General features: G+C 68.5%; 51 protein-coding genes, 1 tRNA gene and 1 pseudogene (1 of these 53 running past the window's edge). 10 read left to right on the top strand and 43 right to left on the bottom strand.

Going from position 1 to position 54,304, the window contains the following annotated elements; all coding sequences use genetic code 11:
• Together ligA and MHY20_RS04070 are read right to left on the bottom strand one after the other, a co-directional pair.
• Positions 1-351, bottom strand: partial view of an NAD-dependent DNA ligase LigA gene (gene ligA, locus MHY20_RS04065; RefSeq protein ID WP_183373961.1) — the beginning only. The gene continues 1,914 nt to the left of window position 1, outside the view; the window shows 351 of its 2,265 coding nt (coding positions 1-351); it begins with the start codon at positions 349-351; its stop codon lies off the left edge, out of view.
• Positions 348-1,433: a Gfo/Idh/MocA family oxidoreductase gene (locus MHY20_RS04070; protein ID WP_183373959.1), complete on the bottom strand. Its 1,086-nt coding sequence runs from the start codon at positions 1,431-1,433 to the stop codon at positions 348-350. The genes ligA and MHY20_RS04070 overlap by 4 nt, the downstream gene beginning before the upstream one ends.
• Positions 1,434-1,474: 41 nt before the next feature.
• On the opposite strand from MHY20_RS04070, the gene MHY20_RS04075 reads away from it, so the two are divergent.
• Complete coding sequence (locus tag MHY20_RS04075) at positions 1,475-2,128, top strand: class I SAM-dependent methyltransferase (RefSeq protein WP_239375005.1); 654 nt, start codon at positions 1,475-1,477, stop codon at positions 2,126-2,128.
• Between the two features lie 3 nt (positions 2,129-2,131).
• On the opposite strand, the gene MHY20_RS04080 is transcribed toward MHY20_RS04075, so the two are convergent.
• The 11 genes from MHY20_RS04080 to MHY20_RS04130 form a co-directional block, all read right to left on the bottom strand.
• Positions 2,132-3,232 (bottom strand): hypothetical protein, encoded by a 1,101-nt coding sequence (locus tag MHY20_RS04080; protein WP_239375007.1) that lies wholly within the window; start codon positions 3,230-3,232, stop codon positions 2,132-2,134.
• 17 nt (positions 3,233-3,249) lie between these two features.
• The gene (gene mnmA / locus MHY20_RS04085) at positions 3,250-4,329 is read right to left on the bottom strand and encodes a tRNA 2-thiouridine(34) synthase MnmA (RefSeq protein WP_183373953.1); all 1,080 of its coding nucleotides are present in this window, start codon (positions 4,327-4,329) and stop codon (positions 3,250-3,252) included.
• 103 nt (positions 4,330-4,432) lie between these two features.
• Complete coding sequence (locus tag MHY20_RS04090) at positions 4,433-5,578, bottom strand: cysteine desulfurase family protein (RefSeq protein ID WP_239375009.1); 1,146 nt, start codon at positions 5,576-5,578, stop codon at positions 4,433-4,435.
• A complete protein-coding gene (locus tag MHY20_RS04095) occupies positions 5,572-6,471 on the bottom strand; it encodes a hypothetical protein (RefSeq protein ID WP_239375012.1) in 900 nt (299 codons plus the stop codon). The genes MHY20_RS04090 and MHY20_RS04095 overlap by 7 nt, the downstream gene beginning before the upstream one ends.
• The gene (locus MHY20_RS04100) at positions 6,468-7,457 is read right to left on the bottom strand and encodes a vWA domain-containing protein (protein WP_239375015.1); all 990 of its coding nucleotides are present in this window, start codon (positions 7,455-7,457) and stop codon (positions 6,468-6,470) included. The genes MHY20_RS04095 and MHY20_RS04100 overlap by 4 nt, the downstream gene beginning before the upstream one ends.
• Positions 7,454-8,479, bottom strand: coding sequence for a VWA domain-containing protein (locus MHY20_RS04105; RefSeq protein WP_183373945.1), 1,026 nt, complete (start codon positions 8,477-8,479; stop codon positions 7,454-7,456). The genes MHY20_RS04100 and MHY20_RS04105 overlap by 4 nt, the downstream gene beginning before the upstream one ends.
• Positions 8,473-8,934 (bottom strand): hypothetical protein, encoded by a 462-nt coding sequence (locus tag MHY20_RS04110; RefSeq protein WP_239375017.1) that lies wholly within the window; start codon positions 8,932-8,934, stop codon positions 8,473-8,475. The genes MHY20_RS04105 and MHY20_RS04110 overlap by 7 nt, the downstream gene beginning before the upstream one ends.
• On the bottom strand, positions 8,921-9,817 hold the full coding sequence (locus tag MHY20_RS04115; protein WP_239375019.1) for a DUF58 domain-containing protein: 897 nt from the start codon (positions 9,815-9,817) through the stop codon (positions 8,921-8,923). The genes MHY20_RS04110 and MHY20_RS04115 overlap by 14 nt, the downstream gene beginning before the upstream one ends.
• A gap of 22 nt (positions 9,818-9,839) precedes the next feature.
• Complete coding sequence (locus MHY20_RS04120; protein WP_239375021.1) at positions 9,840-11,012, bottom strand: MoxR family ATPase; 1,173 nt, start codon at positions 11,010-11,012, stop codon at positions 9,840-9,842.
• 67 nt (positions 11,013-11,079) lie between these two features.
• Positions 11,080-11,958: a tetratricopeptide repeat protein gene (locus MHY20_RS04125; protein WP_183373939.1), complete on the bottom strand. Its 879-nt coding sequence runs from the start codon at positions 11,956-11,958 to the stop codon at positions 11,080-11,082.
• 66 nt (positions 11,959-12,024) lie between these two features.
• Positions 12,025-13,104 (bottom strand): hypothetical protein, encoded by a 1,080-nt coding sequence (locus MHY20_RS04130; protein ID WP_239375023.1) that lies wholly within the window; start codon positions 13,102-13,104, stop codon positions 12,025-12,027.
• A 186-nt stretch (positions 13,105-13,290) separates the two neighbouring features.
• Between MHY20_RS04130 and nucS the strand changes: the two genes are divergently transcribed.
• Both nucS and MHY20_RS04140 read left to right on the top strand, forming a co-directional pair.
• On the top strand, positions 13,291-14,001 hold the full coding sequence (nucS, locus tag MHY20_RS04135; protein ID WP_183373935.1) for an endonuclease NucS: 711 nt from the start codon (positions 13,291-13,293) through the stop codon (positions 13,999-14,001).
• Positions 14,001-15,164: an amidohydrolase family protein gene (locus tag MHY20_RS04140; protein WP_239375025.1), complete on the top strand. Its 1,164-nt coding sequence runs from the start codon at positions 14,001-14,003 to the stop codon at positions 15,162-15,164. Before nucS ends, MHY20_RS04140 begins: the two co-directional genes overlap by 1 nt.
• 55 nt (positions 15,165-15,219) lie before the next feature.
• Here the strand turns inward: MHY20_RS04140 and MHY20_RS04145 are convergent, their stop codons facing one another.
• The 20 genes from MHY20_RS04145 to lysA form a co-directional block, all read right to left on the bottom strand.
• Positions 15,220-15,639, bottom strand: coding sequence for a DUF2550 family protein (locus tag MHY20_RS04145; protein WP_239375027.1), 420 nt, complete (start codon positions 15,637-15,639; stop codon positions 15,220-15,222).
• Positions 15,640-15,663: 24 nt separating this feature from the next.
• Positions 15,664-15,939, bottom strand: a complete 276-nt coding sequence (locus MHY20_RS04150; protein ID WP_183373923.1) for a F0F1 ATP synthase subunit epsilon — start codon at positions 15,937-15,939, stop codon at positions 15,664-15,666.
• On the bottom strand, positions 15,939-17,399 hold the full coding sequence (atpD, locus tag MHY20_RS04155; protein WP_239375030.1) for a F0F1 ATP synthase subunit beta: 1,461 nt from the start codon (positions 17,397-17,399) through the stop codon (positions 15,939-15,941). The genes MHY20_RS04150 and atpD overlap by 1 nt, the downstream gene beginning before the upstream one ends.
• A 27-nt stretch (positions 17,400-17,426) precedes the next feature.
• Positions 17,427-18,347, bottom strand: coding sequence for a F0F1 ATP synthase subunit gamma (locus MHY20_RS04160; RefSeq protein WP_239375033.1), 921 nt, complete (start codon positions 18,345-18,347; stop codon positions 17,427-17,429).
• Between the two features lie 41 nt (positions 18,348-18,388).
• Positions 18,389-20,020: a F0F1 ATP synthase subunit alpha gene (gene atpA, locus MHY20_RS04165; RefSeq protein ID WP_183373917.1), complete on the bottom strand. Its 1,632-nt coding sequence runs from the start codon at positions 20,018-20,020 to the stop codon at positions 18,389-18,391.
• Positions 20,021-20,086: 66 nt separating this feature from the next.
• Complete coding sequence (locus tag MHY20_RS04170) at positions 20,087-20,902, bottom strand: F0F1 ATP synthase subunit delta (RefSeq protein ID WP_183373915.1); 816 nt, start codon at positions 20,900-20,902, stop codon at positions 20,087-20,089.
• A 13-nt stretch (positions 20,903-20,915) separates the two neighbouring features.
• A complete protein-coding gene (locus MHY20_RS04175; protein ID WP_183373914.1) occupies positions 20,916-21,452 on the bottom strand; it encodes a F0F1 ATP synthase subunit B in 537 nt (178 codons plus the stop codon).
• Positions 21,453-21,475: 23 nt separating this feature from the next.
• Complete coding sequence (gene atpE / locus MHY20_RS04180) at positions 21,476-21,706, bottom strand: ATP synthase F0 subunit C (RefSeq protein WP_183373912.1); 231 nt, start codon at positions 21,704-21,706, stop codon at positions 21,476-21,478.
• Positions 21,707-21,778: 72 nt separating this feature from the next.
• Positions 21,779-22,588, bottom strand: coding sequence for a F0F1 ATP synthase subunit A (atpB, locus tag MHY20_RS04185; protein ID WP_221187078.1), 810 nt, complete (start codon positions 22,586-22,588; stop codon positions 21,779-21,781).
• A 159-nt stretch (positions 22,589-22,747) separates the two neighbouring features.
• A complete protein-coding gene (locus MHY20_RS04190) occupies positions 22,748-23,185 on the bottom strand; it encodes a hypothetical protein (protein WP_239375036.1) in 438 nt (145 codons plus the stop codon).
• Positions 23,172-24,296: an MraY family glycosyltransferase gene (locus MHY20_RS04195; protein ID WP_239375038.1), complete on the bottom strand. Its 1,125-nt coding sequence runs from the start codon at positions 24,294-24,296 to the stop codon at positions 23,172-23,174. Before MHY20_RS04195 ends, MHY20_RS04190 begins: the two co-directional genes overlap by 14 nt.
• Positions 24,293-25,096, bottom strand: a complete 804-nt coding sequence (locus MHY20_RS04200; protein WP_239375040.1) for an L-threonylcarbamoyladenylate synthase — start codon at positions 25,094-25,096, stop codon at positions 24,293-24,295. The genes MHY20_RS04195 and MHY20_RS04200 overlap by 4 nt, the downstream gene beginning before the upstream one ends.
• A gap of 12 nt (positions 25,097-25,108) precedes the next feature.
• The gene (locus MHY20_RS04205) at positions 25,109-26,083 is read right to left on the bottom strand and encodes a HemK/PrmC family methyltransferase (protein WP_239375042.1); all 975 of its coding nucleotides are present in this window, start codon (positions 26,081-26,083) and stop codon (positions 25,109-25,111) included.
• The gene (gene prfA, locus MHY20_RS04210) at positions 26,076-27,176 is read right to left on the bottom strand and encodes a peptide chain release factor 1 (protein ID WP_183373902.1); all 1,101 of its coding nucleotides are present in this window, start codon (positions 27,174-27,176) and stop codon (positions 26,076-26,078) included. The genes MHY20_RS04205 and prfA overlap by 8 nt, the downstream gene beginning before the upstream one ends.
• 94 nt (positions 27,177-27,270) lie before the next feature.
• The gene (gene rpmE, locus MHY20_RS04215) at positions 27,271-27,486 is read right to left on the bottom strand and encodes a 50S ribosomal protein L31 (RefSeq protein WP_183373900.1); all 216 of its coding nucleotides are present in this window, start codon (positions 27,484-27,486) and stop codon (positions 27,271-27,273) included.
• Between the two features lie 146 nt (positions 27,487-27,632).
• A complete protein-coding gene (gene rho, locus MHY20_RS04220) occupies positions 27,633-29,660 on the bottom strand; it encodes a transcription termination factor Rho (RefSeq protein ID WP_239375044.1) in 2,028 nt (675 codons plus the stop codon).
• 225 nt (positions 29,661-29,885) lie between these two features.
• A complete protein-coding gene (gene thrB, locus MHY20_RS04225; protein ID WP_183373896.1) occupies positions 29,886-30,815 on the bottom strand; it encodes a homoserine kinase in 930 nt (309 codons plus the stop codon).
• On the bottom strand, positions 30,812-31,894 hold the full coding sequence (gene thrC, locus MHY20_RS04230; protein ID WP_239375046.1) for a threonine synthase: 1,083 nt from the start codon (positions 31,892-31,894) through the stop codon (positions 30,812-30,814). The genes thrB and thrC overlap by 4 nt, the downstream gene beginning before the upstream one ends.
• Positions 31,895-31,896: 2 nt before the next feature.
• Positions 31,897-33,225 (bottom strand): homoserine dehydrogenase, encoded by a 1,329-nt coding sequence (locus MHY20_RS04235; RefSeq protein ID WP_239375048.1) that lies wholly within the window; start codon positions 33,223-33,225, stop codon positions 31,897-31,899.
• Between the two features lie 28 nt (positions 33,226-33,253).
• Positions 33,254-34,666, bottom strand: a complete 1,413-nt coding sequence (gene lysA / locus MHY20_RS04240) for a diaminopimelate decarboxylase (protein ID WP_183373890.1) — start codon at positions 34,664-34,666, stop codon at positions 33,254-33,256.
• Positions 34,667-34,871: 205 nt separating this feature from the next.
• On the opposite strand from lysA, the gene MHY20_RS04245 reads away from it, so the two are divergent.
• From MHY20_RS04245 to MHY20_RS04260, 4 genes and pseudogenes are all read left to right on the top strand, one after another.
• Positions 34,872-37,142, top strand: coding sequence for a bifunctional alpha,alpha-trehalose-phosphate synthase (UDP-forming)/trehalose-phosphatase (locus MHY20_RS04245; protein ID WP_239375050.1), 2,271 nt, complete (start codon positions 34,872-34,874; stop codon positions 37,140-37,142).
• A 525-nt stretch (positions 37,143-37,667) separates the two neighbouring features.
• The gene (locus MHY20_RS11720; protein ID WP_317700097.1) at positions 37,668-37,991 is read left to right on the top strand and encodes a helix-turn-helix domain-containing protein; all 324 of its coding nucleotides are present in this window, start codon (positions 37,668-37,670) and stop codon (positions 37,989-37,991) included.
• A gap of 123 nt (positions 37,992-38,114) precedes the next feature.
• The gene (locus MHY20_RS04255; protein ID WP_239375052.1) at positions 38,115-38,324 is read left to right on the top strand and encodes a hypothetical protein; all 210 of its coding nucleotides are present in this window, start codon (positions 38,115-38,117) and stop codon (positions 38,322-38,324) included.
• A 68-nt stretch (positions 38,325-38,392) separates the two neighbouring features.
• A pseudogene (locus MHY20_RS04260) lies at positions 38,393-39,929 on the top strand (IS1634 family transposase).
• 113 nt (positions 39,930-40,042) lie between these two features.
• Here MHY20_RS04260 and xylB read toward each other — a convergent pair.
• The 4 genes from xylB to xylA all read right to left on the bottom strand — a co-directional run bounded on the left by xylB (position 40,043) and on the right by xylA (position 45,549).
• Complete coding sequence (xylB, locus tag MHY20_RS04265; RefSeq protein ID WP_239375055.1) at positions 40,043-41,425, bottom strand: xylulokinase; 1,383 nt, start codon at positions 41,423-41,425, stop codon at positions 40,043-40,045.
• A gap of 58 nt (positions 41,426-41,483) precedes the next feature.
• Positions 41,484-43,019, bottom strand: a complete 1,536-nt coding sequence (nhaC, locus tag MHY20_RS04270; RefSeq protein WP_239375057.1) for a Na+/H+ antiporter NhaC — start codon at positions 43,017-43,019, stop codon at positions 41,484-41,486.
• Between the two features lie 42 nt (positions 43,020-43,061).
• Complete coding sequence (locus MHY20_RS04275) at positions 43,062-44,267, bottom strand: aminotransferase class I/II-fold pyridoxal phosphate-dependent enzyme (RefSeq protein WP_239375060.1); 1,206 nt, start codon at positions 44,265-44,267, stop codon at positions 43,062-43,064.
• Between the two features lie 88 nt (positions 44,268-44,355).
• Positions 44,356-45,549 carry a xylose isomerase gene (xylA, locus tag MHY20_RS04280; protein WP_239375062.1) on the bottom strand — a complete coding sequence of 398 codons (1,194 nt, stop codon included), beginning with the start codon at positions 45,547-45,549 and terminating at the stop codon, positions 44,356-44,358.
• A 115-nt stretch (positions 45,550-45,664) separates the two neighbouring features.
• Between xylA and MHY20_RS04285 the strand changes: the two genes are divergently transcribed.
• Positions 45,665-46,846, top strand: a complete 1,182-nt coding sequence (locus MHY20_RS04285; RefSeq protein ID WP_183373876.1) for an ROK family protein — start codon at positions 45,665-45,667, stop codon at positions 46,844-46,846.
• On the opposite strand, the gene MHY20_RS04290 is transcribed toward MHY20_RS04285, so the two are convergent.
• The 6 genes from MHY20_RS04290 to MHY20_RS04315 form a co-directional block, all read right to left on the bottom strand.
• The gene (locus tag MHY20_RS04290; protein WP_343064023.1) at positions 46,831-47,199 is read right to left on the bottom strand and encodes a DUF1206 domain-containing protein; all 369 of its coding nucleotides are present in this window, start codon (positions 47,197-47,199) and stop codon (positions 46,831-46,833) included. The genes MHY20_RS04285 and MHY20_RS04290 overlap by 16 nt on opposite strands.
• Positions 47,200-47,490: 291 nt before the next feature.
• A tRNA-Arg gene (locus MHY20_RS04295) sits at positions 47,491-47,563 on the bottom strand.
• A 76-nt stretch (positions 47,564-47,639) separates the two neighbouring features.
• Complete coding sequence (gene tsaD / locus MHY20_RS04300) at positions 47,640-48,689, bottom strand: tRNA (adenosine(37)-N6)-threonylcarbamoyltransferase complex transferase subunit TsaD (RefSeq protein WP_183373874.1); 1,050 nt, start codon at positions 48,687-48,689, stop codon at positions 47,640-47,642.
• Complete coding sequence (locus MHY20_RS04305) at positions 48,686-49,573, bottom strand: M23 family metallopeptidase (protein WP_239375068.1); 888 nt, start codon at positions 49,571-49,573, stop codon at positions 48,686-48,688. The genes tsaD and MHY20_RS04305 overlap by 4 nt, the downstream gene beginning before the upstream one ends.
• A gap of 353 nt (positions 49,574-49,926) precedes the next feature.
• Positions 49,927-50,991: a hemolysin family protein gene (locus tag MHY20_RS04310; RefSeq protein ID WP_239375071.1), complete on the bottom strand. Its 1,065-nt coding sequence runs from the start codon at positions 50,989-50,991 to the stop codon at positions 49,927-49,929.
• The gene (locus MHY20_RS04315) at positions 50,988-52,331 is read right to left on the bottom strand and encodes a hemolysin family protein (protein WP_239375074.1); all 1,344 of its coding nucleotides are present in this window, start codon (positions 52,329-52,331) and stop codon (positions 50,988-50,990) included. Before MHY20_RS04315 ends, MHY20_RS04310 begins: the two co-directional genes overlap by 4 nt.
• Before the next feature lie 206 nt (positions 52,332-52,537).
• Here MHY20_RS04315 and MHY20_RS04320 point away from each other — a divergent pair, with 206 nt between their 5' ends.
• Both MHY20_RS04320 and MHY20_RS04325 read left to right on the top strand, forming a co-directional pair.
• Positions 52,538-53,260 carry a response regulator transcription factor gene (locus MHY20_RS04320; protein ID WP_239375077.1) on the top strand — a complete coding sequence of 241 codons (723 nt, stop codon included), beginning with the start codon at positions 52,538-52,540 and terminating at the stop codon, positions 53,258-53,260.
• A partial coding sequence (locus MHY20_RS04325) for an ATP-binding protein (RefSeq protein ID WP_239375080.1) occupies positions 53,257-54,304 on the top strand: 1,048 nt, incomplete at its 3' end. The genes MHY20_RS04320 and MHY20_RS04325, both read left to right, overlap by 4 nt.

Here is a 54,304-nt window from a genome sequence, read left to right on the forward strand (position 1 = left end):
CAGTTCGGTGAGGAACGCGGGGGTGCCGGGCGCCTCCTTCTGGGTGCGTTCGGCCCATTCGTCGATCTCCTCGACGCTGAAGGCGTTGTCCAGGCTCATCATCCGCTGGATGTGCGGTGTGGGGGTGAAGCCGGCCGCGACGGCGCCGCCGACGGTCTCGGTGGGCGACTCCTCGCTCTTCAGCTCGGGGTTCTCCTCTTCGAGGGCCTTCAGCTCGCGTTCGAGCTCGTCGTACTGGGCGTCGGCCATGATCGGCTCGTCGTCCTCGTAGTACGCGGAGCGGGCTTCGGCGAGCTGGGCGCGCAGCTCATCGATGCGGGCCCGTGCTTCGAGATCAGTGGTCTCGCTCATGCGTCCTCCCCCTGGGCTGCGCGGCCGACGGGGACCACCCTGACCTGCTCAGCGCTGGTGCGGGCGGCCTGAAGGACCTCCATCGTGTGCAGGGCCTCCGCCACGGGGACTGGGCCCTCTCCCCCGCTGGTGATCGCGTCGGCGAACGCTTCGTACAGCTCGGTGACATCACCCTTCTGGCTGGGGATGGTCTCCGCCCGGCCCTCCCGGGTCTGCGGCTCACCGGCGTCCTCCCGCAGGCGCAGGGTGCCCCAGCGCGCCTTCTGCTCGAAGCCCCAGGCGTCGCGGTCGTGCTCGGGCCAGTGGCCGGCCTGCACCGCGTCGGCCTGCACGTCGGTGTAGTCCGAGATGTAGCAGCCCTCATCGGAGGTGAGGCGGAGGCGCCGCCCGACGATGCCGGACGCCTTGGTCGCCGACACCAGCGACTGGGCGCCGTTCTCGTGCTCGATCGCGATCGCGTGCGCCACGTCGGTGGGGCCCTGGTCGGTCGGGCGCATCTGCAGCTGGGCGTGGACGCTGGTGGCGGGGCCCAGCAGGTGCAGGGCGCAGTCGATGACGTGCGGGCCGAGGTCCAGCAGGACCCCGCCCTTCGAGGCGACGCGCTCGGGGGCGGAGAACCCCTGGTCGAGGGCGAACTCGAACCGGCGCACCTGGCCGAGTCGGCCCGACTGCATGAGGGCGCGGGCGGTGCGGATGTCGGTGTCGTACCGGCGGTTGTGGAACACGGTCAGCAGCACGCCGGCCTCCTCGGCGGCGCGCGCCATCTCCTGGGCGTCGGCGTAAGTGAGCGCGAACGGTTTGTCCACCACCACGTGCAGTCCCCGTCGGACCGCTTCCAGGGTGAGGTCGCGGTGGGTTGCGGGCGGGGTGGAGATGACGACGGCCTCGGCTCCGGCGGCCTGGACGCCGTCGAGGTCGGCCACGATCCGGGCCGACGGGTTCTCCGCGCGGGCCTGGGCGGCGCGTTCCGCGTTGGTGACCTGGACGGCGACGAGGTCGAGGTTCTGCGCGGCGCGGATGAAGGGGGCGTGGAAGACCCGGCCGCCGAGTCCGTACCCGATGAGTCCGATGCGTGCTGTCATGGTCCCCAGTCTGTCACCTCACTCGCGCGTACGCTGAGTCCATGACCTCGATCCCCGTCTTCCCACGCACCGGTGCGCAGCCGCCCGGCCCGGCCGAGAACATCTGGCTGCGCGCAGTGCACACCAACCCCAATCATGCCGCGGACTACTTCCAGCGGTGGCGGCGCCTCGCGGCGCAGGGGCAGGACATCCACGGGGAGGCGCGCATGATCGATGCGATGCTCGAGCGGGGCTCGTTCGTCATCGACGCGGGCTGCGGCACCGGCCGCACCGGGGGCTATCTCTTCGACGCCGGGCACCGCGTCATCGGTGTGGACCTCGATGAAACCCTCATCGCGGCGGCCAGGACGGACCATCCGGGGGCCGACTGGCGGGTGGGCAACCTCGCCGAGCTCGACCTGCGCGCCGCTGACGGGTCCCGCCTCATGGCCGATGTCATCGTCTCCGCCGGCAATGTGATGTCGTTCCTCGCAGCCGCGGAGCGCAGGCCCGCGCTGGTGGCGATCCGCGCTCACCTGTCGAGCACGTCGCGCTTCGTGGCGGGTTTCCAGACCCACCGCGGATGGTCCGCCGAGGACTTCATCGCCGATGCCGAACGCGCCGGGATGCGCCTTCAGCAGGCGTTCTCCTCCTGGCAGCTGGCGCCGTTCACCGGGGAGGACGGCTTCCTCGTCGCGGTGCTCGTGCGCGCCTGAGCCTCAGGCCTCCAGGCGCTCGCCCCACCGCAGCATCATCCGCATGCCCTGCTCGATCTCCGGCAGGCTCAGCGCCTGGTCCGCGGTCAGCGACTGCTCCCGCCGGCGCGCCGAGCCGCGGCTGAGCAGGAAGTCGAACCCGCGCGCCTCGCGCGGCGCGAACCCGAGCTCCCGCCAGCAGCTGAGCACATGGGACAGTGCCTTCTCCTCCCGCCCGGGCGCGAGGACGAACGTCAGCCCGACGCCGCGGTCGCGGGCATCGGCGAGCAGCTCCCACAGCCTCCCCGGCCGCCGCGCCTGCCCTGAGAGCGGGTCCAGGCCGATGCGTTCGGCGCCCGCCGACCGCGCCGCATCCACCAAATCGGTGTGGGCATCGATGAGGACGCGTGGCTGTGTGGGCGCGCCGCGGAGGACTGCTGCGAGGTGGCGGGTGATGGCGTCCCGGCCGACGGGCGGGTGGAACCGGTACCCGGAGGCGGTGCGGATCCGGCCCTGCTGAACAGCGCGCAGGCCCCGCTCGTCGAGCGTGATGTCCAGGGCTGCGCCCGGCACCCGTTCACGGACCTGCGCCGTCTCGCGCGCGAGTCCGTCGGCCAGCAGTTGCGGCAGATCGCGCAGCAGGCCCGGGTCGCCGAGCGCCCGCTCCCCCGAGGCGGTGAACACGGCGGCCGCGAGCGCCACGGATCCGGGCCGCTGGATGGTGAGGGGTCCGTCGAAGCCGAACAGAGCGATGCGCGCGGCGTCCAGCAGGCGGTTCGCGTGGTCGCGGGCGGCGTGGAGGGCGAGGCCGTCGCCCACTCCGACCCGCCAGCCGTACGGGGCGAGATCACCGGTGAGATCGAGGCTGGCGAGAGCGGCGGCGAGCGGGGTGTCGATCAGGGCGGAGGAGGCCGCGCCGGTGGCGGTGTCGGCGGCGGCGCTGTGCGCCAGCGCGGGGGCCGACGGGATCTGCTCGTCCACACCGCTGCCGAGAAGCGAGCGGGATCGCTCCAGGCGGTGCATCAGCGCATCGGCGATGACGGCGGAATCCCCCGCGGTGAGGCTCGTGGCCGGCAGTCGGAGCGTGGAGTCGGTGACCAGTCGCGCCAGTGGTGCGCTGCTCATGCTCGATGGGGTCGGGCTCATGCGCGCCGGTCGAGGGTGGCGGAGGCGAGGACCCGGTCGCCGTCGTACAGCACGAGGGTCTGGCCGGGTGCGACGCCGCGGATCGGCTCATCGAGGTCGACCGTGATGCGCTCGGAGTCCACAGCGGTGACGACGGCGCCGGTGGCGGCGCCGTGGGCGCGGATCTGCGCCTGCACCCGTCGGCCGACCTCCAGGTCCTCGAAGGGGATCAGATCGGCGGCTTCGAGGGTGCGGGTGGACAGCAGTTCAGCCGCGCCGACCACCACCTGGCGGGTGTCCGGCTTCACGTCCAGCACGTAGCGGGGGCGGCCGTCCTGGGCGGGCTGCTGCAGGCCGATGCCCTTGCGCTGCCCGATGGTGAAGTTGTGGGTGCCGCGGTGCTCGCCGAGGACCTCACCCTCCGGGGTGACGATCTCGCCGGGGGCCTCCCCGAGGGAGCGTTGGAGGAAGCCGCGGGTGTCGCCGTCGGCGATGAAGCAGATGTCGTAGGAATCGGGCTTGTGGCCCACGCCGAGGCCGCGGCGGTCCGCTTCGGCGCGCACCTCGGCCTTGTCGGCGAAGCGGCCGAGGGGGAACATGGCGCGCTTCAGTCCCTCCGGGCCCATGACGGCGAGGACGTAGGACTGGTCCTTGGCGTCATTGGCGCTGCGGTGAAGGGAGGGCGCGCCGTCCGGGCCGTCGGTGCCGATGACGGCGTAGTGGCCGGTGCAGACGGCGTCGAAGCCGAGGAGGCGGGCGCGGTCCATGAGCGCTTCGAACTTGATCCGCTCGTTGCAGCGCACGCACGGGTTGGGGGTGCGGCCGGCGGCGTATTCGGCGAGGAAGTCCTTGACCACGAGGTCGTGGAAGTCGTCGGAGAGGTCCCACACGTAGTAGGGGATGCCGATGTGGTCGGCGGCGCGGCGGGCATCGGAGGCGTCCTCGACCGTGCAGCAGCCGCGTGACCCGGAGCGGGTCTGGTCGCGGTTCTTGGACAGCGCCATGTGCACACCGACCACATCGTGGCCGGCTTCCTTCGCGAGCGCCGCGGCGACTGCTGAGTCGACGCCGCCGCTCATCGCTGCCAGGACCTTCATGCACTGCCTCCCGGGTGTCGCTGCCGCCCGCGGGTGCGCACGGGCCGCGCACGAGTCTAGGTTTCGCGCCGCCCTGCGCGAAAGCGAACGTGAGCTGACTGCCTCAGGCGAACAGCCGCCCCATGGCGCGGCCCCGCTCGAGCGCATCGGGCAGCGCCTGCAGCACCGCGTCCACATCCTGCTCGCTGGAGGTCCAGCCGAACGAGAAGCGGATGGCGCCGCGCATCAGCGACTCCTCGAAGCCCATCGCCTCCAGCACGTGGGACGCCTGCGTGACGCCGGAGGAGCAGGCGGAACCGGCGGAGCAGTCCACCCCGGCCTGGTCGAGGACGAACAGGACCGCATCCTGCACAGCGCCGGGGAACTGGACGTGCACGATGTGCGGGGCGTGCGGCGAATCCTCCGCGGTGAACACGGCATCGGCGTCGATGGCGCGGATGCCGGCGCGCAGCCGCTCCGCGAGGCTTCCCAGGCGCGCCTGCTCCGCAGCGGCATCAGCGAGGGTCTCGCGCAGCGCGGCGGCGAAGGAGGCGGCGTGCGCGGCGTCCAGGGTGCCGGAGCGGATGCCGCGCTGCTGACCGCCGCCGGTGCCGACGGCCGCCAGCTTCACATCGGGCTGCGCCACGAGCACGCCAACGCCGACGGGCGCGCCGATCTTGTGCCCGGACAGGCTCATCAGGTCGACCGTGTCGAAGTCGGGCAGCTGCACATGCCCCGTTGCCTGCACCGCGTCGGTGTGGACGGCGGCGCCGTACCGGTGGGCGAGGCCGGCGATCGCGCTGAGGTCCTGCACCACACCGGTCTCGTTGTTGACCAGGGCGGCGGAGACGAGGGAGGCGGGGGCTCCGTCGGACCGCGCCTGGTCGAGCGCGGTCTCAAGCGCCGTGAGATCCATGGTGCCGTCGCGGTGCACGGGCAGAAGGCGGCCGTTGAGCGCCTGGACGGTCTGCACCACCGCCGGGTGGTCGGTGGCGAGGCCGAGGACGGGACCGAGGTGGGCGGCGCCGCGCAGCGCGAGGTTATCGGCTTCGGTGCCGCCGCTGGTCATGATCAGCCAGCTGCGCGGCACACCGAGCTGCTGCGCGATCTCCTGCAGGGCGTCGTCGAGGATGCCGCGGACGCGCCGACCGGACGTGTGCACGCTGGTGGGGTTGCCGAGCGCACCGGCGGCGTCGACGAGGGCGTCGCGGGCGGCCGGCCGCAGGGCGGTGGTGGCGGAATGGTCGAGATAGGTGCGATTGTTCACCACGGTTTGTCTGGTCCTTCGTCTCCGGAGCCGCCGTCCGGTGGGGGTGCCTGGTCGCCGGTGGTCGTGCCCTTGTTGCGGTTGTTCAGCTCGTCCTCCCGGTCCTGGTCCGGGTTCGACTGGGTCGGGTCGTCGGCCGGGTCACCGGAGCCGTCGCCGTTCGGGTCCTTCGTGGGGTCGTCGTTCGGCGGCTGGTTCCCGTCAGCCGGTTCATCGGTGGGTTCCTGCTGGTCGCCGCCGTCACCGGGGTCCTTCTCCGGGTCGCCCGGGTCGGTCTGGTCGCCCTTGTTCTGCTCGTGGGAGCGGCGCTGCTTCTCCCCCTCGATGCCGCGCGAGGTGGAATCAGTGGACTCCTGGTCCTCGTTGTCCTTGCGCTGATCCGACTGGGGCCCGCAGGGGGCGAGCACCTCCTGGGCGCGCTCAAGCTCCTTCTGCGCGGCCGACGCATCCATCGTGCGGGACTTCTCCGCGATCGCGATGGCGAGGTTGTTGCGGATCTTGCACTGGGCGTGCGGCGGCGCGTTGAGGTCCTTCGCTGTGGACCACAGCCGGAGGGACTCCGTCAGCTCCGCTTCCGCTTCGGCGTACTTCTTGTCCTTCAGCAGGGCGGTGCCCTCGGTGAGGTGCGGCAGGTACGGTTCGAAGACGTTGCCGACCTTCACTCGGGTCAGGGCGGAGACGGTTCCGCTGTAGTCCCCGGCGCGGTAGCTGGCGAGAGCGGACGCCTGCACCATCGGCATGGTGGCGACGCGCACGCCCAGCAGCAGCAGGAGGATCAGCGGCAGCGCCGCGATCGCCAGGCAGATCCTCCTGGCCATCGACTCCTTCGCGGGGTCGGTGCCGTAGGAGCGCTGGTCGCGGCGGGTGCGGCGACGTCCTCGTGCGGTCGTACTCATGCGTCCTCCTCCCGGCGGCGGTGCGACCGGGGCAGGCGCCGCACCATCGCCGCCAGCTCCCACACCGCCAGAGCGCCGAGCGCGATCGCGGGGATCCAATACCAGTCCTGTCCGGAGTCCAGCGGGCTCGCCTGTGTGCTGTCGATGGTTCTGAGCTCGACGCCGCTCGCCGCGTCCTCGAGGCTCTGCCCGGGCTCGGTGCGATGGATGTACGGCACCCCGAGCTGCGCGGCGGCCTCCTTCAGCACGCCTTCGTCGAGGCGGGAGCGGCCGGGCTGACCGCTGGAGTCGGTGACGACCTCACCATCGTCCTTCCCGCCGTGCACCCGCATGGTGCCGCCGGCGGTGGTGCCGTAGCCGAGGACCGCGCCGGCGTCGATCATGTCGCCGGAGGAGAACGGGACGGACTGCTTCCCGTCGGTGTTCTCCCCGTCGCTCATCACGATGACGATGATCTGCGACTCCGGGTCGTCCTCCGCGGTGCGGCGGACCATGGTGTCCAGGGACGCCTGGGCGCGGTCGATGTTGGAGCCGCTGGAGAAGCCCGGCGGTTCGGGCCGCATGGTGTCGAACCATGCCTGCACCGCGGTGGAGTCCGTGGTCAGCGGCAGCTGACGGGAAGCGGCGGAGTCGAAGGAGATGATGGCGAAGCGCGCCCCGGCGAAGCGGTCGGTGATCTGGGCGGCATCGGCGCGCATGCCCTCCACGCGCCGCTTCGAGCCGTTGTAGTCCTCCGCGTTCATCGACCCGGTCTGGTCCACCACGAAGATGACGTTCGCGTTCTTCCGTTCGGTGGCGATCACATCGCTCGGGCTGAACGGCCTCAGCGCGATCACCAGGAGCAGCAGCACCATCAGCAGGCGGCGCGCCCACGCCAGACGCAGGCGCGGCCGGCGGACCAGCATGACGACGCAGACCACGAGCAGCGGCAGGAGCAGCGTCATCAGCGCCAGGGGCGGAATGATCGGCAGGAACTGGAGGTTCATCGCTGCCTCCAGCCCACGGCCACCACACCCACCATCGCCAGGAGGCTGGCGAGCCAGAACGGTGCGGGATGGTCCGTGTAGTAGGAGCGCTTCGCTCCCCCGGTCTTCGCGGCCTGGGACTTCTGGATCTCCGCCACGATCGTGTCCACGCTCTGCGCGCTGCCGGTGGTCCACATTCGACCGCCCGTGCGCTCGGTCTCAGTGCGCAGCTCCTCCAGTTCGGCGCCGCCGATCACACTGTCCGGTGCAAGGGTGTACACGGTGGCGCCGCGGCGCTTCGCCGCCTCCATCGCCTCCGGCAGCTGGTACAGCGGAGTGCCGGCCAGCTGGTTGTCAGTCGCGAAGATGATGAAGCGGGAGCGGGACTCATCGGACCGGTCGAACTGCTGGGAGCAGGAGACGAGGCCGTCGCCGATCAACGAGGATCCCGCGCCGGTGGACTGGGATGTGGCGCGCAGCTGCTCGAGCAGGGCGTCTCGGTCGTTCTCGGTGGCCTTCGCATCGCCCTCGGCGGTGGTGCTGGACTGTCCGCCGATCAGCTGCGCGCCCGCCTCCAGCTGGCGACGGCTCATCAGGTAGTCATGGGTCAGGGGGAACACGGTGACGGCGCGGCTGTTGAACACCGTGAGACCGACGCGTTCGCCGTCGAACCGCTGCACGATTTCGTTGAACGTCATCAGCAGGTCCGCATCCACGGCCGACATCGACCCCGACACGTCCAGGCACAGCACGATGTCGCGGCTCTGCGTGGACGGCTGCTCCACCCGTTCGGTCGCCAGGCGCCCCGACAGCAGGGCGCTGGTCAGCACCAGTGTCGCCGCGAGCAGGACGGAGGTGGCGGCCAGCATCAGCGCGATCCGCCGCGAACGCTTCACCGCGGGGAGGGAGTCCACATACGCGGAGTTCGCCACCCGGATCGTGGGACGCTTCGCGTGGGCGCGGCGGAACCGCAGCGCGATCAGCGCCGCGATCAGACCGACGCCGAGGATGATGAGAGTGACCCACCACAGCACCATCACCATGCGCGGATCACCTCCCGCGCCTCCTGCAGCGACTCGTCCATCTGCGCACTCGACGCCAGGGAGAAGCTCGGCTCGTACAGCCGGCCGATCAGCTCGCCCATGCGGCCGAGCTCGGGGTCGCGGCGCACCGCATCCAGGTGCTCGGTGTCGATCGCGATGCCGGAGGTGCGGCGGACGAACAGGCGCAGCAGCGCGACCAGCTCCTGGTGGGCCTCGCGGGTGCCGATCTCGCCGGCGTCGAACCGGCGGCGCAGGTCAGCGAGCACCCGGAGGAACTCAGCCTTCACGGTGTCGGACTCCGTGGGTCGCCTCGCCCACGCCGCCCGCTCCGCCGCCCACCTGGTCACGAGGCGGATCGCCAGCAGGGTGCCGATGATCGCCAGCAGGCACAGCAGCGCCAGGATCGGCCAGGCCACGGAGTACTGCGGCGGTTCGATGATCTCAACGCCGTCCATGCGGCCTCCTCGGTGCGCGCAGCAGTCGGATCATGTCATCGACCACGCTGTCGGCGCCGTCGGTGAGGGCGTGGGCGATGTGCAGACCGTCCAGCATCGCGGTGACCTGCTGTTCGCGGGCCTCCCGGTAGCGCTGCACAGCTCGCCGCACCGCCGGGTCCCGTCGGGTGTAGTCCAGCAGGTCGTGGTCGGCGTCGGTGTCCTCCACGCTGTGGGTCAGTCGGTCCGGCTGCAGCGGGTCGGCGTCGCGGATGCGCAGCACGAGCAGGTCGTGGCGCCGCGCCAGCAGCCGCATGTCCGCCTCCAGGTCCGGGGATGGGCGCGCCTCGTCGGTGATGAACAGCAGCAGGGACGGCCGACGGATCCAGCGGTGCGCCCGCTCCAGCAGCCACCGGTCGTCCCCCTCCCCCGCCTGGGCCGTGGTGGCGAGCTGAACGGTGCGCAGCAGCAGCTCCAGGTGGGCGTCCGAGGACCGCATCGGCAGGGTCTCCGGGGCGTCCGCGGTGCCGGCCACCAGTCCCACCTGGTCGGCGTGCTGTCGGGCGGCGAAGCACACCAGGCCCGCCGCGAGCAGCATCGCCTCGAGCTTGTCGGTGCCGTCGGCGGCAGTGGCGGACATCGACCGGGAGGTGTCCGCAATGATCGCGATGTGCCGGATCCGCTGTTCGGTGAATCGGCGGATCAGCGGTTCACCGGAGCGGGCGGTCGCCTTCCAGTCGATGTCGGAGATGCGGTCGCCGGGCTGGTACGCCTTGAGGTCGTCGAAGTCCTCACCGTGGCCCGTGAACAGGGAGGTGCCGCGGCCGGTGATCAGGCCGCGGACCTTGCGGGAGGTGTGCAGGTCCACGCGGGCCTGCACTCGGGTGAGCAGCGACTGCGACATCGGCGATCGGACTCCGTCGGTGCTACGGCTGCGGGACGGCGGCGAACACCGCGTCGATGATGGATTCGGTGCTCATGCCGGCCGCGATGGCATCGAAGGTCAGCACGAGGCGGTGACGCAGCACCGAGTGGGCGAGGGCGCGCACGTCCTCCGGGGTGACGAAGTCGCGGCCGTGCAGCAGCGCATGCGCCTGCCCCACCCGCATCAGAGCGAGGGACCCGCGCGGAGATGCGCCCACGCGCACCGACTGCGTCAGGTTCTCGATCGGGCGGGGCCCGGTGCCGCGCGTGGTGAAGATGAGGTCGATGATGTACCGCTTGATCGCCGGATCCACGTAGACCCGATCCACTGCGGACTGCAGGAAGCGGATGTCCTCGAGGCTGACGGTCGGAGCCGCGGCCCGCGGGGCGGTCAGCTCACCGGAGGTGGAGCGGTCCAGGATCGCGTGCTCGTCGCGCGGGCTGGGGTAGGTGAGGATCTCCTTGAGCAGGAATCGGTCCATCTGCGCCTCGGGGAGGACATAGGTGCCCTCCTCCTCGATCGGGTTCTGGGTGGCGAGCACCATGAACGGGTCCGGGAGGCGGAACAGTTCACCGCCGATGGAGGTCTGCCGCTCCTGCATCGCCTCCAGCATCGCCGACTGGGTCTTCGCGCTGGACCGGTTGATCTCATCGAGCAGCACGATGTTCGCGTGGACGGGTCCGAGCTGGGTGGTGAACTCGCCGGTGCCGTAGTTGTAGATCTGGGTGCCGAGGATGTCGTTCGGCATCAGGTCCGGGGTGCACTGGATGCGGGCGAAGCTGCCGCCGATCGCGGTGGCGAGCGCCTGCGCAGCGGTGGTCTTCGCCAGGCCCGGGACGGACTCCAGCAGGATGTGACCGCCGGCGGCCAGGGAGGCGACGAGTGCGAGCCGCAGACGCTCCTGGCCCACCACGCGGGAGCGGAAGGTGGCGGAGATCCGTTCGATGACGTCGTCGGCGCGGTTCTGCTCCGCAGCGCTGAGCGCCCGCTCGACCGGTTCGAACGGGCGGCCCTGCGCTGTGCGGTCCGGGGCCGCAGTTCTCCGGGCGGACGCGGACGGGTCCTGCTGGGGCGCGGCCTGCTGGGAGGGGGCCTGCTGAGCGGGCGCCTCCTGGCGGCGCCGGCCGGTGCGGGGCCTGTCCCAGGGCTGCTGCTGGGGGTCCGGAGTGCTCATGCGGGTCCTTTCGCGGGGTGTGGCCGGCGCGTCGGCGCCGTCAGCGGTGACGGCTTGGAACAGTGGGTCAGAACATCAGGCGGGCGAGGCGGCGACGAGCAGCGCCCACACGCTCATCGTCCGCACCGACAACGTCGAACAGGTCGAGCAGGCGCTCGCGCAGGCGGTCGCGGGTCTCCGCGTCGGCGGCTGCATAGCGGTCGAGGATGCGGCCGAACGCATCGTCCACGTGCCCGCCAAGCAGGTCGAGGTCCGCCCCCAGGAGCTGGGCATCGAGGTCCTCAGGCGCGTCGGCGGCTGCACGGCGGCCCTCCTGCAGGTCCACCTCGCGGGTGCGCTCCATCAGGCGGGTGGTCGCGGCGCCGCGCTTCGCCTCCGGATCACCGGGGTGGGTCTCCAGGTAGTCCTCGAACGCCTTCTGCGCTCCGGCGAGGTCGCCGTTCTGCAGCAGGGTGGTGGCGTGCTCCAGCTCCGGGGGCAGCTGAGCGGCAGCGGGGGCATCCGACGGGGCCTCCCCCACCGACATGCCCTCCTGCGCCGCGAGCTGAGCCAGCTGCTCCATCACGGACTGCAGCTGGTCGTCCGCGACCGCGCCCTCGAACAGGGGCTGGATCTGGCCCTTCATCATCAGCATGGCAGCGGGCAGGGACTGCACGCGCAGCGCAGCCGCTACGCGCGGCTGCTGATCCGCATCCACGAGCGCCAGGCGGATCGTTCCCGCATGGCGCCCCACAGCGGCGCGCACCGCATCGACGAACGAGGCCCCGCCCTGGACCCGAGCGCTGGTGACGAGCAGGAGAGTCAGCTGCTGCTGCGAGGAGTCGATCAGGCCCTGCAGGTCCTGTTCGCTGACGGAGACCTCGTCGGCCAGCGGCTGGGAGGTGCCGGCGGCGCTGTTCTCCTTCTTCAGCGAGCTGAAGTCCATCACACCATAGGCGTCGGTCATCGTGGAGGGTTCTCCTTGTCTGGGGTTCGTGTCGGTCGGGCGTGCCGCGTCCGCGCGGAGCACCGGTCAGCTGCCGCTGGCCTTCAGCAGTACCTTATAGCCGGCGATCGGCTGGATCTTCTCGCCGGTCTGGTCCTTCGCCGGAATGTGCAGAGCGATGGTGGAGCCGTAGGTGCGCACGAGCTCCTTGGTGAACGTGTGGCGGCCCACCAGCTTCGCCAGCACCGTGTCCGCGCCGTACTCCACCTGACCGGAGCTGACGCTGAGCCGCCGGTTCGAGGTCAGGGTGGTCATGACGATCGCGCCGCCGTCCACCGTGCGGATCCCGAGGTACTCCTGCTCGTTCGGGGTGTACTCCTCCCGCACCTGTGCGATCTGGTCCCAGTCCACGCCTTCGTTGATCTGTTTGCGCTCGGTCTGGATCTCCGCGTGGTTCTCCTCGAGGAACGGGTCGGTGGCCACCACATCGTCCTTGTCCGCGTTGTCGTGCCCGTCGGTGAGCACACGGCAGTACAGGGCGATGGCGTCCTTCGGCGACATCAGCAGTTCAGCGTCGTCCACGGCCGCGGCTTCGGACCCCGTCGGGATCGGGGCCACCGTCGGCATCTTCACGTTCGCCAGCTGACGCGCCCAGCCCCAGGAGACGAAGCGGGAGGAGTCGGAGGCGTCCTCCTGCTGCTCGAAGCCGACGAAGAACGGCAGGCCCTCGCCGTTCTCAGCGTCGGCGACGGCCAGGGCGTAGCGGGCCCCGCCCTGCGCGTCGGTCGCGATGCCGATCTTCACGGCGTCATCGGGGCGGCTCAGCTTCGGTGCGCGGTCCGGATCAGCCTTGAGGGTCTCCTCGCCCACCTTCTTCATGATCTCGTAGCTGGCGGTGCGCTCAGCCAGTGCACTGCCGGCCACGATGGGCGACAGCAGCTTCGGATCCTTCTTCTCGTCTGCGGTGGTGAGCGCCTTGTTGAGCTCGGTGAGCAGATCGGCGAGCTCCGATTCGTCGAGGGCGGAGGGCGGGGTGGTGGGCGTGGGGCTCACCGACGGGCTCGGGGCCGCCTTCTTCGTCGAGGACGAGCAGGCGGCGAGGCCGCCACCGGCCGCGGCAAGGGCACCGAACGACAGAATCGAACGGCGCGTCAGGTGCTGAGTCATCTCTTCTCCCACATAGTCGGTCCAGCCGCGGGCGTCGTCGAGGCCCCGGGCCGTGGAAAGAGTCTTGCACGAAAACCCCGCACGCTTCGAGATCTGCGCCCACAGCCGAATCGGGGATCACTCCCCGCCGCGCGACGGGGACGGCGACGTTGGGCTCCCCGGCGCGCTCTCACGTAGGCTGAGCGGGTGCGATTAGTGGTTGCAGAATGCTCAGTTGACTACACCGGCCGACTCACGGCCCACCTCCCCCGCGCCCCGCGCCTGCTCATCGTGAAGGCCGACGGCAGCGTGCTCGTCCATTCCGACGGCGGCAGCTACAAGCCGCTGAACTGGATGGCCCCGCCGTGCACCCTGCGGGTCGCGCTGCCCGAGGACGACGGGCGCGCCCAGGACGCCGAGGACGGCGACTGGGTGGAGGAATGGACCGTCACCCACGGCAAGACCGGTGACACCCTGCGCGTGCAGGTCCACGAGATCCTCTCGGACACCAGCCACGAGCTCGGCGTCGACCCCGGGCTGATCAAGGACGGCGTCGAAGCGCACCTGCAGGCCCTGCTGGCGGACAACATGGACGCCCTCGGCGACGGCTGGTCCTTGGTGCGCCGCGAATACCCCACCGCCATCGGCCCGGTCGACATCCTCGCCCGCGACCCCGAGGGCGGCTGCGTGGCCATCGAGATCAAGCGCCGCGGCGAGATCGACGGCGTCGAGCAGCTCACCCGCTACGTGGACCTGCTGAATCGGGACCCGCTGCTGGCGCCCGTGCGCGGCGTGTTCGCCGCGCAGGTGATCAAGCCGCAGGCCAAGACCCTCGCCGGTGACCGCGGCTTCGACTGCGTCACGCTCGACTACGACGAACTGCGGGGTATCGACGACAAGGAAGCGAGACTGTTCTGATGGCCACCATCATCATCGGCCGCGCGGTCGTGGACGGCCGCCTGCTGGAAGACGCCCGCATCATCATCGACGGCGGCACCATCCACTACGCCGGCCCGGCCGAGGGAGCCCCCTACGTTCCCGCGGGCGCCGAGGAGATCATCCACAGCGGCCTGATCCTGCCGGGCCTGATCGACATCCACAACCACGGCGGAGGCGGCATCGGATTCCCCGACGCCATGGACGCCGACGACGCCCGCACCGCCATCGCCGAACACGCCCGCCACGGCACCACCACACTGGTGGCCTCCCTCGTCACCGCCGCGCACGCCACCCTCCTGGAGCGCATCGGCACCCTCGCTCCCCTGGTCCGAGGCGGCGAACTCGCCGGCATTCACCTGGAGGGGCCGCACATCTCCCAGGCCCGCCGCGGCGCCCACGACCCAGAGCTGATCCGACCGGGCTCCGTCGGCGCTCTGAAGGAGCTGCTGGACGCCGGTGACGGCACCATCGTCACCATGACCCTCGCCCCCGAGGACCCCCAGGTGGACCCCATGAGCGAGGCGCTGATCGAGGCGGGCGCCCTGCCGAGCTACGGCCACACCGACTGCTCCGCGTACCAGATGCTCGAGGCCATCGCGTTCAGCCTGCAGGCCGGTGCGATCCCCACGGCGACGCACCTGTTCAACGGGATGCGCCCCATTCACCACCGTGACGCCGGCCCCGCGTTCGCCTGCCTGGACGCGTCGGCCCGCGGGGACATGGTGGTGGAGCTCATCGCCGACGGGGTCCACACCTCCGCCGACACCGTGCGCTTCGTGTTCGACCTCGCCGGTGAGGACATGGTCCTGCTGATCACCGACGCAATGGCCGCCACCGGCATGGCTGACGGCTCCTACCGTCTCGGCTCCCTTGACGTCACCGTCGCCGACGGCACGGCCCGCCTCACCCACGGCGGCTCGATCGCCGGAGGCACCGCACATCTGCTCGACGTAGTCCGCTTCGCCGTGCGCGACGCCGGCGTGGACCTCGGTCAGGCCGTCCGCGCCGCCAGCTCCACACCCGCACGGGTGCTCGGACTGTCCGATCGGGGTGCGCTCAGCACCGGTCTGCGGGCCGATGTCGTCCTCACGGACGGGGACCTGCGGCCGGAGCGTGTGATGCGCGCCGGCCAGTGGATCTGATCCGCTCCCACAGCGTCCACCGACTGCGGCACGGGGCCTGGGCGGAACCAGCTCGTCAGTGCACGAAGTCGCCGCGGGCCGGCGCTGACTCAATCCAGGCGCCGAGCGCGTAGGACGCCGCCGGAGGCATCTGCATCTGCACCGCGGGTGCCGTTCCGGTGCGCGCGATCTCGACCCGCACCCAGCTGTCGGACCCGTCGGCCTGCTCCCTGGCGACATCCTCGATGTCATCGCGCCGGATCACCAGCCCCGCCGTCAGCAGGAAGCCGATCGTGCGGTGCCAGCGCAGCTCATCGGTGGCGAACCGCAGCGTCCCATCCCTCCAACAGGCGCCGCGCCGCGGCTCGGGCCGCAGCACAGAGCATTCCACCCCGCCGCGCGAACGCGTCGCGACGATGGCGCGCACCAGCATGACGAGCCCCAGAACAGCGATGAGCGCCCCGCACGCTTCGAGAAGAAGGAACGGGGCGCTCATCGGTTCAGGCGTGGTGAACGCTGGTCAGGCAGCCGTCAGCTCATTGGCCTCGTCCACCACGACCTTGACGGTCGAGTGATCCACGGACACGAACCCACCGGTCACCTGCATCGCGAACTGCGAGCCGTCGGCCCGGGTGATCTCGACGATGCCCGGCTGCAGAGCGGCCAGGACGGGCGCCATGTTGGGCAGCAGGCCCATGGATCCGTCGGCGGCGGGGACGCGCACGTAGCTCGCCTCGCCCTCCCAGACCGTCTGGTGGGCGGTGACGAACGTGACGCTGAGCATCGACGCTGACATCAGTTGAGGCCCTTCTGGATGGAGTCCCACTGACGCATGACGTCGTCGATGCCGCCGCAGTTGAAGAACGCCTGCTCGGCGATGTGGTCGAAGTCGCCGTCGCAGATGCCCTTGAAGCCCTCGATGGTGTCGCGCAGCGGGACGTCGGAGCCGTCCACACCGGTGAACTGCTTCGCCATGTGGGTGTTCTGCGAGAGGAACTGCTGGATGCGCCGAGCGCGCGCCACGATGACCTTGTCCTCCTCGGACAGTTCGTCGACGCCGAGCATCGCGATGATGTCCTGAAGCTCCTTGTTGCGCTGCAGGATCTGCTTCACGCGCACTGCGGTCTCGTAGTGGTCGTCGCCGATGTAGCGCGGGTCCAGGATGCGCGAGGTCGATGCCAGCGGGTCGATGGCCGGGTAGAGACCGCGCGAGGCGATCTCACGGCTGAGCTCCGTGGTGGCGTCGAGGTGCGCGAACGTGGTGGCCGGGGCCGGGTCGGTGTAGTCATCGGCCGGCACGTAGATCGCCTGCATCGAGGTGATCGAGTGGCCGCGGGTCGAGGTGATGCGCTCCTGCAGAACGCCCATCTCGTCCGCCAGGTTCGGCTGGTAGCCCACGGCCGAGGGCATACGGCCCAGCAGGGTGGACACCTCGGAGCCGGCCTGGGTGAAGCGGAAGATGTTGTCGATGAACAGCAGCACGTCCTGCGACTGCACATCGCGGAAGTACTCCGCCATTGTCAGTGCGGACAGGGCCACGCGCAGACGCGTGCCCGGCGGCTCATCCATCTGGCCGAAGACCAGGGCGGTCTTCTCGATCACGCCGGACTCGGTCATCTCTTCGATGAGGTCCCAGCCCTCACGGGTGCGCTCGCCGACGCCGGCGAACACGGACACACCGTCGTGGTTGTTGGCCACGCGGTAGATCATCTCCTGGATGAGCACGGTCTTGCCGACGCCTGCGCCGCCGAACAGGCCGATCTTTCCGCCCTGCACGTACGGGGTGAGCAGGTCGATCGACTTGATGCCGGTCTCGAACATCTGGGTCTTGGACTCCAGCTGGTCGAAGTTCGGCGCCTTGCGGTGGATCGGCCAGCGCTCGTTGACCTCGAGCTGCTGCCCTTCTTCGACGTTGAGGACGTTGCCCACCACGTCGAACACCTTGCCGAGGGTGAAGTCGCCGACGGGCACCGAGATCGGTGCACCGGTGTCGGTGACCTCCTGGCCGCGGACGAGGCCGTCGGTCGGCTTCAGCGCGATGGCGCGGACCATGCCGTCGCCGAGGTGCTGGGCGGTCTCGAGGGTGAGGGTGTGGCGCGCCGCGCCCTCATCGGTGGGCAGCTCGACCTCGGTGGTCAGAGCGTTGTACATCTCCGGGATGTTGCCCGGGGGGAATTCGATGTCGACGACGGCGCCGGTCACGCGTGCGATGCGGCCGGTGGCCGTCTTCGACGGTGCGGTTTCGATGGTGGTCATTGTGTTCTCCAACATGCTCTGTCTGACTCAGCGTTCTTTTCGGCCGGAGGAGCTCAGGGCGTCGGCACCGCCGACGATCTCCGTGATCTCCTGGGTGATCTCCGCCTGCCGGGCCGAGTTGGCAAGACGCGTGAACTTCTGGATCTGGGTCTCGGCGTTGTCCGTCGCGGTCTTCATCGCCTTCTGCCGGCTCGCGTGCTCGGACGCGATGGACTGCAGGAGGATGTTGATGATGCGCGACTCCACGTAGCGCGGAACGAGCTCGGCGAACACCGACTCCGGATCCGGGCTGTACTCGTACAGCGGGAACGTCTCGCTGCTGTTCTGCGCGGCCTGGTCGTCGCCGTGCAGGCTGAGCGGCACGAGACGAGCGATCCGCGGCTCCTGGCGGAAGCGGTTGTGGAACTTGTGCCCCACCACGTACAGCTCGTCCAGGTGCTCCGACGGATCCTCGCTGAGCAGGGCATCGCGCAGCTCGCGGGCGATGGTGAGGCCGACCTCAGCCATCTCCTCCTCGCGGATGCCGGTCCATGCCTTGTGCGGCGGACGGTTGCGGAAGCGGTAGTACGACTCGCCCTTGCGGCCGACGACGTACATGACCGGTTCCTTGCCCGCCTTGCGCAGCTTGTTGCCGAGCATCTCCGCTTCGCGGATGGCGGACGGCGAGTACGAGCCCGCCATGCCGCGGTCAGCCGTGATCAGCAGGACGCCGACCCGGTTGCTGCTCGTGCGATCGTGCACCAGGAACGGATGCTCCGCGTCCTTCGTGTGCTTGACCACCGATGCGATCGCGTCGGTGATGGCGTCCGCATACGGAGTGGTCGCGAGCACACGGGCGTGGGCCTTGGAGATGCGCGCCGCGGCGATCATCTCCTGAGCCTGGAAGATCTTCTTCATGCCCGTGGCGGACGAGATCCTCTTCTTGTACTCCCTTTGCTGGGCTCCCATGAAACTCCCTCGTGACTATCGAAATCGAACGTGACCCGATGTCACTTCTGGGACGACCCCAGGATGGAGGTCTGCTCGATCCTGTCATCGCTGACCTCGCCCTGCTGGTCGTAGACCGAGGAGCCCTGCTTCTCAGCGAAGTAGTCGCGCTTCACGTTCTCGACGATCTGGGTCAGCTCGGCTTCGGTCTCATCGGAGAACTTGCCGGACTCGCGGATGGTGGAGAGCACGGACCCGTTGTGACGCAGGTACTCGTGCAGGCGGGACTCGAACTCGCGCACGTCCTCCACCTCGACGTCGTCGAACTTACCGGTGGTGCCGGCCCAGATCGACACGGTCTGCTCCTCCACGGGCATCGGCTGGCCCTGGCCCTGCTTGAGCAGTTCCATGAGGCGAGCGCCGCGGTTCAGCTGCTGCTTGGAGGCGGCGTCGAGGTCCGAGGCGAACATCGCGAAGGCCTCGAGGTCGCGGTACTGCGCGAGCGAGATCTTCAGGGTACCGGACACCGACTTCATGGCCTTGACCTGGGCGGAGCCGCCCACGCGGGACACCGAGATGCCCACGTCCACGGCGGGACGCTGGTTGGCGTTGAAGAGGTCGGACTGCAGGAAGCACTGACCGTCGGTGATGGAGATGACGTTGGTCGGAATGTAGGCCGAGACGTCGTTCGCCTTGGTCTCGATGATCGGCAGGCCGGTCATGGAGCCCCCGCCCATGGCGTCGGAGAGCTTCGCGCAGCGCTCGAGCAGGCGGGAGTGCAGGTAGAACACGTCACCGGGGTAAGCCTCGCGGCCCGGCGGACGGCGCAGCAGCAGGGACACGGCGCGGTAGGCCTCGGCCTGCTTGGAGAGGTCGTCGAAGACGATGAGGACATGCTTGCCCTCGTACATCCAGTGCTGGCCGATGGCCGAGCCCGTGTAGGGCGCGATGTACTTGAAGCCCGCCGGGTCGGATGCCGGAGCGGCGACGATCGTGGTGTACTCCAGGGCGCCGGCCTCTTCGAGGGTGGCGCGCACGGAGGCGATGGTCGAGCCCTTCTGGCCGACGGCGACGTAGATGCAGCGCACCTGCTTCGAGGGATCGCCGCTCTCCCAGTTGGCCTTCTGGTTCAGGATGGTGTCCACCGCGATGGTGGTCTTACCGGTCTGGCGGTCACCGATGATCAGCTGGCGCTGGCCGCGGCCGATCGGCGTCATGGCGTCGATCGCCTTGATGCCGGTCTGCATCGGCTCCTTCACGCTCTTGCGCTGCATCACCGTGGGGGCCTGCAGCTCGAGGGCACGACGGCCCGTGGTGGCGATCTCGCCGAGGCCGTCGATCGGGTTGCCGAGGGCGTCGACCACGCGGCCGAGGTAGCCCTCGCCGACGGGGACCGACAGGACCTCACCGGTGCGGCGGACTTCCTGGCCCTCTTCGACGGTGGCGAAGTCGCCGAGGATGACCACACCGATCTCGGTCAGTTCGAGGTTCAGGGCCAGGCCCAGGGTGCCGTCCTCGAAGCGAACGAGCTCGTTCGCCATCAGGTTGGGCAGGCCCGTGACACGGGCGATGCCGTCGGCGGTCTCCGAGACTCGGCCAACTTCTTCGCGGTCGGTTCCACCAGGCTGGTAGGTGGACACCGCAGTGTTCAGAGCGTCCCGGATCTCTTCGGGACGAATCGTGAGCTCAGCCATCGCGCTGCTCCGCTTCCTTTTCTCTACCCGGCAGGACCGGGACGCTTGTGTTCGTTGCTTGGGGTGTCACGCCGAGAGCCTCGACCGCGCCTCGGTGAGGCGCGAGAGGACCGTTGCGTCGTACAGGTCGTCCCCGACCTGGACTCGCATCCCGCCGATGACATCCGGCGAGACCTCGAAGTTCATCTGGACGCTCTGGCCGAACTTGGCGGCCAGGATCTCGGAGAGGCGCGACTGCTGCCTGTCGGAGAGCTCGGTCGCGCTGGTGACCACCGCGAGGAGACGGCGCCGCCTGTCAGCGGCGAACTCTGCGAAGTGCAGAACCCGTCGGGATGCCTTCATCTCAGCGTCTGCGCCGACGGCCTGCACGGCCAGAGCGACGGTCACCGGGTCGACTCGGCCCTCGAGGAGGCGACGGGCGATGGAGCGGCGTGCGCCCGCATCGTCACGATGCTCATCGAAGGCAGCGGTCAGCTCGGGCTCGGAGTCGATGAGGCGGGAGAACTGGAACAGCTCCTCCTCCACCGTCTCGAGCCGGCCGGCCTTCTCGGCCTGGGACAGCAGGGCGGATGCGCCTGCTGCCTCGAGCGCGTCGAGGATGTGGTTCTGCTCCGACCAGGGGCGGCGCACAACCTCCTCGGTGAGCTCGAGGGCTTCGTCGGACGCCTTGCCCTGGATCAGGGTGCGCACCGCGGTGCTCTTCAGTTCGGGGTCGCGGCCCGGATCGCTGAGCAGGCGGACCAGCTGGTTGCTGGTGTCGACTGCTGCGGCGATCTGGAAGAGCTCGGAGGCGAGCTCCTCCATGGACTGGGAGGAGCGTGCAACGACGTCCTCAGTCCGGGAGAGCACATCGGCGAGCGATGCGGCGGATGTTCCTCGCATGGTCACCTTCTTGTCACTTGGCGGTCGTAGACGACTCGAGGTCGTCGAGGAACCGGTCGATCACTCGGCTGGAGCGCGCGTCATCGGTCAGCGATTCGCCGACGATGCGGGAGGCGAGCTCGCTGGCCATGGTGCCAACCTCACCGCGCAGCTGGGCTGCGGCGGCGGTGCGCTCGGCGTCGAGCTGCTGACGACCGGCCGCCAGGGAGCGCTCGGCCTCGAGGTCTGCGCGCTGCTTCGCCTCGGCGATGATGCGCGCACCCTCCTGACGGGCGCCCTCGCGGATCTCGGCTGCCTCGCGGCGAGCTTCGGCGAGCTCCTGCTCCTGGGTCTCCTTCAGGCGGGAGACCTCCTGCTGGGCCTGCTCGGCCTGCTGGAGACCGCCCTGGATCTTCTCTGCGCGCTCATCGAGCACGCGGTTCATCTTGGGAAGGATGAACTTCATGAAGACAAGAGCGAAGATCACCAGGAAGAGCAGGGTCCAGATGATCTCGGACCACGCCGGGATCAGCAGAGCTGTTCCCGGAACGTCTTTCGCGGCGATGTTCATGGATGGAATCCTCGTCAGGCGGATCAGGAGAAGATGAGGCCGGTGACGATGGCCAGCAGGGTCAGAATCTCGGTGAACGCGATACCGATGAACATGGTGGTCTGCAGCTGACCGCGCAGCTCGGGCTGACGGGCGGTTGCCTCAGCGGTCTTGCCGACGATGATGCCGATGCCGATGCCCGGGCCGATGGCGGCCAGGCCGTAGCCGATCGACGCGACGTTACCGGTGAGCTCGGCGAGGATGGTCGGTTCCACAGGGTTTCCTTTCGGTTTGCCGCCCCGGGTCCGGGACAGGCGGTGAGGTTATCGGGAAGAAGAGGTGATCGATCAGTGCTCGTCGCTGGTGGCCATGTTGATGTACACGGCCGACAGGATGGTGAACACGAACGCCTGGAGGGCGGCAACGAAGATCTCGAAGCCGTAGATTCCGATGGCGAGTGCGCCGGACAGCGGCGACACGGCCATCAGCCAGGTGCCGCTGAGCAGCAGGCCCTGGGTCAGGGAGATGAAGACGACCAGCATCATGTGGCCGGCGACCATGTTGGCGAGGAGTCGGATGGTCAGCGACGCCCAGCGGATGATCGCAACCTGCAGGAACTCGATCGGGATGAGCAGCAGGTAGATGGGCTTCGGGACGCCCGGGGGCATCGTCTCGTGCTTGAGGTAGCCGCCGAGGCCGTGCTTCTTGACGCCGAAGATGATGTAGGTGACGAAGGTCCACAGGGCCAGCATGAGCGGCAGGCCGATCACGGAGGTGCCGGCGAGGTTCATGCCGGGGATGACGCCGCCGAGGTTCATCGCGAAGATCATCACGAACATGGTGATGAGCATCGGGGAGAACTGCCGGCCGCGCTCGGAGCCCATGACGGAGTCGATGATCTGGGTGTTCACGAACTCGATGATGAGCTCGAAGATCGACTGGATGCGGCCTGGGACGAGCTTCGCGCGGGAGGCGATGAGGTAGGTGCCGACCAGGACCACCACGAGGATGATCAGGCGGACCAGCTGGACGCGGTTGAACTCGAAGGGGGTGCCGGCGAAGAGGATCGCGTCCGGGAAGAACTCTCCGAGGGTGGGGGTGTGGTAGAGCTCATCGCCTGAAGCGGCGAGTTCGGGCGAGGAAACGTCAGCGGTCAACAGCTCTAACTCCCATGTGTTGCGGGCCGAGATTGCCTGGGCAATACGTCAACGTCGATGTTGATTCGTGCGGCCTGAGGTCGGTCCTGGCGCGCGGTCGACGCGCCGATTGCACTCGGATGAGCATACCAGAGCCCGTCGGCGACGCCGCGTCACAGATCAGACGTTCAGTCGCGGTGTGTGGCGCATCATAAGACTGATCTCCACCACGGTCGCGACGACCGCCCCGGCGAGCAGCGCGATTCCGATCCACGGCATCGACACCGACGCACTGCCCCGCACCAGCAGCAGAACGGCGATCAGCACGATCATCTTCACCAGCCATGAGCCGAGCACCGCGGAGGCGAGGGCGCCGAAGCCGCGGTGGGTGGCGAAGCGCGCCGTCAGCAGGGTCGGCACCGTCACCACGAGGGCGAGTACGGTGCCGAGGACGGCTCCCCACAGCTCGGCCCGGTCGAATCCGACGGCGGCGATGCCGATGACGAGGAGGTCCAGCACCACACCGACCGCGATGCCGATCGCAGCGGCGCGGGTGAGTGCGATGTTGGTCTCCCCCAGCCGGGGCGGGGCCGACGGGTTCTGCTCAGCGGCGTTCATGCTGTCCTTTCCTGGCGCGCAGCGCTTGGATGCGGGAGAGGGGATCGGCGGTGAGCACGATCGCGGCGAGCAGGCCGATCACGGCGACGCTGACGGCGATGGTGCGGGTGAAGAAGACGGGTGCCAGCAGGATGGCACACACCACGACGGTCCACAGGTACATGATCAGCACTGCCCCCACCTTGCTGTGACCGATCTCAAGGAGCCGGTGGTGCAGGTGCATGCGGTCCGCGTGGAACGGCGACTTGCCGCTGCCGACTCGGCGGATGACGGCCAGGACCATGTCCAGCAGCGGCACGATCATCACCCCGATCGGCAGCAGGATCGGCAGGAACTGGCCGAACACGTCCACGGTGGACAGCTGCGCCGGATCCACCTGGCCGGTGACGGCGATGGTCGCGGCGGACAGCAGCAGGCCGAGCAGCAGCGCCCCGGAGTCCCCCATGAATATCCGTGCTTTGGAGAAGTTGTGCGGGAGGAATCCGAGGCAGGCGCCGATCATCACCGCGGCGATGAGGGCGGCGAGGGAGGAGAAGTCGGTGGAGGAGGAGTCGCGGGTGAGGATGTAGGCGTAGAGGAAGAACGCGCCACCGCCGATCGCCATGACGCCGCTGGCGAGGCCGTCGAGGCCGTCCACGAAGTTGACGGCGTTCATGCAGCCGATGATGACCACCGCTGTGAGGATCAGCGCGGAGCGCGGGCTGAGGAGAGTGACGCCGCCGATGGGGAGGCTGGCGAGCTGCACGCCCTGCCAGGCGAGGAAGAACGCGATGAGGGCCTGACCGGCGAGCTTCGTGACCCAGTCGAGGTCCCATTTGTCGTCCAGGGCGCCGAGCAGGCAGATCAGGCCGGCGGCGATCAGGATCGCCCACGCCTGGAACGACTCGGCGAACAGTGGTGCGAGGAACTTCGTGCGGGAGGCGATGACCATGGCGACGGCGACGCCCGCGAACATGGCGACGCCGCCGAGCCGGGGGGTGGGGTCCTTGTGGACGTCCCTCTGTCTGACGGCCGTCATCGCACCGAAGCGGCGTGCCACCAGTCGCGCTGCGGGGGTCGCCAGGAAGGTGACGGCCGCCGAGACGAGCAGGAGGAAGAGGTAGACCCTCACGTGTCTGCGCGGTCTCCGGAGTCCGGTGCCGTCGGCTGAGCGTCATCACCGGGCTGCTCTGCTGGGTCAGCGGCCGGCGAGAGCTGGTCGGCAGGCTCAGCGTCACTGGGTTCTGCAGCGGCGGGCTCAGCGTCGTCGGCGTCGGGGCCGACGGGCTCCGGGGACGCGAAGATGTCACCGAGCTTCTCGATGATGGTGTCCTTCGCAATGGCGCCGTGGCGGAGGATCTCCGGCGGTTCCACCGTTGCGTCGATGATCGTGGAGGACTCGCCGCCGGCGGAGCGGCCGCCGTCGAGGTAGATGCTGACGGACTCGCCGAGCTGAGCGGCTGCAGCGGTCACCGAGGTGGAGGCGTCGCGTCCGTGCTTGTTGGCGCTGGACACGGCCAGCGGGCCGGTCCGCTTCAGCAGGGCGAGCGCGGCCTCGTCATCGGGCATGCGCAGGGCCACCGTGCCGCGGGATTCGCCGAGGTCCCACATCAGGGACGGCTGGGCTCGGACGATCACGGTGAGAGCACCGGGCCAGAACGCATCGGCGAGGTCCTCCACAACGGCGGGAATGTCCACGCCGAGGGCGTGCAGCACGTTCTGGTCGGCGATGAGAACCGGCGGCGGGTACTCCCGGCCGCGGCCCTTGGCGTCCAGGAGCGCCTGCACGGCGTCGTGGTTGAACGCATCGGCGCCCAGTCCGTACACGGTGTCGGTGGGAAGGACCACGAGCTCACCCGCGCGCACGGCGGCGGTTGCGGCTTCGACGGCTTCGTCTCGGGAGCCCTCGTCCCGGATGTCATAAACGCTCACGGCGGTATCCTCTCATTTCTCGGCGCGCCGCGCGGTGAGGAAGCGATCGCGCCCTGTCAGGTCGGAAACGGTGCGGATCGCGGTGAAGCCGCCGACCTCCTCGAGCATCCGTCGGACGCTCTCGCCCTGCACATCGGCGTGCTCCATCACGAACAGTCCCCCGCCTCGCAGCAGCGCCGAGGCCGCCTGGGCGACGGCCCGCGGGATCTCCAGGCCGTCTTCTCCCCCGCCGAACAGCGCGGCATGCGGATCGTGCTCCACGACCTCCGGATCGCGCGGGACCGCCCCGGGCGGAATGTACGGCGGATTGGACACCACCACATCGGCAGTGCCGACATCGCCGAGGGCTCCGCCGGTCTCCAGCAGCTGCGGATCCGTCACGGATCCGCGGCGGATGTGCCACTGGCGGGACCCGTCGGCCCCTCCCCCACCCGATGCGGCGGCAGCGCGAGCGGCGGCTGGGACGGTCGCGCCGGCAGCGGCTGGGGTATTCGCGCGGGCGGCTGCCGCCACGTTCGCGCGGGCGAGGCCGACGGCGTCCTCACTGATGTCGATGCCCCACACGCTGGTGCGCGGCAGTTCGTCCACGAGCGACGCGGCCAGCGCCCCCGACCCCGTGCAGAGGTCCACGGCGCGCTCGACGCGCTCGCCGTCGCCGCGGAAGGCGAGGACGAGGTCGATGATGAGTTCGGTCTCGGGCCGCGGAATGAACACACCGGTCCGCATCTCGAGGCTGAGCCGGCGGAACGGTGCGCGGCCGAGCACCAGCTGGAGGGGTGCGCGGGTGCAGCGGCGGGTGGTGAGGCGCTCGAGCTCGGCATCGAAGCCGACCGGCAGGTCGTCGAGGAGGACAAGGGAGCGCTCGGAGCCGGCTGCGTGGGAGACGAGGGCGCGCGCTTCGGCATCCGCCGATTCGATGCCGGCTGCTTCCAGACGCGCGCGGGTGGCGCGGATCGCTGCGCCGACGCGCAGACGCACCTCAGCCATCGCCCGACCCAGCCGCGGCGATCATCGCCTCGCGGTCCGCGGCCATCAGCGAATCGACGACGGCATCGAGATCACCAGAGAGCACCTGGTCGAGGTTGTTCGCCTTGTACCCAGTGCGGTGATCGGCCACGCGGTTCTCCGGGAAGTTGTAGGTGCGGATCCGCTCGGAGCGGTCCACGGTGCGCACCTGGCTGCGGCGCGTCTCGGACGCCTCCGCCTCCTGCTCGGCGTGCACCTGGTCGAGCAGGCGGGAGCGGAGGATGCGCAGGGCCTGCTCCTTGTTCTGCAGCTGGCTCTTCTCGTTCTGGCAGGACACCACCAGCCCAGTGGGCAGGTGCGTGATGCGCACAGCAGAATCGGTGGTGTTGACGGACTGGCCGCCGGGACCGGAGGAGCGGTACACATCGATCCGCAGATTCGCCGGCGCCATCTCCTCGGCCAGCATCTCGTCCTCATCGGCCGCGTCCGCTTCGGGCACCACGAGCACGCCCACCGCGGAGGTGTGGATGCGGCCCTGCGACTCCGTGACCGGAACGCGCTGGACCCGGTGCACCCCGCCTTCGTACTTCAGGTGCGCCCAGACCCCGTCGGCGGGGCTGACGGAGCCCTTCGTGCGGATGGACATCGCCAGGTCCTTGATGCCGCCGAGATCGGAGGAGGTTTCGGTGATGATCTCGCTGACCCAGCCGCGGCGGGTTGCGAAGTGCTCGTACATGCGGACCAGTTCAGCGGCGAACAGGGCGGACTCTTCGCCGCCTGCGCCGGCTTTCACCTCGAGGATGACATCGCGGGCGTCATCGGGGTCGCGCGGGGCGAGCAGGTCCTCCAGGCGGCTGGTGAGCTCCGGCAGGCGCTTCTGGATCCCGTCGGCCTCCGCGGCGAACGAGGGGTCTTCGGCGGCGAGCTCGCGGGCGGTCTCGAGGTCGTCGGTGGCGCTGCGCCAGTCGCGGTAGGCGGTGACGATCGGGGTCAGTTCGGCGTAGCGGCGCCCCACCTTCTTCGCGGCCGACGGGTCCGTGTGCAGCGCGGGGTCCGCCATGCGCTGCTCGAGGTCATGGAATTCGTCGATGAGGGCGGGGACGGCGTCGAACACTGCGGCTCCTGGGTGCACGGGACGAAGGCGGGTGGGATGAGAAACGGCGCCGATCCCCTCTGCTGTCAGGGGGATCGGCGCCGCATCGAACAAGCTACTTGGCAGCCTTCTTGCCGTAACGGGCTTCGAAGCGTGCCACGCGGCCACCGGTGTCCAGAATCTTCTGCTTGCCGGTGTAGAACGGGTGGCATGCCGAGCACACCTCGGCCTTGATGGTGCCGTCGGTCTTCGTGCTGCGGGTGGTGAAGGTGTTGCCGCAGGTGCAGGTCACCTCGGTCACCACGTAATCAGGATGGATGTCCTTCTGCATGGGGTGTCTCCTTAGGTCAGGGGTCGCTGGGTCGAGTCGCAGGGGCGGCTCGTGAACCAGAACCGTCGTTCATTGTCCCACGGCGGGGCGGACCGCGTCACCGAGCGGGCCTGTCAGACTCGTTACACCGGTGACGCGGGTGAAGCTCACTCCCCGTTGGCGGAGCCGCGGGGCACGCTCGGCGTGGACTTCGCGACCGTCATCAGGAACTCGGTGTTCGACTGGGTCTTCTTCATCCGCTCCAGCAGAAGCTCGAGCGCCTGCTGCTGCTCGAGCTGCGCCAGCACGCGGCGCAGCTTCCACATCACCGCGAGCTCCTCGTTCTGCATGAGCGCCTCCTCGCGGCGGGTACCCGAGGCGTTGACGTCCACAGCCGGGAAGATGCGGCGCTCGGCGAGCTTGCGCTCCAGCTTCAGCTCCCAGTTGCCGGTGCCCTTGAACTCCTCGAAGATCACTTCATCCATCTTCGAGCCGGTGTCCACCAGAGCGGTCGCGAGGATCGTCAGCGAGCCGCCGTTCTCCACGTTGCGGGCGGCACCGAAGAACTTCTTCGGCGGGTACAGCGCCGAGGAGTCCACACCACCGGAGAGGATGCGGCCCGAGGCCGGGGCGGCCAGGTTGTAGGCACGGCCCAGACGGGTGATGGAGTCCAGCAGGACCACCACGTCGCGGCCGAGCTCCACCAGGCGCTTCGCTCGCTCAATGGCGAGCTCCGCGACGGTGGTGTGGTCATCGGCAGGACGGTCGAAGGTGGAGGCGATGACCTCACCCTTGACGGTGCGCTGCATGTCGGTGACCTCTTCGGGGCGCTCGTCCACGAGCACCACCATGAGGTGGACCTCGGGGTTGTTCGTGGTGATGGCGTCCGCGATCTTCTGCAGGATGATGGTCTTGCCGGTCTTCGGCGGCGCCACGATCAGGCCGCGCTGGCCCTTGCCGATCGGTGAGACCAGGTCGATGATGCGCGTGGTGAAGTTGCCGGCGGTGGTCGCCAGGTGCAGACGGCTGTCCGGGTAGAGCGGGGTGAGCTTGCCGAAGTCCTTGCGGTTGCGGGCGTGCTCGGGCGGCATGCCGTTGACGGCGTCCACCGTGACGAGCGCGGCGAACTTCGAGTGGGCGTTCTTCATGTTGCGCCCACCGCGGCCGCCACGACCGCCGCGGCCCTGGTTGCGACCGCCGCCCTGGTTCTTCTGGTTGTTGTCGTCGCCGTCCTGAGGGGCCTTGACCTGGCCGGCGATGGCGTCGCCCTTGCGCAGGCCGTACTTGCGGACCTGGTTCATGGACACGTAGACGTCGCTCTCCCCCGGCAGGTAGCCGGTGGTGCGGACGAAGGCGTAGTTGTCGCGGATGTCGAGGATGCCGGCGACGGCCACGAGGACGTCGTCCTCGTTCACCTGCTCGTCCTGGCCGCCGTTGCCGCCGCCCTGCTGCTGGTCGCCGTCGCGCCCGCGGCGCCGACGGTCCCGGGAGCGGGAGCGCTGGCGGTTGCGGCCGCGGCCCTTGCCGTCCTCGTCGTCCTGGTGGCGGCGATCGTCATCACGGCCCTGCCCGCGGCTGTCCCGGTCGTCCCGGGAGCCGTCGCCCTGGTCGCGGCGATTGCCGTCGCGGTCGGAGCGGCCGCCGCGATCACGGCGGCTGCGGCGATCGTCGCGATCATCACCGTCGCGGTCGCTGCGGTCACGGTCGCGCCCGCGACGGCCGCGGGAGCCCTGCTGGTCGTCATCACGGCGGTCCTCGTGGGAGTCTCGGCCGTCCGCTGACGCGCTGTCACGGCCGGTGCGCGGCGATTCGGGCAGCTGGATGTCCTCCACGCGGCGGGGGCGGTCGTCGCCCGCGCGGTCGGTGCCGGTGCCCTCATCGGAGGAGCGCTTGTCGGAGCCGCGCTTCGCGGAACGGCTGTCCTCGGCGTTCTCGGCCGGCTTCTGCGGAGCGGTGAACGGCTCCTGGTCCTGCTCAGCGCGTTCGCTGGAGTCGGGGGCGCCGGAGTCCGAGGCCTGGGGGCGCGATGCGGGGGCGCTCGATGCGGCGCCGCCGGACTGAATCGCTGCGATGAGCTCGCCCTTGCGGTACTTGCGGACGCTCTTGATGCCCATGGAGGTGGCGATGGCCTGCAGCTCGGGGAGCTTCTTGGCCTGCAGGTCGCTTGCGGCGGCCTGGGCGTTGTTCTCAGTCACCCGGGGTCCTTCCTTAGGTTCGATTCCCGTGGTTCTCGGCGGTGAGGAGAGCGCGGGCGTGCACACTCTGATCGAACAGAAGCGCGCAGGCAGACAGCGGCACAGGGGATTCCTCTGAGAATTCACCACCGAGTAGACATGGTTCGTGGTGCAGTGCGCTGAAACTCGCGGGCGTTCAGACCTATGACAAGGGATGGCCCGCCGGGAGAGATCCCGAGCGCGCCCTCAGAGTAGCACAGTGCGTGCACCGCCGCCTGACAGGCCGATGCGCGCGATCCGCCACTGGGCGGGGTCGTCCACCATGTCCCGAACGAGGCGCACCAGGTGTCGCGGTGCGCCGGCGGGGATGAGCACCGTCGGCCCCGCTCCCGAGATCACGGCGGGTACACCCTCCTGGCGCAGCATCTGCACCAGCGCCACACTCTGCGGCATCGCCTCCTGTCGACGCTCCTGATGCAGGCGGTCCTGCGTTGCGGTCAGCAGCAGCGAGGGATCCTCCGCGATCGCGTGCACGAACAGCGCGGCGCGCGACAGGTTGAACGCAGCATCAGCGAACGGCACCTCCTCGGGCAGCAGCGACCGCGCCGTCGACGTCGCGACCGGAGCGGCCGGGGAGATGATGACCGGGTCGAGGATGCTGGACCCGTCGGCCCCCGTCCCCACCCGCAGGCGTTCGGCGTGCGCGCGCCCGCCCTGCAGATAGGAGAGGGTGACGCCGCCCAGCAGCGCGGGGGCGGCGTTGTCGGGGTGCCCCTCGAGGTCAGTGGCGAGCTGCAGCATCTCCTGCTCGTCCAGGGCCGACGGGTCCGCCAGCAGTGCCCGTGCCAGCACGATCCCGCCGACGACCGCGGCAGCGCTCGAGCCGAGCCCGCGACCGTGGGGGATGCGGTTCGTGCAGTGCAGGCGGATCCCCACCTGCGCAGCGCCGATGTGATCGAGAGCGGCGCGCAGCGACTGCACGACCAGGTGCGCATCGCCGCGGGGGACGTCATCCGCGCCTTCGCCCTCCACGGTGATCTCCACTTCCCCGGTGGTGACCTCCAGCTCGTACTCGTCGCGCAGCTCCAGGGCGAGGCCGAAGCTGTCGAACCCGGGACCAAGGTTGGCGCTGGTGGCGGGCACCTGGGCGCGAACGCGCTCGTGGGCGATCCTCACAGTCCCATCGCCTTCGCCGCCGCGTTGATGTCCACGGGAACAGTGACCGGGGTGAGGTCCTTGTTCTTCAGCGCGGTCTCCGTATCCTTCAGGCCGTTGCCGGTGACGGTCACGGTGATCACCGAGTCCTTCGGGATGGAGCGCTCCTGCCCAGTGGCGGTGCGGCCCTCCCGCTTGATCTTCAGCAGGCCGGCCACACCGGCGGCGGAGGCGGGCTCCACGAAGATGCCGACTTCGGAAGCGAGCAGGGACTGCGCTTCGAGGATCTCCTCGTCGCTGACGGCGGAGATGAGGCCGCCGGAGGAGTCGCGGGCATCCGCAGCGAGGGACCAGGAGGCGGGAGCGCCGATTCGGATCGCGGTCGCCACGGTCTCCGGGTCGGTGATGGGGCGGCCGGCCACGAACGGTGCGGCGCCGGCGGCCTGGAAGCCCCACATCTGCGGCACGGAGCCGCTGATGCCCTTGTCGCGGTACTCCGTGTATCCCATCCAGTAGGCGGAGATGTTGCCGGCGTTGCCGACCGGCAGGACATGGATGTCCGGCGCCTTCCCGAGGGCGTCGACGATTTCGAACGCTCCGGTCTTCTGCCCCTGCAGGCGGTACGGGTTGACGGAGTTGACCAGCTCCACCGGGAACGCCGCATCGAGTTTGCGGGCGATCTCCAGGCAGTCGTCGAAGTTGCCCTGCACAGCGATCAGGCGCGCCCCGTGCATCACGGCCTGCGCCATCTTGCCGGCGGCGATCTTCCCCTCCGGCAGCAGGACGGCGCAGCCGATGCCGGCGCGGGTGGCGTACGCCGCGGCGGAGGCCGACGTGTTCCCGGTCGAGGCGCACACCACGACCTTCGCACCGTCGTTGACGGCCTTAGTCATCGCCGAGACCATGCCGCGGTCCTTGAACGACCCGGTGGGGTTCATGCCCTCCACCTTGATGTGGACCTCGGCACCAAGCATGTCGCTCAGCGTGGGCGCGTGCACAAGCGGAGTGCCGCCTTCGCCGAGTGTGAGAAGGGCGTCGTCCTCACTGAACGGCAGGTGGTCGAGGTATTCGCGGAGCACTCCGCGCCACTGGTGAGCCATGGTCATTCTCCTTCAACGCGGACGAGCGAGTCCACGCTCGTGACGGTGTCCCGGCTGCGCAGCTGCTCCAGCGCGGTCTGCATGTCCTTCTCCCCCGCCGTGTGGGTGACGATGCCGATGTGGGCGCTCGCGCCGCTGCCCTCCGGGTCGGTCGCCCCCTCCTGGTGGATGGTGCTGATCGAGATGCCGTTCTCGCTGAGGATCCCGGCGACGTCGGCGAGCACACCGGGGCGGTCCACCACGGTGAGCGCCAGGTAGAACGGGTTGGAGAGAGCGTCCAGGCCTGCGGTCGGCAGCTTGGCGTAGAAGGACTCGTCGGGCTCCTTGCCTCCGAAGACGCGGTTGCGGGCCACGGAGACGAGGTCGCCGAGGACGGCCGACGCGGTCGGGGCGCCGCCGGCGCCCTGTCCGTAGAACATCAGCTCGCCGGCGGCCTCCGCTTCCACGAAGACGGCGTTGAACGCTTCGCCGACGGATGCCAGCGGGTGCGCGTTCGGCAGCATCACCGGGTAGACGCGCGCCGAGATCGCCTCGGATCCGTCCTCGCCGGTGACTCGCTCCACGACGCTCAGCAGTTTGATGACGCGGCCCAGGCGCTCAGCGGCGGCGACGTCATCGGAGGAGATGCGGGTGATGCCTTCGAGGAAGACATCGTCCAGGTGGACACGGGAGTGGAAGGCGAGGGAGGCGAGGATCGATGCCTTCGCGGCGGCGTCCTGTCCCTCCACATCGGCGGTCGGGTCCGCTTCGGCGTAGCCGAGGCGCTGAGCGTCGGCGAGGGCGTCGTCGAAGCTCTGCCCGGTGCGGGTCATGGCATCGAGGATGTAGTTGGTGGTGCCGTTGACGATGCCGAGGACGCGCTCGATGCGGTCCCCCGCAAGGGAGTCGCGCAGGGGCCGGATCAGCGGGATGGCTCCGGCGACGGCGGCTTCGAAGGAGATGTCCACGCCGTGGCGGTCGGCAGCTTCGTACAGGGCGGGGCCGTCGGTCGCCAGCAGCGCCTTGTTCGCGGTGATGACGCTGGCGCCGTTCTCGAGGGCGTGCAGGATCAGGGAGCGGGCGGGCTCCTGGCCGCCCATCACCTCGACCACGATGTCGGCCTCTTCGACGAGGGCTTCGAGGTCGTCGCGGATGAGGGAGCGGTCCACGTGGGGGCCGCGGTCCTTCGAGGAGTCGCGCACACCGATGCCGATGATCTCCAGCGGTGCGCCGGCGCGGTGCGCGAAGTCCTTGGGGTGCTGACCGAGGAGGCGGATCACGTCGGTGCCGACGGTGCCGGCGCCGAGCACGGCGATCTTGAGCGGCTGGAGTGCGGATGCGTTCTGGGTCATGGGGTCTTCGTCTCCTTGGGTTGGGGTGTCAGCCGAGGTCGCGGGCCAGGAGGTCGTCTTCGGTCTCGCGCCGGATCATGGGGCTGACCTCGCCATCGGCCACACTGACGACAACGGGTCGGGGAACGTGGTTGTAGTTCGAGGCGAGCGAGTAGCAGTAGGCGCCGGTGACGGGGACGGTGATGATGTCGCCGCGGTGCACATCGGCGGGCAGGTACTCGTCCTTGACGACGATATCGCCGCTTTCGCAGTGCTTGCCGACCACCCTGACCACGGCCGGTTCCGCATCAGAGGTGCGGGAGGCGAGCAGGCAGGAGTAGTCGGCGTCGTACAGGGCGGTGCGGATGTTGTCGCTCATGCCGCCGTCGACCGAGACGTAGAGGCGCCGCTGGGCGGGGCCGAGCTCCACCATCTTCGTGGTGCCGACGGTGTACAGCGTCTGCGTCGAGGGGCCGGCGATGGCGCGGCCGGGTTCGAAGCCGAGCACCGGAAACGGGAGGTCGAGGTCGGTGCATTCGATGCGGATGATCTCGGCGAGGGAGTCCGCGAGCGCCGTCGGGGTGGAGGGGGTGTGCTGGGTGTTGTACATGACGCCGAAGCCGCCGCCGAGCACGAGGTGCTCGCAGGTGCGGCCGGTGGTCTCCTGGATGCGCTTGACGAGCGCGAGGACCCGTCGGGCGGCGACCTCGAAGCCGTGGGTGTCGAAGATCTGCGAGCCGATGTGGGAGTGGAGCCCGTCGAGGTGGAGACTGGGGCGCTTGAGGACGTCCTCAGCGGCGGTGAGGGCGTCTCCGGTGGTGATGGAGATGCCGAACTTCTGGTCCTCGTGGGCGGTGGCGATGAACTCGTGGGTGTGGGCCTCCACGCCGCTGGTGACGCGCAGCAGGACGTGGGCGGTGGTGCCGAGGCGCTCGGCGATGTCGGCGACGCGGTCGATCTCCTCGAGGGAGTCGATGACGATGCGGCCGACGCCTTCGGTGAGCGCGCGTTCGATCTCGGCGTCGGACTTGTTGTTGCCGTGGAGGGTCATGCGGTCGGCGGGCATGCCGCCGCGCAGTCCGACAGCCATTTCGCCGCCGGTGCAGACGTCGAGGCCGAGGCCGTCCTCCGCCATCCAGCGGGCGATACGGGTGGCGATGAACGCCTTCGCGGCGTAGCTGACATGGGCGCCGTTCAGGGGTGCGAAGGCGGTTTCGAACGCATCCTTGAAGGCGCGGGCGCGAGCACGGAAGTCCTCTTCGTCGATGACGAAGGCGGGTGAGCCGACCTGCTGGAGGATGGCGTGGGCGCTCACGCCGCCGATCTCCAGAGCGCCGTCGTCGCCGCGGCGGGTCTGCTGGGAGAACAGGCCCGGGATGAGGGCGTTGACATCAGCCGGGTAGGGCAGCCAGGTGGGGGCTGCGTCATTGCCGTGCAGGGCTCCGGCTTCGTGTGCGCGCATGGGTCTCCTTTGTGGTCGGCACCGCTCCGTCCGGATCGATGTCGCTCCATCGTAGGGAGCGGGCGCCTGGCCGTGAGATGGGTGTCCACACTGCGGCTCCGTGGTCGTGGCGGGCCGGTGGCCGACGGGGCGGGCCCGGCCTGGTTCAGCCCGTCGTCTGGGGCCATTGGTACGCTCACAGCGAAGGCTGTAGGAGGTTCACCACATGCACAAGCATGAGCTCGTCGTCGTCGCCAACCGACTCCCTGTTGACCAGCACGTGGCCAGTGACGGCACCCGTTCGTGGGTGACGTCCCCGGGTGGTCTGGTCACCGCGATGAAGTCGGTGATGGAGGATGTCGACTCCGCCGCCTGGGTGGGCTGGCCGGGCCTCACGGATGAGGCGATCGAGCCGTTCGAGGCCGACGGGATGAGCCTCTTCCCGGTGTTCCTCACCAACAGCGAGGTGGAGAAGTACTACGAGGGCTTCTCCAACGGCACCCTATGGCCGCTGTACCATGACGTGATCGCGGACCCGAACTTCCACCGCACCTGGTGGGACGCGTACGTCGATGTGAATCGGAAGTTTGCGGCGGCGGCCGCGTCCGTTGCGGTGCGCGGCGGCACCGTGTGGGTGCACGACTACCAGCTGCAGCTGGTGCCGGAGATGATCCGCGCGCAGCGACCCGACCTGAAGATCGGGTTCTTCAACCACATTCCGTTCCCGCCGTTCGAACTGTTCGCACAGCTGCCCAAGCGCAACCTGGTGCTGCGGGGCCTGCTGGGCGCGGATCTCGTGGGCTTCCAGCGGGAGCGCGACTCCATCAACTTCATGACCTGCGTGCGGCAGCTGCTGGGCTACCGCTCCGCTGAGCACGAGATCCACGTGCCGGGGATCGGCGTGGAGCCGGACCGCACCGTGGTGGCGCGCGCGTTCCCGATCTCGATCGACACCTCCGTGTACGACCGCCTCACGAAGGACCCGGCGGTGCTCAAGCGCGCGGAGGAGATCCGCGCGGAGCTCGGCAATCCGAAGAGGATCGTGCTGGGCGTGGACCGCCTGGACTACACGAAGGGCATTCGACACCGCCTGAAGGCCTACGGCGAGCTGCTGGCCGAAGGCGCGGTGGATCCGCACCTGGTGACGATGCTGCAGGTCGCGACCCCGTCCCGCGAACGCGTGGATGCCTACCGGCAGCTGCGTGACGAAGTGGAGCTGACGGTCGGCCGCCTGAACGGCGACTTCGCGCCGCTGGGCCGGCCCGCCATCACCTACATGCACCGCTCCTTCAACCGGGAGGAGATGACCGCCCTGTACATGGCGGCGGACGTCCTGCTGGTGACGAGCCTGCGCGACGGCATGAACCTGGTCGCGAAGGAGTACATCTCCTCCCGGGTGGACTGCCAGGGCGTGCTGGTGCTGTCGGAGTTCACCGGCGCCGCGGATGAGCTGCGCGCCGCCACGCTGGTGAACCCGCATGACATCGATGAGCTGAAGACCGCGATCCTGCACGCCCTCGCCATGTCCCCCGATGAGCAGCGCGCCGCCATGGAGTCGCTGCGCCGGCAGGTGGAGAACAACACTGTGCAGGACTGGGCCGATGACTTCCTGTCGGTGCTGAGCGAGGGCGGGGAGCGCAACTCGAGCCCCCACATTCCGGAGGTGCGCCTCAGCGGGGAGACTGCTCCCCCGCTGGAGGAGCTGGATGAGAGCGTTGAGCGGTTCATGTCGATCCCACGGGTGCTCATCGCCTCCGACTTCGACGGCGTCCTCGCCCCGATCGTCGCGCACCGCGATGATGCGCAGGCGCTGCCGGACTCGCTGGCGGCGCTGCGCGGCTTCGCCGACATCGACGGGGTGAACGTGGCCCTGGTGTCCGGGCGCACCCTGGAGGACCTGGACAGCCGCACCCACATGCCGAGCTCGGTGGTGCTGGTCGGCTCCCACGGTGCTGAAGTGGGGGCGCTGCCCCGCGATATGGACGCGAGCGTGCTGGACGGTGCGTCGCTGTCGATGAACCCGCAGCGCACCGCTCTGCTGCAGTCGATCAGGCGGACGCTGGAGAAGATCGCGCTGAAGTTCCCCGGCACCGAGGTGGAGGTCAAGCCGTCGGCCGCGGTGCTGCACACCCGCAACGCCCGCGGGCGCGGTGGTGTGAACGCGACGGAGGCCGCGCTGGAGTACGCGCGCACTCTGCCGGATGTTCGGGTCACCCCGGGCAAGGCCGTGGTGGAGTTCTCCGTCATCCCCGCCACGAAGGGGGAAGCGGTGGAGACCCTCGCGCGGGCGTGCGCCGCCGATGCGTGGCTGTACATCGGTGACGATGTGACCGACGAGTCCGTGTTCGCCCGCGCGGAGGAGGACGACATCACCATAAAGGTGGGTGAGGGCGATACGGCGGCGCAGTTCCGCCTGGAGAGCCCGGAGGATGTCCGCTCGTTCCTCGTGGATCTGTCCCGTTCGCTGCGGACGAGGACGGGACGTTCGGACTCCTGACGACGCTGTGACCAATAATCACCGTTTGGTCACACACTGGTGCGGTGCGAGTATCCCCAATGCAGCGCGAAGGCACTCCCCATCGAACAGACGAGTGAGACCTCCACGTCAGAGAAGCCCGTCAGCCCCTCACTCCGAAACCTCGCGAGGGGCGTGGCCTGGTCTGTGCCGGCCGCCGTTGTGTCCGTCGCGGCACCGGTCTACGCAGCCTACCGCTACCCGAACCCGGTCGCAGGGTCGAACTGCACCGCGGCGTTTGATCGGATGCCGGCTGACGCACCAGGCACAACTGGGGACCCTCATGAATTGACGCTCAGAGTGAATTCCGTCGGCGCGAACAACCTTCCGGCTGATGCAGTCGTGACCGACGTTCGCGTCACCTGCACCGTCCAGCAGTCAGCGTCCAGCACGAAGTCCGGGCCTGGGATTCCGGCCTTCAACGCTCCCGGTGCCACCGCCAAGGGCAGCGCGTGAACCCCAACACCGGGTGCAGGTCCTTCACCTTCGGTGTTTCACCGGGGCTGGATGTCTCTTACGTGGGGGACACCTCGCCCGGAATCACCGCTGCGACCGGCGACACCAACCACTGCTGATCTGACTCCCGCGACAGACGGAAGCACAACGAAAGGCCCCTCACCACTGATTGCTGGTGAGGGGCCTACTCGTAGCGCCCGCGACAGGATTCGAACCTACGACCTTCTGCGTTCAGGTGAGCTGCGGGCCATCCGTGTCGGCGGGCGGAACCAGTGGAGAGTTTGCGAGGCCGAGTTGGAGGCCTACATCGAGCGTGCTTACGCCGCCACGGCAGAGGAGCTGAGGATCAGCGCTACGCCTCGCGCTTCCAGCTGATCGTTAAGGGGCTCTTCCCGATTCGTGGTGATGGGGAGCGTCGCGTCGCTGGCGTAGAACGGCTCGTGGCCCTGCTGTGATGGGTGTTGTCAAGACATCCACATCCCAGAGGACCACGAGCCTGTGCACGAGAATACTGGTTCGCAGCGCGATGCTGCGAGCACGATCTTCAACCTGCCCAACTACCGCGTCATCGACGCCACCGACCTGCCCGACGGGGACCGGCGGGTGGTGATCACCTCGACCGTCACGCCGGGCTGTCCGGTCTGCGGGGTGCTCGCGACGAAGGTTCACTCGCGCCGGTCACCCGAGTTGGACCTCTCTGGGAGATGAACGCTGATTCTGTCGATGTTCCTCCTGGTCAGGGCCGTGCCGGAGGTCGTGGGTGACACACTAACGGCATGGTGTTTCTGCGGAAGGTGAAGACGGCGTCGGGTGCGACTGCGGTGCAGATCGCCGAGCGGCGGAACCGTCGGGATGTGGTCCTGGAGCATCTCGGGTCGGCTCATACCGAAGCCGAGCTCGCCGGCCTGATGGAGGCGGGTCGGGAGAAGATCAACGCTGGTCAGGGCGTCCTCGACCTGGGGACAGCAACGTCGACGAGCCCCGCGACGATCACGTCGAAGCAGTCCCGGCTGCTGCTAGAGACGCTGCAGTCCGCGTGGGCGGCGCTGGGGTTCGACGTCATCAAGGACGAGGCGTTCTTCCAGCTCGTCGCCGCGAGACTGATCGAGCCGACCTCGATGAGCGACTCCGCCAGAGTGCTGACCGAGGTTGGGATGGACCCGGTGCACCGCTCGACGATGAAGCGCTGCCTGGCACGCGTCGCCGAGCGCGAGTACCGCGACCACATTGCCACGAAGTGCTTCGAACACGCTGCCACCAGCGGTGACATCTCGCTGGTCCTCTACGACGTCACCACGCTCTACTTTGAGGCGGAGCACGAGGACGAGCTGCGGAAGGTCGGCTACTCCAAGGAACGCCGGGTCGATCCGCAGATCGTGGTCGGCCTGCTCGTGGACCGGGGCGGGTTCCCGTTGGAGATCGGCTGCTTCGAGGGGAACCATGCCGAGACCCGCACGATCGTCCCGATCATCAAGCAGTTCCAGACCCGCCACAACCTTGCCGACATGGTTGTGGTCGCTGATGCCGGGATGCTCTCCACCGCCAATCTGACGGCGCTGGACGAGGCGGAGCTGAAGTTCATCGTCGGCTCAAGACAGGTGAAAGCGCCGGGTGACCTGGCGAATCACTTCCACTGGAATGGGCATTGCGTTCACCGATGGGCAGTTGATCGACACGATCACCCCGCGCCACGGCAACACCAGGACCGAGCGGAAGAAGAACCGGCGGGAGCCGGTCTGGGACCCCGAGCAGCATCCCGGGCACTGGCGGGCCGTCTGGGCTTACTCCCGCAAACGCGCAGTCCGGGACGGACACACACTCACTGCGCAGGAGAACCGGGCCCGGGCCGTGATCGACGGGGACGCGGCGGTGAAGTCGACCCGGTTCGTGAAGACCACTGCGGCCGGTCGCACCCTCGACGAAGCCTCTCTCGAGCGAGCTCGGCGCCTGGTCGGATTGAAGGGCTACGTCACCAACATCCCCGCCCAGGTCATGCCGCCGGCAGAGGTGCTCTCGAGCTATCACGACCTCTGGCACGTCGAGCAGTCCTTCCGGATGAGTAAGACAGACCTGCAGGCCAGGCCCATATTTCACCGGCAACGCGACGCGATCGAAGCCCACCTCACCATCGTGTTCACGGCCCTGGCGATCGCCCGCTACCTGCAGCACAAGACCGGGTTCAGCATCCGCCGGATCATCCGGACACTCCGTCCCCTCCAGGACGTCACTATCACCATCGCCGGGCAAAAGATCACCGCGAGCCCCGAACTCACCGACGACGCCCGACACGTCCTTCAGCGAGTGACACACTAAAGAGGTCCAAGTCAGGTCGGATGCTCCTTCGGTCAGGCGTGCGGGGTCAGGGGTGGCCGGCCGGTGCGACGCGCCGGTGGTGCGTCCGCGAACAGGTCCGGGCACTCCCGGGCTCACCAGCCCTCGGTGCGCTCTTTGAGCTCACGGTAGGCCGCCAGCACCTGCGGTGTCGCCTCCGCGCCGACGGTGCGACTGCCGGTGATCTCCCAGTGCGGCGGCTCGTCGGTGCTGGCGAGCGCCCAGGCGGCCTGGCGGGCTGCTCCGAGTGCGACGTACTCGCCGCTCGGGGCGATCTCGACCTCGCGGCCGAACACGGCCGGGGCCAGTTCCTGCACGGCGCGGCTGCGGGCCCCGCCGCCGATCAGCACGATCCGGGCCGCAGCGGTGCCGGTGACGTCCTCCAGGGCCGCGATGCCGTCGGCCAGGGAGCACAGCAGGCCTTCCACGTAGGCGCGCGCCACGTCCTCACGGGTGGTGGAGGCGCTCATTCCCGTGAGGGTGGCCCGCGCGGTGGGGCGGTTGGGGGTGCGCTCCCCGTCGAAGTAGGGCAGCAGGGTCACCCCGCCCGCCCCGGGCTCTGAGGCGAGCGCGAGCCGGGAGAGCTCCTCGTGGTCCACGCCCAGCAGGGCACGGCCGGCCTCGAGGATCCGGGAGGCGTTGATGGTGGTGGTCATCGGCAGGAAGCGCCCGGTGGCGTCGGCGAAGCCGGTGACGGTGCCTGAGGCGTCGTCGGGCCGGACGTCCGTGACCATGGCGCACACACCGGAGGTGCCGATTGAGACGGAGACGTCCCCCGGGCCGAGCGACAGCCCGAGGGCCGCGCCCATGTTGTCGCCGGTGCCGGCCGCGATCGCGGCGCCTCCCGGGGTGCGCGCCATGACCTCCTGCGGCGTCGACGGGAGGCGGGGCAGCTCCAGGGCGTGGCCCAGGGCGCGCTCGGCCAGCTCAGGCGCCCAGGCCTCGGCGCGTGTGGAGTAGTAGCCGGTGCCGGAGGCATCGCCGCGGTCGGTGAAGGCGTCCCCTCCCCCGGCCAGGTGACGGGAGACGTAGTCGTGCGGGAGCATCACGGAGCGGGCGCGCGCTGCGCTGTCGGGCTCGTTGTCCCGCACCCACCGCAGCTTGGAGGCGGTGAAGGAGGCCACCATCAGGCTGCCGATCTCACCGACGCACTGCTCGGGCCCGCCCATCTCCTCGATCAGTGCCTGCGCCTGCGGTGCGGAGCGGGTGTCGTTCCACAGCAGGGCGTCGCGCACCACGCCGCCGTGCTCGTCCAGCAGCACCATGCCGTGCTGCTGGCCGCCCACGGCGAGGGCCTCGGCCCGCTCCAGGAGGGGACCGGCCGCCTCGTCCACCGCGTCCAGCCAGGCACGGGGATCGACCTCGGTGCCCTCGGGGTGGGCGGCGCGGCGCTCGTCCTGCACCTCGCCCGTCTCGGCGTCGACCAGCAGGGCCTTGGTGGACTGGGTGGAGGAGTCGATGCCTAACACGAAGGGCATAGTACTTTCCTTCCCTACATTCCCCAGCTCCGCTGAGCTGGCGCTTCAATCTTGTGTTTCATGCCATAGTGGCAGAGGGACCGCCCGCATTCTCGACGCCACCCTCCTCAGCGCTCGTCTCTGCAGTTAGCCTCGTGATACCCATTCCCGTCGCAGCCAGAACAATTGCAACTAGGACCCCCGCCCAGTTCTGAACCGCCCACGGCAGATAATCGAGGGTTGCGACGCCTAAGGTGCCCGCCATGTAAGCCCCCGCCGCAGTCCAGGGGAGGATAGGTTCGATCACGCTTGCGGCGTCCTCAATCGTTCTCCCCAGCACCTTCGGGTGAACTCCTCGCTTGATGTATTCGGGACGGAAAATCTCACCGGGCAGAATAATTGAAATCTGCCCGTTGCAAGTCACCCCGATTGTCGTCAAGCAAGTGACGATCGTCGCTCCTACCAGTCCGAAAATATTCTTGACGCCTGCCAACAGCTTCTCGACCATCACCTGCAGCGAACCGGTCAGATCGATGATACCCGCGAAGGCGATAGCGCAAAACGCAATGAGCAGCGTGCCCATCATGGAATTCATCCCTCCACGATTCAGAAGCGTCGCGAGATCCTCCCCGCCCGACACAGCATCAAACCCCGCCCGTTCAATCATCTCTAGGTTGAAGCCGTTGACGATCGCGCCCACGGTGTTCTGCAATGAGATTCCCTGAAACACCACCGCGTTGATCATCGCGAGAGCGGCGGCGGACAACATAACAGGAATAGTCGGCATGCGGAGAAGTGAACCCGCAAAGACAACTATCACCGGCAAAACGACCAGTAGATTGAAATCAAACCCTGAGGAGAGGGAGGTGAGCATGCCGTCTATGCTCTCCGATGAAATTTCGCCACTCCCTTCATTGTTCAGCCCCACAAAGAGAAACGCCAGGGCGGAGATAATATATGCTGGAAGTGTCGTCCATAGCAGGTTAGCAATGTGCTCATAGAGGTTGACACGCGTAATCATCGACGCCAGGTTCGTAGTGTCCGAAAGCGGCGACATCTTATCTCCGAAATACGCACCGGCCACAACAGCACCTGCAACTGAGGCAAGATTCGCATCCATGCCGATCGCAACGCCCATGAAAGCGACTCCTACCGTCCCGGCAGCCCCCCAGGACGTTCCGGTCGCCAATGCGACTATTGATGTCACCAAAAGAGCTGTCAGACCGATAAATTGGGGGCTAATGATCCTCAATCCCCAGTAGATCATCATTGGGATTGTGCCGCCAGCCATCCAGGCACCAATTAGAAGGCCTACGCAGATCAGAATGAGGATCGCAGGCCACGTCTTTTTCATTTTAACCGCGATCGATTCAACCATATCGTTCCAGGTCCAGCCGAGGAACTTGGCGACCACCGCTACAACAGCCGCTGAAAGGATGATCATAGGCTCGGCATTGAGACCAAAGGCAATGTAGCCAACGCCGAGGAATATCATCATTGCGAATATGGGAATGAGAGCGACCAACAGCGTCGGCTTCCTGCGCCCATGCTCATCGGGATTGATGTGTTGAGTCTCGGGGGCCGGCTCTTCACCCAGTTGATCGACGTTGTTCATTGGGTTCCTCTCTCGCGGAAGCGCGTCTCTGTGCGCTTTGAATTAATCCGTGTGCGCTGATCCGCGCGAATCGCAAGATGCTGGGCAGCTGGGAGCATTCATCTTGGACCGCGCTGTGATAGGTGCCGTACTAACAAGCCTGCGTAGCACCTCTTGAAGTCGGTCGCGGGGAATACCGAGGTTCAAACGTAACCATCCAGAGTACTCTTCTCCAAAGTCGGAACCGAAACCTGGAATAACCTTGGCGTCTCGAACGAACCATTTCCGTAGTGCATCCTCATTGCCAACGCTACGCGCGTCTATCCACAATAGGAATGTTCCGCCCGCCGGAACCGGTCGCAGGCCGGGCAGTTCCTGTCGTAATACTTTCCACGCGAGATCAAATGATGCTTGAAGCTCTAACTGTGTGCGATCCAGCCACTCATCACATTGACTCCATGCTATTTGCGTCGCGCGTAGACCAAAAATATTAGCATTATGGAATCCCGCCCGCCTAAGCGATCCGCGCAACCATTGTGAAGTTTCAGTTCGCGAACAGACAATTGCGCTCGTCTCGAGTCCTGCGAGATTGAATGCTTTTCCTGGAGCGATGCAACTGATCCATTCCTGCCCCTCCCCCGCGACCAGCGCAAAGGGCGTATGGGTGCCATGCCGCACGGAGTCAGAATGCACCTCGTCAGAGACGACCATGACCCCGGCGGCTTCGCACATTCTTGCTATTTGCTCAAGTTCATGGCGAGGCCAGACGGTTCCTGTCGGATTGTGCGGCGAGCAAAGTAAAAGCATGTCCGCACCAAATATAACGGATTCCAGGTTTGCTAGGTCTACGGACCATACGTTACCCTCTTCAACGAGGCGAGATGTACGGATTGCGCAGCCATTGCGCTTTAGGACTTCGAGCGTGGGAGAGTATTGAGGGGACATCGTAACGACAATTGGCGGCGCCGGGAAGTACTCACGGGCTATGAGAGCGAGGAGATGTACTACGCGCGGCACCATCACCACCAGATCCATATTTACTTCCCACCCGTGACGGCGTAAACACCAGTCGTGCACGAGGCGTGGGAAATCCTCGAAGGGCTCTGTGTATCCGTACGCTCCGGTCTGTGCGAGGCGGGTCAGTTCCTCGCATATTGGCGCCGCGGTCGGGAACTGAAGTTCAGCAACGTTGAGTGGGATGTAATCGTATTTGCCTTCGCGGATCAGATGGCCCCATACAGAGCTGTTGAGCAGGTTCGGCTCGATCATCGGGGTGCGCCTTTGCATTGATTCGTTTGGTGTCGCGTGCGGAGTGTCCGGTTAAAAAATCCACAGGCAATTCGGTCTCTTGGATGCTTCAGGCCCGGAAGCCGAGCAGGTGCTGCATGGCCAGCTGGTTGAGCCGCACGAAGCCGTAGTTGCGCGCACCGGCCGCGTCCACGTCGAAGTCCTCGTAGGTCGAGCGGTCCGCGAGCAGGTCCTCCACGGACTCGCCCTCGCCGAGGGTGGGCTGGGCCAGCTCCTCGATGCCCGAGTACGCCAGCGCCTCCTGCACCTCGGGGTCCTGGCGGAAGGCCACGGCCCGCTCCTTGAGCATCAGGTACATCTCCATGTTGGCGTACGCGGAGTCGTACTGGCCCTTCTCGTGCTCGGTGCGGGAGGGCTTGAAGTCGAAGTGGCGAGCGCCTTCGTAGGCGCCGGGCTTGGACGGGAAGCCGTTCTCGAGCAGGTCGACGGTGAAGAAGGCACTGATGAGATCGCCGTGACCGAACACGAGGTCCTGGTCGTACATGGGCCCGTGCTGGCCGTTGAGGTCGATGTGGAAGAGCTTGTCGGCCCACAGCGCCTGCGCGAGGCCGTGGGTGTAGTTCAGGGTGGCCATCTGCTCGTGGCCGGTCTCGGGGTTGATGCCCACGATGTCGCCGTGCTCCAGCTTCTCGATGAAGGCCAGGGCGTGGCCCACGGTGGGCAGGAAGATGTTGCCGCGGGGCTCGTTGGGCTTGGGCTCCAGACCGATGCGCAGGTCGTAGCCCTTGTCCTTGATGTACCCGGCAACGGTGTCGATGCCCTCGGCGTAGCGCTGGTGAGCGGCGAGCAGGTCCTTGGAGCCGTCGTACTCCGATCCCTCGCGGCCGCCCCACATCACGAAGGTGGTGGCGCCGAGCTCGGCGGCGAGGTCGACGTTCGCCAGCACCTTGCGCAGGCCGAAGCGGCGCACGGAGCGGTCGTTGGAGGTGAAGGCGCCATCCTTGAACACCGGGTGGGCGAAGGTGTCGGTGGTGATCATCTCGATCACCAGGCCGGTCTCCTCGGTGAGCTTCGTGAGCTCATCGATGATCTGCTGACGCTCCTGAGGGGTGGCGTCGAAGGGCACCACGTCGTTGTCGTGGAAGGTGAAGCCCCAGGCGCCCATCTCGGCGAGCCTGCGGATGTGGGCGGACAGCTGCAGCGGCGGGCGGGTCGCCAGGCCGAACTGGTCGCGCGCCTCCCAGCCCGTGGTCCACAGGCCGAAGGAGAACTTGTCGTCACGGGTGGGGATCGGGGCTGTCATCGTCGGGTCCTCCGCTGCTCCGGGGCGGCCTCGCCACCCCTTAGTTAGTTTGCGTTACTTACTATAGACATGGAATCCTGGGGAGCACGAGCGGCAACGGACTCTGGGGGAAGAGATGCAGTCCACGCACCTGCGCGAGCACAACCTCTCGACGATCCTGCGAGCGGTCGTCTCCTCCCCCTCCCCCCTGTCCCGCGCGGCACTGGCCAAGCAGACCCGCCTAACCAAGCCCACGGTCTCCAAGCTCGTCGAGGAGCTGATCGGCGCGCACCTGATCCAGGAGGACGCACCGGTCAGATCGGGGGCCGGGCGCCCCATGGTCCCGCTGCTCCCGGCCATGGACACCCTGGCTGCGATCGGCATCGAGGTGGCGGCGGATCACGTGGTCTGCCTGGCCGTCGACCTCGCCGGTCGCACTCTGTCCCGCCGCACGGAGTACGTGAGCGTGACCTCCGCCACCACCGAGGACGCGATCTCCTGCTGCGCGCGGCTGATGGACCAGGCGCGCGGCGAGGTGGGGCATCTGCCGATCGCGGGCGTGGTCGCTGCGATCCCGGGCCGCATCGCTCCGGACGGCGATCACGTACTGTCGGCCCCCAACCTGGGCTGGGACCGGGTGCCGTTCGTGAGCCTGCTGCGGGAGCACCCGGCTCTCGCCGATCTGTCCGTCCGGGCGCAGAACGACAACCGCCTCTCCGTGCTCACCGAGCTGGACCAGCGCCCCGGGGAGTCGTTCATCTACATCCGTGGCTACACCGGTGTGGGCGGGGCCGTCGTGATCGACGGGGAGCTGCTCGACGGCGTGCACGGCTGGGCCGGCGAGTTCGGCCACACGGTGGTCCAGCCGGGAGGTGACCGGTGCCTCTGTGGGCGCCGAGGCTGCCTGGAGGCCTACATCTCGTACCACTCGCTGCGCGAGCGCGCCGGCCTCGGGGACGACGTGCTGATCGACGATCTCATCGACGCCCTGGCCCGCAGCGGGGACCGGGCCGAGGTCATCGGGACCATCGGCCGCTCACTCGGCCTCGCGGTGGCCAATGCGATGAACGTGCTGGACGTGTCCACGGTGGTGCTGTCCGGGTACCTCGCTCCCATCGCGGAGGAGATCTCGCCCGTGGTGCGGGAGACCGTGGATCGTCATGCTCTGGCGGCCGAGGCGGGCCCGATCACCCTCGAGCGCTCCGACGACCTCGAGGACCCTGCCCTGCGCGGGGCCGCTCGCGCGGCCCTGCAGCCGGTGCTCTCCGCCCCCGGGCGCTGGATCGAGCGCGCGGCCCGGTCTCACATGGACGCGTAGCGCGAGCGCAGGATCGAGTAGATCCCGTACAGGATCAGGCCCACGCCCACCACGACCAGCAGCACGGTGCCGGCCGGCAGGGTCGCCATCTGCTTGATGGCTCCGTCCATGCCGGTGGCCTTCTCCGGATCGGCGCCGATAGCGGCCCAGCCGAACAGCACGCCCACGCCGACCAGCGCCAGGCCCTTGGCCACGTACCCGGCCACCCCGGTGACCACGACGGCCCTGCCCACGTTGCCGCCGCCGGTGGCCTGCAGGTCCTCCTCGAACTTGCGGGTGACGCCCTTGACGATGTGGTAGACGCCGATGCCGATCACTGCCAGCCCCGCCACGGCGATCAGCACGCGCCCCACGGGTGAGGGACAGGGCTGTCTCGAGAGGCTTGGGGTCAGGGGCCGTGCCCTGTGCCAGTTGGGTCAGCAGCTCGGCGTTGAGCTCGGTCTCTTGTGTGTCCCAGGGGTTCCCGGTATCGGGCGACTCCTGGAAGAAATCGTCGATGCGCATGGGTCCATCATCCCTTGGGCAACCCACATCCAAGCGCCGGCGCGTTGCGTATTGCGTACCTCAGTGCGTACATGTCCACTCTAGCCAGGCATGAAGAAGGCCCCTGGTCTGCGTTTCCGCTGACCAGGGGCCCTTTCTTGTGCCCGCGACAGGATTCGAACCTACGACCTTCTGCTCCGGAGGCAGACGCTCTATCCACTGAGCTACGCGGGCAACGCGGTCCAGTCTAGCAACGCCCGGGCCGCTGGACGCCCTCTCAAACGAAGACGAGAGCCGGGTGAGGGGAAGCTCACCCAGCGCTGGGCAGCTGCGCCCTCTCGAGAACCGCCGACGGGTCCGCGCTGATCGCGAGTCCCGACGGCTCCTTGCCGGCGCGCACGAGCATGTCGCCGACAGCGGCGATCATCGCCCCGTTGTCGGTGCACAGATCGATCGACGGGACGCGCAGCTGAATCCCGGCGGCATCGCACGCCTCCTGCGCGTGGGTGCGCAGGCGCTTGTTCGCTGCCACTCCCCCGACGATCGTGAGGGTCTGCATGCCCTTGTCGCGGCAGGCGCGCAGTGCCTTGGCGACGAGCACATCCACGACCGCCTGCTCGAACGATGCGGCGATGTCCGCGACGGGAACCGGGTCGCCATCGCGCTCCAGCTTCTCAACTGTCCGCGCCACCGCGGTCTTCAGCCCGGAGAAGGAGAACGCGTAGGGATCATCGCCGGGGCGCAGCATCGCGCGCGGGAAGCGGAAGGCCGACGGGTTCCCGTCCACCGCCGCAGCGGAGATGACCGGCCCGCCCGGGTAGCCCAGGCCGAGCAGACGCGCGACTTTGTCGAATGCTTCACCGGCCGCGTCATCGAGGGTGTCCCCCAGGTGGACGATGTCGTCCTCCACGAGGTCGTGGACCTCGAGCAGCGAGGTGTGCCCACCGGAGACGATGAGGACGATGCCCTTGTCGGGCAGGGGGCCGTGGTCGAGCAGGTCGGCTGCGGCGTGGCCGGCGAGGTGGTGGACGCCGTACAGCGGCTTGTCCAGAGCCCACGCGATCGCCTTTGCGGCCGCGAGGCCCACGTGGACGGCGGTGGCGAGGCCGGGGCCGCTCGTGACAGCGACGTGGGTGATGTCCTCGAGCTCCACGTCCGACGCGGCCAGGGAGTTCTCCAAGGTCGGGACCACCGCGTCCAGATGGGCGCGAGCAGCGATCTCCGGAACCACACCTCCGAACTCGGCGTGCTGCTGGGCACTGGAGGCGATGCCCTGGCCGAGCAGGCGGCCGTTGGAGACGAGACCGAATCCGGTCTCGTCACAGGAGGACTCGACGCCGAGGACGATGGGTGAGGTCATCGCAGAAGGTTCAGCGGGTTCGTCGACTCACCGCTCGGAGTCTTGGCGCCGAAGTGCAGGTGGCAACCGGTGGAGCGGCCGGTGGTGCCGACCTTGCCGACTTCCTGGCCCTGCACGACGCTCTGGCCCTGAACCACGCTCTGGGACTGGAGGTGGAAGTACTGGGTGACGGTGCCGTCGGCGTGGGTCACCTCGACGAGGTTGCCGGAGGCGCGGTGGTAGCCCACCTTGGAGACCGTGCCGTCGGCGGCGGAGCGGGCGACATCGCCGCAGGCCTGCGCATAGTCGACGCCGTCGTGGAACTTGGTGTAGCCGAGGGTCGGGTGAGTGCGGTAGCCGTAGCCGGAGCTGATCGCGGCACCGCCGGAGGGATCGACGTAGGCGGCGCGCTTGCCCTGGGAGACCTTCTCGACCTCGGCAGGAGCGCCGGCGCGCTTGCCGGTGGCGGTCTGACCGCCCGCGGCCTGCGGAGCGCTGGCTGCCGCAACCTCAGCCTCAGTCGGCGCTTCGTCCACGGAGAAATCGGCCGCGCCGGTCTCCAGAACGGCGGTGTCCTCCACAGCTCCGGCACTGACGGCCGGGATCGCCTGCGGAGCGGGAGCAGCCGGGGCAGCAGGAGCGCCGACTGCAGGGGCGGCCTGTGCAGCACCGGGTGCAGCTCCGGCCGGCGCCTGCTCGGACGTGCTGGCGTTCGACGCGGCGATGCCGAACGCGCCGGTGGAGGAGGTCGCCAGGGGAAGGGCGATGGTGGCGACCGCGAAGGTGCTCAGTGCGCTCGCCTTGGCGACGGCGACCGAGGCAGTGCGGGTGCCCCGGTGCAGACCGCGCGGGGCGGGCTGCAGCGGCCGGATCTGTGCCGGGCCATCAGCGCGACGCTTTCCCATGTCGACACCCTTCCTTCCGATCGTCTGCGGGGGTCCAACGCCGGTCCGTGAATCCATCACCCCGGCGCCTTCCGTTCAAGCCGCGTTCAATCGTAGGAAGCTCCCAGACTCCTCAGGCACCCTCCAGGCCCTTCATTGCCAAGTCTTTGCCGAGGCCTGTGCAGGACGGGAAACTCCGAAGATCAGAACACTGTTTTCGTGCCCGTTCCGAAACAATCACTGTTGACCGCATCACAGGAATTTCGGGTCGGATTCGGGGACGACTCCCCATCGAACCGTCGTCGGCTTCCGTCGACCGCCCTCCCGGTCAGCCGTTGACGGCATTCCCGGTCTGCAGGTGACGGCCATGCCGATCAGCCGTTGGCCGCACCGCCGTGCTTCTGCATGACGTCCTTGACCTCACCCACGAGCTCCTCCAGCACATCCTCCAGGAACACGGCGCCCACGCTGCGGGCACCGGCGGAGTCCACACGGGCGAGATGCGCGCCGTTGTACTGCATGGCCCGCAGCGCCTCTTCGATCTCGTCGTCATCCGCAACGGACACCACCGCCCGCACCCGGCCCGGCGAGATCACCCTGCGGTAATCGGCGTCGCTCGCATCCGGCGGCAGGATCACGTCCTTGAGATGGAGGTACCCCACCAGGTCACCCGCGTCGTTGCGCACACCGATACGGCTGAACCCGGTCTCGGCGACGATGTCCTCGAACTCGGCGTGGGTGACGCCGTAGGGGACGGTGACGACCTCTTCCATCGGCACCATGACTTCACGCGCTGTGTGGTCGGAGAAGTTGATCGCTCCGGCCAGAAGGCCCTGGTCGTCCACGAGCAGGCCCTCGCGCCTGGACTCGTCCACGATCGCAGCGATCTCATCAGCGGTGAACTCGCTCTCCACTTCATCACGCGGCTCCACCCCGAAAACGCGCAGCACCATGTTCGCCACCGTGTTCAGCACCCAGATCACCGGAGCGAACAGCAGGGAGAACACGCGCAGCGGCCAGGCGAGCAGCAGCACCGACCCAACCGGCAGGGAGATCGACATGTTCTTCGGGATCATCTCGCCGAACACCACATGCAGGTAGGAGGCGATGAGCAGCGCGATGGCGAACGAGATCGGGTGGACGAGCCCAGCCGCCACTCCGAAGCGCACGAACATCGGCTCCAGCAGGTGGGCGATCGCCGGCTCCGCCACCGCACCGAGGGTGACGGAGCAGATGGTGACGCCGAACTGGGCGGTGGCGAGCATGATCGAGACGTGCTCGATCGCCCACATGGCGGTGCGGGCACCGCGCCGGCCCTCCTGCATCAGCGGTTCGAGCTGGCTGCGCCGGGCGCTCATCACCGCGAACTCGGCAGCCACGAAGAACGCGTTGCCCAGCAGCATCGCCAGGCCCACGATGAGGGAGACTGTCGAGCTCATTCGGCCTCCTCCTCAGCATCGCGGTCGCGGTGTGCGAGCACCCCGGGGTCGAGCACGGTCAGCCGCAGCGAGTCGATGCGGCGGCCGTCCATCGCGAGGACGTCGTACCGAACGCCGCCGACCGTCACGGTGTCGCCCACAGCCGGGATGCGCCCGAGGTGCATCATGACGATGCCGCCCACGGTGTCCACCTCGGTGGACTCCTCGATGAGGATGCCCATTTCGCGGCGGATCTCGTCAGGGCGCATCAGACCGGACACCTGCCAGTGGTCGATGTTCTCCACGAAGCGCTCGGGCTCGTCATCGTCGTGCTCGTCGCTGACCTCGCCGACGATCTCTTCGATCACGTCCTCGAGGGTGACGATGCCGGCGGTGCCGCCGTACTCGTCGATCACGACGGCGAGCTGGGCACCCGCTTCGCGCAGGTCCACCATCAGGGAGTCCAGCGGCACGGTGTCCGGAATGCGCAGCGCTTCGCTCATCAGCTCCCGGACCGTCGTGGTGCGGCGCTGCTCGCGCGGCACGGTGACGGCCTGACGCACCTGGATGATGCCGACCACATCGTCCTCGCTGTCCTCGATGACGGGGAAGCGGGAGTGTCCGGTTTTCCGAGTGAGCGCGAGGACGTCCTCGGCGGTGGCGCTGACGCCGATCGACAGCATCTTCCCGCGGTGGGTCATGACGTCGGCGGCTTCGCGTTCGCGCAGCTGCAGGGTGCGGGACAGCAGCACCGCGGTCGCGCGGTCCAGGGTGCCGGCACGGGCCGAATGCCGCACGAGGGAGTCGAGCTCCGCGGGTGAGCGGCCGCTGCTGAGCTCCTCCTGCGGTTCGATGTTCATCAGCCGCAGGAAGAAGTTCGCGGTCGCGTTGAACATGATGATGACGGGCCGCAGTGCAACGGTGAACGCGTGCTGCAGCGGTGCGACCACGCGGGCCGTCTGGTACGGCACGGCGATGGCGAGGTTCTTCGGGATCAGCTCCCCCACCACCATGGAGAACGCGTAGCTGATCATCATCGCGAGCGCCACGCCGATGGCGGCCCTGAGCCCCTCGGGGACGCCGACGGCGCCGAGACCGGGCGTGATCAGGTCAGTCAACGGCTGCTGCACGGCGAAGCCGAACAGAAGCGTGGTGATGGTGATGCCCACCTGAGCGCCGGAGAGGTTCGTGGAGAGATGAGTGAGTGCGGACAGAACACCCTTCGCGCCGGTGTCGCCGTCGGCCGCGGCCTTCTCCACGGTGTGCTTGTCCAGGGCCACCAGGGAGAACTCGGCCGCCACGAACAGGGCGGTGCCGAGCGTCAGCAGGACACCGGCAAGCAGCAGGAGCCAGGTCATCATCGGCCCTGATCACCGCTCAGGGCCGGTCTGGACGACGGGAGAGGATTCGGGTCGCATATGTCGTTCATCGTGGCATCGAGTATAGGGTCGTCGCCGCCGTCTGCTCTGTGGGATTCGCCGACGGGCTCCGGCCCCACAGGTGGTCGGCATCCGTCGACCTCTCCCCTCACAGCTGGGTGTTCGGGCCGCGGCCTACATTTGTGGGCATGGAATCTACGGACACAGCAGCTCCTCGCGTCATCGTCGTTGAGGACGAAGCGGCCATCGCCCGCGCCATCGCCGACCGTCTCTCCGCGGAGGGCTGGCAGGTGCGCATCGCCCACGACGGACCGACGGGCCTGGCGGCCATCCAGCAGCTGAAGCCCGACCTGGTGGTGCTGGATGTGATGCTGCCCGGATTCGACGGGCTCGAACTGTGCCGCCGCATCGGAGATGACCAGAACCTCGGCGTGCTCATGCTCACCGCCCGCGATGACGAGACCGACATGCTGGTCGGCCTCGGCGTCGGCGCCGACGACTACATGACCAAGCCCTTCTCCATGCGCGAGCTCGTGGCGCGTCTGAAGGCCCTGCTGCGGCGCGTCCAGCGGCTCGGCGCCGCGGAGCAGGAACCGGCGGCGCAGACCACCCTCACCCTCGGCGACCTCGTGGTGGACCGTGCCTCGCGCCGCGTGACCCGCGGCGGGGAGCTCGCCCACCTCACCCCGACCGAGTACGACCTTCTTCTGTGCCTGGCGAACGCGCCCGGAACGGTCCTTTCGCGCGAGCAGCTGCTCGAGGACGTGTGGGACTGGGTGGATGCGACCGGAACCCGCACCGTGGATTCGCATGTGAAGGCGCTGCGCCGCAAGCTCGGCAGCGACCTGGTGCGCACCGTCCACGGCGTCGGCTATGCGCTCGAGGTGCCGCAGGCGGCGGAGGAGCAGTGAGCCGCTCCGAACAGCTGCCCACCCCGCTGCAGGGGTTCCAGTCGTTCAAGATGAAGCTCGGCGTCCTCGTGGGGGTCTCCGTGCTGGTCGCCGCCGCGATCGCGTGGGTGGGGTCGAAGACGGGCCTGAACGCGATCATCATGATCCCGCTGACGGTCCTGGCCGCCCTTGCGGTCACCCAGGTCCTCGCCCGCGGCATGACCTCACCGCTGCGGGAGATGACGGCGGCGGCGCGCGCCATGGCGCAGGGGGACTACGAGCGCCGCGTCACCACTCGCTCCCGCGATGAGGTCGGGCAGCTGGCCGACGCGTTCAACACCATGTCCGCGGATCTGGAGCAGACCGACCGGATGCGCCGCGAGCTGGTCGCGAACGTCTCCCACGAGCTGCGCACCCCCGTCGCCGCACTGCGCGGCCAGCTGGAGAACCTGGCCGACGGGGTGACCCCGGTGACACCGGAGAACCTCGAGGTGACGCTGCAGGCCACGGAGCGCTTGTCCCGCCTCGTGGACCACCTGCTGGATCTCTCCCGGCTGGAGGCCGGGGTGACGGATCTGCAGACAGAGCAGATCGAGCTCACACCGCTGCTGCATGAGGTCACGGACACGGCGAGGCTGGCGGCCCGGGTCCAGGGGCGCGATGTGCACTGGTCGGTGGATGTGCAGCCGGCGGACCTGAGCATCGCCGCTGACCCGGAGCGCATCCGGCAGGTGTTCTCCAATCTCCTGGACAACGCCTCCCGCCACTCCCCCGCCGGCGGCAGCATCTCCGTGATCGCGTTCCTCACCGAGGGCGCCTTCGGGCCGGGGGTCGACGGCGTGTGCATCGAAGTGCGCGATGAGGGTCCCGGCATCGCCGAGGAGCACCGCGCGAGCGTGTTCGGAAGGTTCGAGCGCGGAGAGGCGGCTCTGGACGGCTCCGGCGGCACCGGGCTGGGGCTGGCGATCGCGCGATGGGCGGTGACGCTGCACGGCGGCAGGATCGAGGTCATCGATGACCCGCGGCGGGCTGCGCGGGCGCCCTCCTCCACCATTCGGGTGACGC

The sequence above is a fragment of the Helcobacillus sp. ACRRO genome, from assembly GCF_022347125.1.
Taxonomy (GTDB): Bacteria; Actinomycetota; Actinomycetes; order Actinomycetales; family Dermabacteraceae; genus Helcobacillus; species Helcobacillus massiliensis.

Excerpts from the sequence above, each read along its gene's own strand:
- MHY20_RS04235 (WP_239375048.1), bottom strand. The coding sequence starts at position 33,225 with ATGACCCAGAACGCATCCGCACTCCAGCCGCTCAAGATCGCCGTGCTC.
- MHY20_RS04070 (WP_183373959.1), bottom strand. The coding sequence starts at position 1,433 with ATGACAGCACGCATCGGACTCATCGGGTACGGACTCGGCGGCCGGGTC.
- xylA (WP_239375062.1), bottom strand. The coding sequence starts at position 45,549 with ATGACAGCCCCGATCCCCACCCGTGACGACAAGTTCTCCTTCGGCCTG.
- MHY20_RS04315 (WP_239375074.1), bottom strand. The coding sequence starts at position 52,331 with ATGATGACCTGGCTCCTGCTGCTTGCCGGTGTCCTGCTGACGCTCGGC.
- atpA (WP_183373917.1), bottom strand. The coding sequence starts at position 20,020 with ATGGCTGAGCTCACGATTCGTCCCGAAGAGATCCGGGACGCTCTGAAC.
- MHY20_RS04170 (WP_183373915.1), bottom strand. The coding sequence starts at position 20,902 with ATGCGAGGAACATCCGCCGCATCGCTCGCCGATGTGCTCTCCCGGACT.
- MHY20_RS04080 (WP_239375007.1), bottom strand. The coding sequence starts at position 3,232 with ATGAGCAGCGCACCACTGGCGCGACTGGTCACCGACTCCACGCTCCGA.
- MHY20_RS11720 (WP_317700097.1), top strand. The coding sequence starts at position 37,668 with ATGTCTCTTACGTGGGGGACACCTCGCCCGGAATCACCGCTGCGACCG.
- MHY20_RS04100 (WP_239375015.1), bottom strand. The coding sequence starts at position 7,457 with ATGAACCTCCAGTTCCTGCCGATCATTCCGCCCCTGGCGCTGATGACG.
- nhaC (WP_239375057.1), bottom strand. The coding sequence starts at position 43,019 with ATGAACAACGTCGATCAACTGGGTGAAGAGCCGGCCCCCGAGACTCAA.
- thrC (WP_239375046.1), bottom strand. The coding sequence starts at position 31,894 with ATGGCTCACCAGTGGCGCGGAGTGCTCCGCGAATACCTCGACCACCTG.
- MHY20_RS04120 (WP_239375021.1), bottom strand. The coding sequence starts at position 11,012 with ATGAGCACTCCGGACCCCCAGCAGCAGCCCTGGGACAGGCCCCGCACC.
- tsaD (WP_183373874.1), bottom strand. The coding sequence starts at position 48,689 with ATGACCTCACCCATCGTCCTCGGCGTCGAGTCCTCCTGTGACGAGACC.
- rpmE (WP_183373900.1), bottom strand. The coding sequence starts at position 27,486 with ATGCAGAAGGACATCCATCCTGATTACGTGGTGACCGAGGTGACCTGC.
- MHY20_RS04140 (WP_239375025.1), top strand. The coding sequence starts at position 14,001 with ATGGCCACCATCATCATCGGCCGCGCGGTCGTGGACGGCCGCCTGCTG.
- MHY20_RS04095 (WP_239375012.1), bottom strand. The coding sequence starts at position 6,471 with ATGAGTACGACCGCACGAGGACGTCGCCGCACCCGCCGCGACCAGCGC.
- MHY20_RS04115 (WP_239375019.1), bottom strand. The coding sequence starts at position 9,817 with ATGTCGCAGTCGCTGCTCACCCGAGTGCAGGCCCGCGTGGACCTGCAC.
- MHY20_RS04125 (WP_183373939.1), bottom strand. The coding sequence starts at position 11,958 with ATGACCGACGCCTATGGTGTGATGGACTTCAGCTCGCTGAAGAAGGAG.
- MHY20_RS04190 (WP_239375036.1), bottom strand. The coding sequence starts at position 23,185 with ATGAACGCCGCTGAGCAGAACCCGTCGGCCCCGCCCCGGCTGGGGGAG.
- mnmA (WP_183373953.1), bottom strand. The coding sequence starts at position 4,329 with ATGAAGGTCCTGGCAGCGATGAGCGGCGGCGTCGACTCAGCAGTCGCC.
- MHY20_RS04245 (WP_239375050.1), top strand. The coding sequence starts at position 34,872 with ATGCACAAGCATGAGCTCGTCGTCGTCGCCAACCGACTCCCTGTTGAC.
- MHY20_RS04145 (WP_239375027.1), bottom strand. The coding sequence starts at position 15,639 with ATGAGCGCCCCGTTCCTTCTTCTCGAAGCGTGCGGGGCGCTCATCGCT.
- MHY20_RS04075 (WP_239375005.1), top strand. The coding sequence starts at position 1,475 with ATGACCTCGATCCCCGTCTTCCCACGCACCGGTGCGCAGCCGCCCGGC.
- MHY20_RS04130 (WP_239375023.1), bottom strand. The coding sequence starts at position 13,104 with ATGACTCAGCACCTGACGCGCCGTTCGATTCTGTCGTTCGGTGCCCTT.
- MHY20_RS04305 (WP_239375068.1), bottom strand. The coding sequence starts at position 49,573 with ATGGGAAAGCGTCGCGCTGATGGCCCGGCACAGATCCGGCCGCTGCAG.
- MHY20_RS04105 (WP_183373945.1), bottom strand. The coding sequence starts at position 8,479 with ATGGTGATGGTGCTGTGGTGGGTCACTCTCATCATCCTCGGCGTCGGT.
- MHY20_RS04150 (WP_183373923.1), bottom strand. The coding sequence starts at position 15,939 with ATGTCAGCGTCGATGCTCAGCGTCACGTTCGTCACCGCCCACCAGACG.
- MHY20_RS04160 (WP_239375033.1), bottom strand. The coding sequence starts at position 18,347 with ATGGGAGCCCAGCAAAGGGAGTACAAGAAGAGGATCTCGTCCGCCACG.
- lysA (WP_183373890.1), bottom strand. The coding sequence starts at position 34,666 with ATGCGCGCACACGAAGCCGGAGCCCTGCACGGCAATGACGCAGCCCCC.
- xylB (WP_239375055.1), bottom strand. The coding sequence starts at position 41,425 with ATGCCCTTCGTGTTAGGCATCGACTCCTCCACCCAGTCCACCAAGGCC.
- MHY20_RS04275 (WP_239375060.1), bottom strand. The coding sequence starts at position 44,267 with ATGATCGAGCCGAACCTGCTCAACAGCTCTGTATGGGGCCATCTGATC.
- MHY20_RS04310 (WP_239375071.1), bottom strand. The coding sequence starts at position 50,991 with ATGAGCTCGACAGTCTCCCTCATCGTGGGCCTGGCGATGCTGCTGGGC.
- MHY20_RS04320 (WP_239375077.1), top strand. The coding sequence starts at position 52,538 with ATGGAATCTACGGACACAGCAGCTCCTCGCGTCATCGTCGTTGAGGAC.
- MHY20_RS04110 (WP_239375017.1), bottom strand. The coding sequence starts at position 8,934 with ATGGACGGCGTTGAGATCATCGAACCGCCGCAGTACTCCGTGGCCTGG.
- MHY20_RS04285 (WP_183373876.1), top strand. The coding sequence starts at position 45,665 with ATGCAGTCCACGCACCTGCGCGAGCACAACCTCTCGACGATCCTGCGA.
- MHY20_RS04175 (WP_183373914.1), bottom strand. The coding sequence starts at position 21,452 with ATGAACATCGCCGCGAAAGACGTTCCGGGAACAGCTCTGCTGATCCCG.
- MHY20_RS04205 (WP_239375042.1), bottom strand. The coding sequence starts at position 26,083 with ATGGCTGAGGTGCGTCTGCGCGTCGGCGCAGCGATCCGCGCCACCCGC.
- atpD (WP_239375030.1), bottom strand. The coding sequence starts at position 17,399 with ATGACCACCATCGAAACCGCACCGTCGAAGACGGCCACCGGCCGCATC.